The organism is Oryzibacter oryziterrae, assembly GCF_021864535.1.
GTDB lineage: Bacteria > Pseudomonadota > Alphaproteobacteria > Rhizobiales > Pleomorphomonadaceae > Pleomorphomonas > Pleomorphomonas oryziterrae.
Map to the genome: position 1 here is coordinate 225,119 of NZ_JAKJIC010000001.1, position 55,655 is coordinate 280,773.

Consider the following 55,655-nt stretch of genomic DNA (forward strand, 5'->3'; position numbering starts at 1 on the left):
CTCTCCCGGACAGGAATGTTGAAGACGAGGTCCGGATAGGGCGCATATCCGGGCGCCTTGCGGGCGTCGAAGGTGAGGCCGCTCGCCCGGCCGACCGGGCCGCCGACGGCATATTGCCGGGCGAGGCCCGCGTCGAGCGTCCCGGTGCTGACGGTGCGGTTCTGCAGCGAGGCGGAGTTGTCGTAAAGCGAGATCAGTGCCGGGAAGGCGCTGCGGATGGCGGCGACGAGCTTGCGGATCGGAGCTGCGTCGGTGAGATCGACGGCGACGCCGCCGGGGATGACGCGATCCATCATCAGGCGGTGGCCGAAGGTTGCCTTGGCGGCGCGCAGGACCTGTTCGCGCAGCACGCCGCAATGGGCGAGCATCATGGCAAAGGCCGCGTCGTTGCAGATGGCGCCGATGTCCCCGAGGTGATTGGCGATGCGCTCAAGTTCGGCCATCAGGGCGCGCAGCCAGACGGCGCGCTCGGGGATAGCGAGGCCGAGGGCCGCTTCAACGGCGCGGGCGTAGGCGATCGAATAGGCGACGGTGCTGTCGCCGGAAACGCGGGCCGCGAGGCGGGCACCGTCGACAATGGACGCGCCGCGCAGGAGGGAGTCGACGCCCTTGTGGACATAGCCGAGGCGTTCTTCCAGGCGGACGACATGCTCGCCGTTGGCAGTGAAGCGGAAATGGCCGGGCTCGATGATGCCGGCGTGCACGGGGCCGACGGCGATCTGGTGCATGGGCACGCCTTCGGCGGCGCGGAAGGCATAGGCGTCCCCATCGGCGGCGACGGCCGTGGCGGCGCCCAAGGGATGGCGGACACCCCAGCGGCCCTGATCGAGCCAATCGCGATCGTCGGGGCACCCCTCAGGGACGAGGCCGTGGAGCTCGCGGATGACGCGTTCGGGGCGCAGGGCCGGCGGATGGGTGAGGCCGACCGAGGGAAAAGTGCCGTCGGTCGTTGCAAGCGATAGCACGACGGACTGGCCGTCGGCGGGATCGCGCAGCGCCATATGCACGGTGCCGGCGTCGCCGGCCCAGAGGGCGACGAGCGACACCTCGCCGGCGCCAAGGCCGAGCGTGGCGGCGCGCCAGGTATCGGCATCGACCGCGAGGCCGGGCCAGGGGCGGAGTGCCGTGCGGTGGATAGCCTGTTCGATGAGGGAGGAGACCAGGGACATGGCGGCTTATCCCAGCATGCGGGCCACGTTCTCGAACCAGGCGACCAGCGGGGCTGGCAGGAAGATGCCGGCGGTCAGGACGAGAAGCAGGTGGATGAAGAGGGGGACCATGGACGGCTGACGGCCGGCGTCGCCGACAGAGGCGCTGGGCGGGCCGAAGGCAATGCCGATCAGCCGCCAGGTCAGGGCGCCGAAGGCGATCAGAAGGCCGAAGACCAGGGGGATGGCCAGCAGCGGCTCCCGGGCGAAGGTGGAGCTGACGATGAGGTATTCGCTCATGAACACGCCCATGGGCGGCAGGCCGACGATGGCGGCGACGCCGATCACCAGCCCCCAGCCGAGCCTGGGATGGCTCTCGGTGAGGCCGCGGATGTCGGAGAGTTTCTGCGTGCCCTTCACCTGGGCGATCTGGCCGACGGCGAAGAAGATCGCGGATTTGGTGAGGCTGTGCATGGTCATGTGCAACAGGCCGGCGAAGTTGGCGAGCGGTCCGCCCATGCCGAAGGCGAAGCTGATGATGCCCATGTGCTCGATGGAGGAATAGGCGAACAGACGTTTGATGTCGCGGCGCAGGTAGAGCATGAAACCGGCGAAGATCAGCGACACCAGGCCGAGCGTCACCATCAGAGGTCCCGGCGCGACGGCGAGCGGGTTGGCAGCCAGAAGCATCTTGAAGCGCAGGAGCGCGTAGAGAGCCACGTTGAGCAGCAGGCCCGACAGCACGGCGGAGATGGGCGTGGGGCCTTCGGCGTGGGCATCGGGCAGCCAGGCGTGCAAGGGGGCAAGGCCGACCTTGGTGCCATAGCCGAGCATCAGGAAGACGAAGGCGACGTTGAGCAGCTCGGGGCTGAACTTGTCGGCATTGGCGACCAGCGCTGTCCACACCATGGCGTCATGGCCTTCGCCGATTACCGGGCGGGCGGCCATGTAGATGAGGATGGTGCCGAAGAGGGCGAGCGCGATGCCGACCGAACCGAGGATGAAGTATTTCCAGGCGGCTTCCAGGGCAGCCTGCGTGCGGTAGAGGCCGACCATCATGACGGTGGTGAGTGTTGCCAGCTCCACCGCCACCCACATCAGGCCGATGTTGTTGGCGGTCAGCCCGAGGTTCATGGCGAGGCTGAGGATCTGGTACATGCCGTGGTAGAAGCGCAGGTAATGCGGCTTCAGGCGGCCGATCTCCAGCTCGTGCCCGATGTAGCTGGCGCTGAACACCGAGGTGGTGAGGCCGACGAAGGTGCCGAGCACGACGAAGACGATGTTGAGATCGTCGACGAAGAGATAGCCGGCGCCGGGGGCCGGGCGTTCGATCAACAGCGTCAGGGCGAAGAGGAAGGTTGTGCCCGACGCCAGCATGTTGATCCAGGCGCCGAGGCGGTAGCTCGACACCAGGAGCAGGATCAGCGCGGCGGTGGCGGGGACCGCCAAGAGGGCGTTGATGGGGGCAAAGGGCAGCATGTGCAGAAAGGCGGTCATTCCCGGCCCTCCCGGAAATCGTCGAGAGCCTGGGTGTCGACGGTGTCGAAGCGCTCGCGGATGCGGAACAGGAAGACGCCGATGACGATGAAGGCGACCAGCACGGAGAAGGCGACGGAGATCTCCACCACCAGCGGCATGCCCTTGGCGCCGGTGGCGGCGAGGATCAGGCCGTTTTCAAGGCTCATGAAGCCGATGATCTGGCTGACGGCATTCTGGCGGGTGACCATCATCAGCAGGCCGAGCAGGATCACCGACAGGGCGAGTGCCAGATCCTCGCGGGCGATCGGATCGGCCTCGGCGGCGGCGGGCAGCATCACCACCATGGACAGGGCGACCAGCACGATGCCCATGAGCATGGTGGGGCCGATGCCGCCGACGGTTTCGATCTCGCGGTGAATGCCGAGGCGGACCACCATGCGATGCAGCGCCCAGGGTATGCCGATGGCCTTGAGGCCGAAGGCGATGGCGGCGGTGATGTAGAGATGCGGCGCGTCCTGGATATAGGCCTGCCAGCTGACCGATAGCGTGAGCACGACGGCGTGGGCGGCGAAGACGTTGATCAGGCCGAGGATGCGGTCCTGATAGAGCATCATGAAGCTGACGAGCACCATGCCGCCGGCGAACATGTGGGCCGCGTCGAGGGAGAAATGCTGCATCAGAAGCTCCTCGAGACGAACAGCAGCAATGTGCCGAGGAAGCCGAGCATCAAGGCGCCGCCGAGGAATTCCGGCGCGCGGAAGACACGCATCTTGGCGATGGAGGTTTCGAAGACCACCATCAGGAAGCCCCCGATGGCGATCTTGGCGAGATAGGTGACGGCGCCGAGCAGCAGGTAGAGGATGCCGTCATCAGGCTGGGCGATGCCCCAGGGCACGAAGATGCAGGCGATCATCGAGATGTACAGCAGCAGCTTCAGCGCGGCGGCCAGCTCGATGACGGCCAGGTGCCGGCCGGAGTATTCGAGGATCATCGCCTCGTGCACCATGGTGAGTTCGAGGTGCGTGGCGGGGTTGTCGACGGGGATGCGCGCATTTTCGGCCAGCGCCACGATGATCAGGCCGATCAGCGCCAGACCGAGCGACACGCGCAGCGAGGTGTGCGTCACCATGAAGGTGGCGACCTCGGACAACTGGGTGGAGCCGGCCACCAGCGCCACGGTGAAGATGATCATGATCATCGCCGGTTCGGCCAGCGTGGCGAACAGCATCTCGCGGCTCGACCCGATACCGCCGAAGCTGGTGCCGATGTCCATGCCGACGAGGGCGAGGAAGAAGCGCGAGGAGCCGAGCAGGGCGGTGATGGCGATGAGATCGGCCGCCCAGCTGAAATGCAGATTGGCCGCAAAGGTGGGCACCAGGGCTGCTGCGACCCAGGTGGTGGCAAAGATCATGTAGGGCGCATTGCGGAACAGCCAGGAGGCATTGTGCGCCAGCACCGCCTCCTTGCGGACCAGGCGCAGCAGGTCATAGTAGGGCTGCAGCACCGGTGGCCCCTGGCGGCGCAGCAAATGCGCCTTGATCTTGCGGGTGAAACCGATCAGGCCCGGCGCCAGCACCAGGACGAGGACCATCTGCGTGCCCTGCACGAGGAGATCGAGGATCAGGCCCATGTTGCCACCAGGAAAAGCAGGGCGACGAGCGCGGCGAAGACCAGGCTGAGATAGCTGCGGATCGTCAGGAATTGCAGGACGTTGAGCCTTTCGGCGGCGAACATCACCCAACCGGAAATGGGGGCGTAGAGGAAGTCCCAGACGAGATCGCGCAGGGTGACGGCGAGCGTTGCCGGCTTCGGATCGCCCGGGCGCGGCATGTGCGCATCCACCTTCAGGCGGAAGAACATCGGCCCGAAGACGCGGCGGATCGGCTGGGCGAAGCTGTCGGCGGTATACTGGGTGGCGGGATCGGCATTGGGGAAGCCGCAATCCCAAGGCGGCGCCCGGCGGACGGCGCGCGAGGCGAAATTGTGGATCACGCGGATGGCGATCCAGCTGGATGCCATGATGAAGCCGAAGACGAGGATGCCGCTATAGGAGCTGCGGCTCTCGTTGATGGGGATGATCGAGAGGAGCGGCATCAGCGGCTGCGTCGGCATGTGGCCGGCCACCAGGAAGGAGGTGACCGGTGACAGGCTGTCGATCAGCGGGCCGGGCAGGGTGCCGGCGAGGAGGCAGAGGCCGATCAGCAGCGACATGGCCTTGAGCGAGACCGGCTCGGCCTCGTGCGCTTCGCTGGCGGCGGTGCTGCGGGCGCGGCCGAGGAAGGTGACGCCGAAGGCGCGGACAAAGCAGCTGCCGGCCAGCGCGGCGGCGAGTGCCAGCATGGCGCCGGCCGCGGGCACCAGGAAGCGCAGCGCCCATTGCGGCAGGTCCGGGCTGAGCAGGATCGCCTGCAGCAGCAGCCATTCGGAGACGAAACCGTTGAGCGGCGGCAGGGCGGAGATGGCAACGCAGCCGCCCAGGAACAGATAGGCGGTCCGGGGCATGCGGTGGATGAGCCCACCGAGCTTTTCGATGTCGCGCTCGCCGGTGCCGACCAGCACGTTGCCCGCGCCAAGGAAAAGAAGGTTCTTGAACAGCGAGTGATTGAAGCAGTGCAGCAGCGCCGAGACGATGGCGAGCGAGGCGGCCGCGCCCATGCCATTGGTCTTGAAGGCAAGCGCCAGACCGATGCCGATGAAGATGATGCCGATGTTCTCGACCGTGGAATAGGCAAGCAGGCGCTTGAGGTCGCGCTGCATGACGGCCTGCAGAACGCCGAGCACGGCAGTGAGCGAGCCGAGCACCAGCAGCAGCACGGCCCACCACCATTGCGGCTGGCCGAGCAGCACGAAGACCACACGGATGAAGCCGTAGACGGCGACCTTTGTCATCACGCCGCTCATCAGGCCGGAGACATGGCTTGGCGCCGCCGGATGGGCGAGCGGAAGCCAGACGTGCAGCGGCACGAGACCGGCCTTCGAGCCGGCACCCAGCAGCATCAGCACCAGCACGGCGCCGGAAATCCAGTCGGGATGGGCGGCGGTCATGATGGCGGCGAAGGTGGCATCGCCGCTGGTGCCGGCGAGCAGGCCAAAGGCCAGCATCAACATCAGCGTGCCGAAACTGGCCATCAACAGATAGACATAGCCGGCCTTGCGGTTCTCGCCCTCGTGGTGATGGCTCATCACCAGCGCCCAGGAAGACAGCGACATGAACTCCCAGGACACCAGGAAACTGAAGGCATCGGCGGAGAGCAGGACAAGGTTCATGCCGGCGAGAAAGGCCGGATAGAAGGGCAGGACGCGGCCTGGCGCCTCTTCATGCAAGCCGTAGCCTAGGGCATAGAGGCTGGCGGCGACGCCGCCCAGATTGACGATGATCAGGAAGACCGCCGACAGCGAATCCAGCGAGAAATGCGCGCCGATCCACGGCAAGCCGATGGGCAGGACCTTCTGGCCCTGAAAATCGGCACCACCCAGAAGGGCAGCGATGCCGATGAGCAGCAGCAGGCCTGTCAGGATCAGGCTAGCTCCGTAGACCAATCGCGTTCCGAGCGGCTGCGGGCGCGCCGCCAAGGCGGGCGCAGCAGCGGAAACCGCAATCAAGCCGATCACGCACCAGAGCGCCACGGCAATCGCCATCTTGTCCTCGCGTCTGGATGGCCTATCTGAACCACATTGTCAAAAAGCTCTGACAAGTTGTTGCTCTGCCATCGATTTTCGGCTCGTTGGATCGAGCCTGTTGGAATGAAGCCGTCGGTCATTCAAGGGCCAACGGGCAAATGTGCAGGCCGACGGTTCGCGATCAGCAGCGTGCCTGTGGGCACGGTTTGACCGCATGAGCCAGCTGCGCCGGAGGACGGAGCCCGCAGGAGCCGGCCGGTATCCCCGGCAAAGGGGGTATGCACCCGATCAGGGTGCCTTCCAGGGTCTCGGCAGAAGCCGGCAAAGGCCGGTGGAAGTGCGCGGGAGACTCAGAATGTGAGTATAAGGATACCGCTTCGATGGAGCCTGCGGAAGCGGTAAAGCCAAAAAATACGACTTGTGCAAAAGGGGCGCCGCGAAGGATCTGCGGCGCCGGGATCGTTGTCAGCAGATGCGCGGCAGCTGTTCGCCGGAGAGCCAGTCGACGATGCGACCGCCGCCGAAGCCGGTGGTCATCTGGACGAAATGCTGATCGTCTTCAACCACTTCGCCGATGATGGCGGCATTCTCGCCGAGCGGGTGGGCGCGCATGGCTGCGAGCAGGGCATCGGCGGCTTCCGGCGCGACGACGGCGATCAGCTTGCCCTCGTTGGCGACGAAGAGCGGGTCGAGGCCGAGGAGTTCGCAGGCCGCCGCCACTTCCGGACGGACCGGGATGTCGTTCTCCGAGATGCGGAAGCCGACGTCGGACTGATGCGCCAGTTCGTTGAGCGTGGCCGCGAGGCCGCCGCGGGTGGGATCGCGCATCAGGCGGATGGCAGGCCCTGCGGTGGCCACCATGTCGGCGACCAGCGTGTGCAGGGCGGCGCTGTCGGAGACGATTTCCGTCTCGAAGGACAGGTTCTCGCGGCTCGACATGATGGCAACGCCATGGTCGCCGAGCGTGCCGGAGACCAGCACCTTGTCGCCGGGACGCGCCTTTTCGCCAGACAAAGCAATGCCTTCGGGCACGACGCCGACTCCTGCGGTGGAGATGAAGACGCCGTCGGCCTTGCCGCGCTCGACCACCTTGGTGTCGCCGGTGATCACGGGCACGCCGGCCTGGCGGCTGGCCTCGCCCATGCTGTCGGCGATGCGCTTCAGGTCGGCAAAGGGGAAGCCTTCCTCGATGATGAAGCTGGCCGAGAGGTAGAGCGGCTTGGCGCCGGCCATGGCCAGATCATTGACCGTGCCGTGCACGGCGAGCGAGCCGATGTCGCCGCCGGGAAAGAAGATCGGCGAGACCACATAGCCGTCGGTGGTCATGACCATGCGACTGCCGGCAGGGGTGGGAAAGCAGGCCTGATCGTTGCCCTGATCGAGCAGATCATTGGCAAGCGCCTCGCGGAAGATGCCGGAGATCAGATCGGCCATGGCGCGGCCGCCGGAGCCGTGGCTCATGTCGACCCGGCCGTTGCGAAGGTCGAGCTTGCGGCGGATGGTCTTTGATTTTACGGGCGAATTCATGACGCCCTCCGGGCGGTCTTCTGATGGTCGCGGAAGCGGCCGTAGGTCCAGTGGGCGGCGCAGGCGCCTTCCGACGACACCATACAGGCGCCCATGGGCGTCTCGGGTGTGCAGGCGGTGCCGAACAGGCGGCAATCGGAGGGGCGTTTCTGGCCGCGCAGGATGGCACCGCACTCGCAGGCCGGGTTGTCGGCAGCGACGATGGTGGTGGTGGCAAAGCGCTTTTCGGCGTCGTAGCTGGCGTAGGCGTCCTTGAGCTTCAGGGCGCTGACGGGCACCGCGCCGAGGCCGCGCCATTCGAAGCTCTCGCGCAGTTCGAACACCTCGTCGCAGAGATCCTGCGCGGCGACATTGCCCTCGCGGGTCACGGCGCGGATATACTGGTTCTCCACCTCGGAACGCTGCTCGTTGACCTGACGGACCAGCATCAGGATGGCGTGCATGACGTCGAGCGGTTCGAAGCCGGCGATGACCACGGGCTTGCGGTATTTCTCGGCAAACTCGTTGTAGGGCTCCATGCCGATGATGGTGGAGACGTGGGCCGGACCGACGAAGCCCTCGATGGCAATCGGCGCCTCGCCGGGGGCGGCGGGCATGTCGAGGATGGCGCGCATGGCCACCGGCGTCAGCACGTGATTGCAGTAAATCGAGAAGTTTTTCAGGCCCTTGGCCTCGGCGGCCTTGAGCGCGACGGCGGTCGGCGGCGTCGTGGTCTCGAAGCCGATGGCGAAGAACACTACCTCCCGCTCGGGATTGGCCTCGGCGATCTTCACCGCATCGAGCGAGGAATAGATCATGCGGATGTCGGCACCGGCGGCCTTGGCTTTCAGCAGGCTCTCGCCCTTGGCGCCTGGCACGCGCATCAGGTCGGCATAGGTGCAGAGTGTGATGCCCGGCCGCTTGGCGAGCGCGATGGCTTCCTCGATCTTGCCGACCGGCAGCACGCAGACCGGGCAGCCGGGGCCGTGGATCATGCGGACATTTTCCGGCAGCAGGTCTTCAAGGCCATAGCGGGAAATGGCGTGGGTGTGGCCGCCGCAGAACTCCATAAAGGCATAGGTGCGGTCGGGGCGGACCTCGGCGGCGATTGCCTTGGCAAGGTCGGCAGCGACGGCGCCATCGCGGTACTCGTCGACGTATTTCATCGCCGTCCCCCGGCGCTCAGGGCGAAATCGCGAGCTTCTGCAAGGAGTTCGAGGGTGCGCTTGGCCTCCTCGGGGTCGACACGGGACAGCGCGTGGCCCACGTGGACGATGACGTAATCGCCTACCTGAACGTTTTTGACGAGCAGGGTGGAGATGGTCATCTTCACGCCGTCGAGCGTGATCTTGGCCATGTTGTCGTCGAGGATTTCTGTCACCAGCGCGGGAACCGCAAGGCACATGTCAGGTCTCCAGCAATTGTTCCGATCGGGCCAGAACGGCCTGACCGAGGGATAGACCGCCATCGTTGGGCGGCAGTTTTCGCGCCAGAACGGGCTTCAGATTATCGTTGGTGAGACGGCGCGCCAAGCCCTCGGCGAGCGTCCGGTTCATGAGGCATCCGCCGCCGAGGGCGACGGTGTCGAGGCCGGAAAGCCTCGATATTTCAAGTGACAAGGCGGTGAGGCCATCGATCAGCGTGCCATGGAAGAGGTTGGCACCGGTGCGCGGATCGATGCGGTTCGCGACGAGATGGTGGAGCAGGGGGGCGAAGGAGAGGACGCCGCCCTCGAGGCTCCAGCCGCCGGCAAGGATCTCCGGGGCGTCGGCGAGGGCTTCGAGTTCCATGGCCGCCTGGCCCTCGTAATCCTGCACCTGCTTCAAGCCGAGGAGGCCGGAGACGGCGTCGAACAGGCGGCCGAGGGAGGTGGTGCGGGTGGGGTCCTGACCGGCGACAAGGCGTTTGGCCAGCGGTTCGGCGAGGGGGATAGCGGGAAAAAGGCGAGGGATTTCAGAGGTTAAGCCAAGGTCGGCGAGGAGGCCGACGGCCATGCGCCAGGGCTCGCGGGCGGCGCGGTCGCCGCCGGGGAGCGGCATGGGGGCGAGGTGACCGAGACGCTGCCAGCTAGTGCCTTGAAGTAAAAGCGCTTCTCCGCCCCAGGCGGTGCCGTCTGTGCCGAGGCCGTGGCCGTCGAGCGCGAGGCCGAGGAGGGGGGGAGAAACGTGATTTTCCGCAGAAATGGCGGCGATATGGGCGATGTGGTGCTGGATCCGGCAGAGGGGGAGGCCGAAGCTCTCGGCGAGCTGGGTGGAGCGGTAGTCGGGGTGGAGATCGCAGGCGATGCGTTCGGGCCGGACGCCGACGATGGCGGTCAGATGGTCTATGACCTCGCGGAAATAGCGGACGGTCTCGGCGCTGTCGAGGTCGCCAATATGTTGAGAAACAAAGGCTTCTCGTCCGCGCGTCAGCGTGACGGTGTTTTTGAGATGCGCGCCGACGGCGAGCGTGACGGGGCCGTCCTCGGCCAGCTCGATGGGCTCGGGCACATAGCCGCGCGCCCGGCGCAAGAGGGATGGGGCGCCTGAGATGACCTGCGCGACACTGTCGTCGGAGCGGGCGACAATGTCACGGTTATGACTCACGAGGAGGTCCGCAATGTCGCCCAAACGTCGCGCGGCGTCATCATCGTCGATCACCAGCGGTTCGCCGCCCGGATTGGCCGAGGTGGCGACGAGGATGACCGGGTTGGACGCCTCGGGATCGTGGCCGGCGATGCCCGTACGGCCAAGTTCGGCGAAGAGCAGGTGGTGCAGCGGCGCATAGGCGAGCATGACGCCGACGCGGGTGAGGTTGGGCGACAGCGAGGGGGCAAGCACGCCGGGGCGGGCCTGCATCAGGACGATCGGCCGGGCGACGGTTGCGGCCAGCGCGATCTCCTCCGGCGCGGCATCGGCCACATGGGGAATCGAGGCGCGGTTCTCGACCATGACGGCAAAGGGCTTGTACTCGCGCGCCTTGCGGTGACGCAGCGTGGCGACGGCGCTCTCGTTGCGGGCGTCGCAGACGAGATGGAAGCCGCCGATGCCCTTCAGCGCAACGATCTGGCCGGCGTGGATGGCCGCGGCGATTTCGCTGATCGGGTGGGAGAGGCGCGGCCCGCAGGCGGGGCAGGCGACCGGTTCGGCGTGGAAGCGGCGGTCGGTGACGTCGGTGTAGTCGGCTGCGCAGGCTTCGCACATGGGGAAGGCGGCCATGGAGGTCTGCCGCCGGTCGTAGGGCAGGGCGCGGGTGATGGTGTAGCGCGGGCCGCAGTGGGTGCAGTTGACGAAGGGATAGGAGAAGAAGCGGCTCTCGGGATCGAAGAGCTCGGCCAGACAGGCCGGGCAGGTTGCGGCGTCGGCGACGATGCGGGTGGTGGTGGGGCCGGCGAGGCTCTCGGTGATCCGGAAGGCGCTGTCGCCGGTGGCGGCCAGCGGCTCGACGCTGATGGCATCGATGCGGGCGAGCGGCGGCGCCTCGGCGGTCAGGGCAGCAAGGAAGCCATCGAGGTCGCGTCCCTCGACCTCGATGGTCACCCCGTCGGCGCCGTTGCGCACGAAGCCGGACAGTTGAAAGCGTGTGGCGAGGCGGTGCACATGCGGCCGCATGCCGACACCCTGCACGGCGCCGCTCACGCGGATGCGCCGGCGCTCGGGCATGAGGCTGGGCGTGGCCCGCAAGCTCATCGGCCGGCCCTCGACGCAGCCGGCGCGGACGGCGGAAGCCGCCGGACGTCGGACTGGGGAAGGGGCCAAAGGGCGAAGGGCATATGGGCTCCGGAGGCGCGGGATCGATGAACTGCTTCTCCTTCTAAAGGAAAGGCGGCGATCAATCTTTGTCTTAAGGCAAAACCGGATTGTCGGATGGCGGATTTTTGATCGGTAAAGACACGTAGTGCACTGATTCAGTCAGAGGATTCACCTCGAACGGTATTGCGTGCACTCGATTTTCTTGTTTGTGCAGCGACTTATCCAATCGGACTGGCCCTTGCGGGCCGTACCATCCGATTGGGTCGATGCACTGTGTCCTGAGGGGCAGGTCTGGATCTTGTGCGGGCATTGTCTATGCTGCCGGCACAGAAAAGGGAGCTGGCCGATGCGCGTGACCATCTACGGAATCAAGAACTGCAACACGATGAAGAAGGCCTTTGCCTGGCTGGACAGCGCCGGTGTGGCCTATGAGTTCCACGACTACAAGAAGCGCGGGGTTGAGGCCGAGAAGCTGCGCGAATGGGCGGGCAAGGTGGGCTGGGAGAAGCTGATCAACCGGGCCGGCACGACGTTCAAGGGCTTGGCCGAAGAGACCAAGGCCGGGCTCGACGAGGGCAAGGCGATCGGCTTGATGGCCGCGGGGCAGTCGATGATCAAGCGGCCGGTGGTGGAGGTGGACGGCGAGGTGATCGTGGGCTTCGACGAGGGGGCGTGGGGGATGCGGTGGGGGTGAGCTCACCGAAGATCGACGGGGCGACCGTGATCTGGCCCGGTACATGCCGACTGCTCATCAGTCTATTGGTGTGTTCACCTTTGCATTGATCCTCTGCCATCTTGATGGACGAGGTGGCTTGGACGCAAGAATGCGACGATGTACCGGGTCCGCGTTGGCGGATGACAAATTCAATCCACTCAGGATCTTTGCCAGCCTGGTGGAAGAAGGACCGTCACGATGGAAGATGGAAGGCCAACCCGAACATTCCTCTTTGGGGAAGCGTTCAAGCTGGGATTGACGTATCTGGTCCTGACGGCGCTGCTATTCGGCATATCAGCCATTTTCTCGGGATCACAGCCGAGCGAAACTGCTTCCGAAGGTTTCGTTGGGCACTCCGCAGTTGTCGTTCTCGTGTCCGGAGTGCTGTCATTCTCGATCATGTCGATTGCGGTCTGGCGATTCCGCGGAACCAGGATGATCTACAACATCATCGCCTGCTTCTTGATATCAGGGCTCGTCTCTGCCGCGGATTTCTTCCTGACCCGGGAGCTGTATGAAGTCCTCTATGCCGGGGACAATCTGGATTTCTCCATTTCCAGCAATATCAATGACTTGTTCATTTGCTGGGCCGGGTTCTTCGGCTGGTCCAGCGTGTTTCTGACGCTTCTCTACAGCTTCGACGTCAGGGACCGGGAACGCCGGTTGGCCGCGGTTCGCGAAGAGGCGCTGTCCGCGCAAATGCGGGCGCTGCGCTATCAGGTGAACCCGCACTTCCTCTTCAACACCCTCAACTCGATCGCCGGATTGATTGAAGGCGGCTCGGCAACGCGCGCCGAACGGATGGTGATCTCGCTGTCGCGGTTCCTCAGAACAACGCTGACGCTGGATCCGTTCCACGATGTCCGGCTGTCCGAGGAACTGGCGTTGCAGGAGGAATATCTCGAGATCGAGCATGAGCGGTTCTCGGATCGAATGACCTTTCATATCGACGTGCCGGACGACGTGCGTCAGGCGCTCGTGCCCAGCCTGATCCTCCAGCCGCTGATCGAAAATGCGATCAAGCATGGTGTGGGAGCGCTGGTCGGCACGGTCAACATCTCGCTCAACGCCCGGCGGGAGGCCGATCGGTTGCTGGTGACCGTCGAGAACGACATGCCGAGAGAAGCGGTCTGGCCGAAGCCGGTGGGTATGGGAGTGGGGCTGCGAAATGTCTCCGAACGCCTGCGCGCGCGGTTTCAGGATGACGGGAGATTGTCGGCAGGCCCTGCCGAGCCGGGGCTCTACCGGGCTACGCTGGATATGCCGTGGCGGGTGGGGTGAGGGGGCTGCTCGTCGTTAGGTCGCGCGCTTTGTCAAGGCCCAGTACAATGAACGAAGGTTAGAAGTGCAAGTTATCGTCACCGGCAGTCCCTTTGATTGGTATGAAGCAATCTGAGAACTCGAATCCATATGATCTTATGGTCTCGATGTTCTGTGGGGCGAACGGTCTGGCAACAAGTTCGTATTTTCCTGCTTGTTTCGATATCGCTTTATAAATGTCGGTCCAATCATAGATGAAAAGGCCTCTTTCGGCCAACTCCAGGAATGAACTATTGTCACCCTTGTCGGAAATCGTTTCTGCTTGAGTATGCTTGGGAAGTGAACAGATTTCTTCCTCAGCACGCTGAGGATCGAACTTCACATCATCCAAGGCGGCCGTCGGAATTGGGCCGGCGCCTGCAGTGATAAAAGCGGCGACGTGCCCATTTTTGTCGACGCCCAGCCATAGACAATCGATTCCAGAATAGTCTCGACGCTTGGTCATTTTACCGCCTAGTCGCCCCATTTGTTCCGACGGAACTCGGTTGCCTGACCTCACGCCCTTTTGCCGTGCCTTCAGAAGCAGTCAGTCAGCAAGTTTCTCCCGTTAGAATATAACCTATGGATGTGGTACTGCCAGATGAAAATGACGGTGTGTTCGAGGCCACCGGGTTTGCAAGAGAGGCCATGATGTCCGATGGTGCTGTGAAACTGAGCAAGTTCGTCAGTTACATTCTGAGACACAAGCCCGAGTCCATAGGCTTGGTGCTGGATGCCGAGGGCTGGGCGCGGATTGATGAACTGCTCGAAAAGGGTAACGCCAGTGGTGTGTCCTTCGGTCGGGATGAGCTTCTCGAACTGGTCGCCAACAGTGACAAGAAGCGGTTCTCGCTCTCGGAAGACGGGCTGCGGATTCGGGCGGCGCAAGGCCATTCCGTGGAGGTCACACTCGGGCTTGAGGCGCGGGAGCCGCCGTCGGTGTTGTATCATGGGACGGCGACACGCTTTCTCGATGCCATCCTTGTTAAAGGGCTGACACCGCAATCACGGCAGCAAGTGCATCTGTCTGTCGATGTGGCGACGGCAACCAAAGTGGGGCAGCGTCATGGCAAGCCGGTGGTGCTTGTGGTTGGGGCGCAGCAGATGTTTGCGAAGGGCTTCAGGTTTTTTCAGGCGGACAACGGCGTGTGGTTGACCGACCACGTGCCGCCGCAATTCCTGAGGTTTGGCGAGACCGGCGAGGCTTAGGAACCGGCAGGCGGCAGAGGACTTTGAGCGGATAGCCAAGGCCCAATCCAGATCTTGGGCGCCTTACGAGGAGATCACTTGAGACATTGAGGATCGGCGGCAAGGCCGCACATGTTCTTTTTGCCAATAAGACTGATCAAATTCTTTCGGGCAGACTCGAAATTCTCATACTCTGCATCAAGGATAAAACCGAAAAGTCTTGCGCCAACTGTAGAAACACATTTCTCAAGGTTCTCCTGGCTTATTCCAGAGTTCATTAGGATTTCGGCGTGTGTTGGGGCGAACGATTCGAGAAAGGCCTTACCACCAATCGCATAGGCGCAGTCAGGAATCTTGCCCGCAGATTCCTGAAGCAATGGCATATCGCTTTGAAAGCTGCCGGTGAGCTGGACGTTGTGGAGGTCGACAGCGTGCTGCAATACAACATTCTTGTCGCGGTAGATCACGACGGGAATCGCGAATCCTTGCGAGAAATCAGGTGATTTCCAGCGCTCTTCAAGAAGACTGTCAAAATACGACTTTATAAAGTCACCCTCATAATTGATCTTGAGCAGCTTTATGCCTGAAGGGGGGACCGTCAGTCGAAACTTGCCATTGTATTTGTCAACGACCACTCGGCTGTCGAAAGGTGAGTTGGTGATTTGATGTTCGCTATTGACCGAGCCAAAATGGGAGCCCCGAAAATGCGATACTACGATGACTGAGGCAATAGATATTGCAAACGTCAGGAGGGGCGGCAAGTTGCGCTTCAAGGTAGATATCCAAGTGTCACCATCAATAATTGTACTGCCGCCTGGTGAAAATGTCGAGGGCATCGAGCCGTTGGTGAGCGGTGTTTCGTCGAGTGTTCGTATCGCGAAAATGGTGGTGGTGACCTCTTTCGAACTGAAAAACATGAATTAAGTCATTTAGTTCCCGCGAGAATGGTGACAGGAACGCCGGCTAGCGCCGTCGATCCCGTCACCGGCCTTCGTTGAGCCTTGTGGGCGGCTCGTCTCACTCTGCAGCCAGGGCGCGCTTCAGTCGCCTCAGGATCACGCCTCGGGCCTTGGCGTCGGCGGCTTTGGCGAGTTCGGCGTGGATGTCGATGAGGAGGGACTGGACGTCGTTGTGCCAATCCATGCGGCCGGCGTGGACGGGGTCGATGCGCGGCGGCGGGGCGGTTTCGGAGATGTCGACGGCCTCAGAGCGGGTGAGGCGGAAGGCGCTGTCGAGGCGGGGTTGCAGGATCTTTTCGCGCGGCAGGAACTCGGCGAGGCGCTGGCGCAGGCCTTCGAGGGCGGGGTCTTCGCCGTGGATCATGAAGACGCCGGCGGCGACCGGCTGGCGCTTTTTCACCCAGGTTGCGAGCTCGGGGCCGTCGGCGTGGCCCGAGTAGAGGTCGAGCTTGCGGATGCGGGCGCGTACCTGGATGTCGTCGCCCTGGATGCGGACCTGCTGGGCGCCCTCGTCGAGCAGGCGGCCGAGGGTGCCGGCGGCCTGGTAGCCGACGAGGAGGACGGTGGCCTCCTCGCGCCAGAGCCAGTTGCGCAGGCGGTGCCGGATGCGGCCGGCCTCGCACATGCCGCTGGCGGCGATGACGATGTGGAAGCCGCGCTGGTTGTCGAGCGCCTTGGATTGCTCCAGCGTCTGGGTGAAGTGGACGTTGTGCGAGCGCATGGCGCGGCCGAGCATCTCGCCATGCTCGAGATCCCAGGCGTGCTTCTGGAACACATGGCTGGCGCGGTCGGCCAGCGGGGAATCGATGAAGATGGGCGTGGCGGGCAGCTCGTCGCGGTCCATCAGCGAGACGAGGTCGGTGAGCAGCTCCTGGGTGCGTTCGACGGCGAAGGAGGGGATGAGCAGGACACCGCCGGGGTTGATGGCGGCCTTCACCTCGGCGCGGAGCGAGCCGCGGCGGCGCTTGTCGTCGACCTCCTGCCGGTCTGTGTCGCCATAGGTGCTTTCGGTGATGATGTAATCGAGGGCGGCGGGGCCTTCGGGGTCGCGTTCCAGCAGCTTGTTGTCCGGGCCGATGTCGCCGGAGAACAGGAGCTTCAGCGGTTCGCCCTGCAGCCCGACCTGGAGTTCGATGGAAGCGGAGCCGAGCAGATGCCCGGCGTTCCACAGGCGGAAGCGGATGCCCGGTGCGGCCTCGAGCCAGGTTCCGAGCGGGACCGAGCGGAACAGGCGCAGGGCGGCGACCACATGGGTCTGATCGTAGATCGGCGTGACCTCGGCGCGGCCGCGGCGGCGGTTGCGATGGTTGAGGTTCTCGACCTCGAACTCCTGGATATGGGCGGAATCGGGCAGCATCACCGCGCAGAGGTCGGTGCTGGCGGAGGTGGTGAAGATGGGGCCGGTGAAGCCATCCTTGACCAGCTTGGGGATCAGGCCGGAATGGTCGATATGGGCGTGGGTGAGGATCAGGGCGTCGATGGCGCGGGGATCGAAGGGGAAGGGGCGGTAGTTGAGCTCCTTCTCGGTCTTGGAGCCCTGGAACATGCCGCAATCGATCAGCACCCGGTGGCCGGCGAGCTCGACCATGTGGCAGGAGCCGGTGACGCATTCGGCGGCACCGTGAAAGCGGAGGATCGGCTGGTCGGTCATCATTGTGCTCCTGACGTGGCCCTCGCGCTTATCAAGCATGCGAGACCTTGCATTTCAATTGACGGCAGGCGGGATGCGGGGGCTTGCTGATGCGAGGCTCCGGGAGAGGTGGAGGCCGTACGAAGATATACGTGGAATGAACCTTTAATGTATCAGGATGTAACAATAGATTACAAAGGCGTACATGGCATAAATTGAACGCTTTCTCGGCCGGCCTATATGCAAGTCATGGGCTGGGATGCGAAGTGCCGAAAATGAAATGATCGGCTTCCTTGATCCCGGTGGTGCCAAGACTGGCACCGATACTTGAGAAGGAGGCTATCATGTCACTCAGCAAAACTTCCGTCGCCGTCATCGCCGTTGTCGCAACACTTGCGACGGTGGGTATCGGGCATGCGATCGCGCAACAGGGACCGGGCACCGGCTATGGCCTCGGCATCGGCCAGCTGATCGGCTGGGGACCGGGGAATGGTCAGGGCATGAAGGGCGGCCAGGGCATGATGGGCGGCCAAGGCATGATGGGCGGTCAGGGAATGGGCAAGGGCATGGGGCAGGGCGCGGCGATGAATGAACGCGGTCGCTTCAAGGACATCGACGCCAATCAGGACGGCATGCTGCAGCTCAGCGAGATGACCGACAATGCCGAAGGCGTGTTCGCCGCCATGGATGGCGACAGCAGCGGCGACATCACCAGGGAAGAATACATGGCGCTCAGGCTCGGCCCGCAGGACGGCATCAATCCGTTGATGCAGAGCTACATGCAGAGCCAGAAGGAGGCGCGCTTTGCGCCGCTGGACAAGGACGGCAATGGCAAGGTGAGTCATGACGAGTTTGTCGGCGGCATGACGGCGCGCTTCACCGCGGCCGACGCCGACAACAGCGGCGCGCTGACGCGGCCGGAAATGCGCGCCATGCGTTGACCTCCCGGTCGGACGAAAATCGGCGGGACGGCCTTGAAAGAGGCGCGTTCCGCCGATTTGCTATGGCGGTGATTCCGACTGCAAGGAGACCGAGATGACCGGCTGGATCGACGCGGCGTTGCCTTATGCGAGGCTCTGGCTGGACTATCAGGTAGCGGCGACGCAACTGCCCGGCTGCGCGGTGGCCGTGGTGCGCGAGGGCGAGGTGATCGGCAACTGGGCCTTCGGGCTGGCCGACCGCGAGAGTGGCGAGGCGATGACGACCGACCACCGCTTCCGTGTGGCGTCGCATTCCAAATGCTTCACGGCGACGGCCATTCTGAAGCTGCGCGAAGAGGGGCGGTTGCATCTCGACGACGCCGTGGGCGTGCATGTGCCAGGTCTTGCGCCGGACGTGGCGACGATGACGCTGGAGCAACTGCTGAGCCATGGCTCCGGCCTGCATCGGGACGGGCGGGACGCGTCCTTCTGGATCAGCGAGACGGCTTATCTCGACAAGGCGGGGCTCAGGGCTGAGTTGCAGGACGCGGCGACGCTGCCGACGGACAGCCGGTTCAAATATTCCAACATCGGCTTTTCGTTGCTGGGCGAAGTGATCGAAGCGATCACCGGCGAGAGCTATGGGCGCTGGGTGCAGCGGGAAATCGTGGAGCCGCTGGGGCTGACGGCGATCGTGCCGGATCTGCCGCTGGCGGACGGTACGCCGATGGCGGTGGGCTATAGTTCGGCGATGCCGGCGGGACGCAAGCCGCTCGACGCGCGCATGTCGACACGGGCGATGGCGTCCGCGACGGGCTTTATCAGCACGGCGGCAGATCTGGCGCGCTTCTTCGGGGCGCTGGCGCCGGAGGCCGAGCGGAGCGTGCTGTTGCCGGCGAGTCGCCGGGACATGATCCGTGCCCGCTGGATGATGCCCGAGCTTGGCGCCGGGCGCGGCTATGGCCTCGGCGTGGTGCTGTCGCAGGTGGCCGGCCAGGCGGCCTTCGGCCATTCGGGCGGTTTTCAGGGCTTCATCACCCGGACGATCTCAGTACCGGCGTGGAAGCTGACGGTGTCGGTGCTGACCAATGCCATCGACGGACCGGCCGCCCCGCTGGCGGAAGGCTTGCTCGGGATCTTCGCCAAGTTTCAGGAATGGGGACCGCCGGAGCCGGAGGTCGCGGACTGGTATGGACGCTGGTGGTCGCTGTGGGGCGCGCAGGATCTGGTGCCCATGGGCAACCGGGTGCTGGTGGCCGATCCTGCCGGCTTCGAACCTTTTGCGCTGGCGGCAGAGCTGGAGATCCATGACGCGACGTCGGGACGGGTCGCCAAGGCTGCGCCTTACGACAATCACGGGGAACCCGTGGCACGCCAGTTGGGTGCGGACGGCAAGGCGAGCCTGTTGCGGCTGGGAGGCATGACGCTGAAGCCGCAATCGCCGCTTCTGTGACGGGCGACCACTGGCGGCAGTCAACCAGTGTCGCCACCTTCGCGGCAGAGGTCGCCCAGGCGGTCGATGGCGCGGAGGAGGCGGGGCGTGATCTCGTTGGCGGCGTTGAGGCGGATGTGGTGGCGGTAGCCGTTGCCGGGCGAGAAGATGACGCCGGGGCTGACGGTGATGCCCTCGGCCAGCGCCCGGGTGTGCAGGGCCAGCGTGTCGACGGTGGGCGGCAGTTCGATCCAGAGCAGATAGCCGACGGGCGGCAGCGAAAAGCGCGTGCCCTCAGGAAAGCGCTCGGCGACGCGGTTGGCGATGGCGCGCAGGCTGAGGCGGATCCGCTCCTTCAGCCGCCGCAGGTGGCGATCATAATCGCCGGAGGCGAGATAGGCGGCCAGCGCGGCTTCGACGACGGGCATGCCGGCGAGGCTTTCCTCAAGGCGCAGCTGCAGGATGGTCTGGTGATAGCGGCCGCCGGCAATCCAGCCGATGCGCCAGCCGGGCGCCAGCGTTTTCGACGGCGAGCCGCAGTAGATGACGGAGCCGTCGGGATCGAGGGCCTTGGCGGCGGGCAAGCGCTGGCCATCGCCGGAGAGGTCGCCATAGGCGTCGTCCTCGATCAGTGGAATGCGATGGCGGACGCAGAGCGTGACGAGGGCCTGCCGCGCCTCGGCGGGCATGCAAGCACCGAGGGGATTCTGCACGGACGGAGACGCGACCACGGCGGCGGGCCGGTGGCGCTCAATGGCGTCGGCGAGGGCGTCTGGCAACAGGCCGGTTTCGGGATCGGTGGGGATTTCGAGCGCACGCAGGCCGAGGCTTTCCAGGAGCATCAGCAGGCCGAAATAGGCCGGCGATTCCACGGCGACGATGTCGCCGGCGCGGCAGGTTGCCCGCAAGGCGAGGCGCAGGGCCTGGGTGGTGCCGTCGGTGACGGCAATCTCGTCGGCGTTGAAATGGGCGCCCCAGCCGGCGGCTCGCCGGGCCAGCTGCTGGCGCAGATCGAGCCGGCCGGGCGGCGGTGAATAGGTCTGCGATTGCGGGCCGAGCCGGCGTGCGGTGGCGGCCAGGGTGCGGTCAAGGTCCACCGTGGGCAACCATGCGGGGTCAGGCAAGGCCGCGCCAAGTGGAATGGAAGCGCCGCCGAAGCCGCCATAGATGGAGCGGGCGAGGGCCGCCATGGTGACCGGCTGCGGGGCACTGGGCGGGCGCGAGGCGGCGGGCGGAACGGGATCGAGGCTGCGAACGAAGAAGCCGGAGCGTTCGCGCGCGACAATCAGGCCATCCGCTTCGAGTTGACGAAGAGCCTCCATGGCGGTGGGCAGGCTGACGGCTTCGCGCGTGGCGAGCTTGCGCACGGAGATGACGCGGTCGCCGGGCCGCAGGGCGCCGGAGACAATGGACTGCTGCAAGGTGGCGGCGATGGCGCGGTAGCGAGCGAGGTCGGTCATCTGTACAGGGGGATTTTGCGTCTGTCTGGTTCTACAGATGGGGCACAAGTCGGGCTATTGCGTCAAGCGCCAACTGTGGATGGGAGACAAGATCATGCAGGCACAGGCGTTTACGCTGGAGCGATATCTGAAGCGGGTCGGGCTCGACGCAGCTCCGCCGGTGACGGTCGACGGGCTGACGCAGCTGATGCGGGCCCAGCTCAAGACGGTGACCTTCGAAAATCTGGACGTGCAAGCGGGCAAGGGCGTGTCGCTCGACCCCGAGGCGATCGCCACCAAGATCCTCAATCATCGGCGCGGTGGCTATTGCTATGAAGTGAATGGGCTTTTCTCCATGGCGCTGACAGCGCTGGGCATCGGCTATCGCTTCGTGGCGGCGCGGCCGATGTTCTATCCGATGCGGCGGCCGCGCACGCATATGGCGCTGGTGGCGACGGTGGAGGGGCGGGATTTTCTCAGCGATCTCGGCTTCGGCAACTACGGCCTGCGCGCGCCGATCGCGCTGGACAGCCTGGGCGGCGAGGTGGTGCAGGATGGCGATCGCTTCCGGCTGACGCGCGGCGATGACGGTTTCCTGACGCTGGCGGCCTGGGCGAACGGCACCTGGGTGAACCAATATGCCTTCGATCTGTCGCCGCAGGAGTGGATCGATTTTGCGCCGGCCAACTACCTCAACTCGACGCATCCGGACACGATCTTCGTGCAGAAGCTGGTGGCGATCCGCCAGCATGCGGGTGGGCGCTACACGCTGTTCGGCAGCGAGTTGACGGTGCTGGACCGCGGCGAGACCACCAGGCGCGAGATTGCGCCTGGCGAACGAGCCGGAGTGCTGCGCGATCTGTTCGATCTGGACGTGCCGGCGGCGCTTTGCTGATCAGAGAACCAGGGCCATGGCAAAGCCGTCCCATCCCTTGGCGCCGACGGTCTGCAAGGCCGTGGCACTGAGGCGGGGATTGGCGGCGATGTCATCGAAGAAGCGCCGGATGCCCTGGACGCGGGCGTCCGGATAGTCGGGGTCGACGACGGCGCCGTCGCGCACCACATTGTCGCCGATGATCAGGCTGCCGGGGCGGGTGAGGCGCAAGGCCCATTCCAGATAGGCGGGATTGTTGGGCTTGTCGGCGTCGATGAAGACGAGGTCGAAGGGGCCGAGCGCTTCGGCTTCGATGGCGGGCAAGTGATCGAGTGCCGGGCCGACGCGCAGGTCGATCAGATGGGTAAGGCCGGCGCGGGCGATGTTGCCGCGAGCGACCTCAGCATGGCGTGGCTCGGCTTCGAGGGTCACGAGGCGACCGCCATCTGGCAAGGCGCGGGCGAGCCAAATGGTGCTGTAGCCACCCAAGGTGCCGATCTCGAGGATGCGGCGCGCGCCGATGGCGAGGGCGAGCAACTGCAGGAACTTGCCCTGTGGCGGCGAGACATCGTGGGCGGGCAGGCCGGCCTTTTGATTGGCGCTCAGCGCGGCGTCCAGAGCGGCATCAGCGGGGATGAGCTGATCGGTGATGTAGGTGTCGACTGCCGTCCAGTGTTTGCCGTTCATCGTGCGCCTCCTCTTGCGGACGGTTCCATGATGGCTGGCAAATGTGACGTTCGTTCGTTGTTGCCGATGACGGCCCGATAGACGAAAGGCCCGGCATCGCCTCTGCGACACCGGGCCTTTCAGGAAGAGTGGCGTGATCCAAGTATCAGCGCAGCTTGTTCTTCACGTTGGTGAAGGTATTGGCGATACCCGAGCCAAGGCTGGTGGCGGCGGTGATGATGGCGACGGCGATCAGCGACGCGATGAGGCCGTATTCGATTGCGGTGGCGCCGGCTTCATCATTGGCAAAACGGATGGCAAGAGCTTTCATGTCAATCTTCCTATGGGGTTGGTGCTATACATTTGCTTCGGTCCTGTAACTTGCAATGTAGGCGACAACTCTCAGTATGATCTTAATGTGTAGCGGACAAATGTGTTAAATTGCATAAACTCTGAAGCAAATGCGCCTCATGTTTGATCGAACATTAATATGCATGAGACCAGGCAGTTGATTTTTCCTTGTTATATATTGGAAGCGGCAAGTATCATTCGTTGTTATGGTGCAACTACAGGCAATATTGTGTAACTTATTTGCAATAAGGGCGCTCCAGCGCAATGGCGATGGAGCGCCCAACTTGTCCTTGAAGGTCAGGCCAGCCAGGTGGCGAGATCGTCGAGCGCGCGCTGGCAGATGGCCTGACGCTTGGCGATGGTTTTCTCGTTGCCGCGCAGGCGCTTGCCGGGCTCCTTGGGGACTTCCACGGCGGGGAAAAGGCCGAAGTTGACGTTCATCGGCTGGAAGGAACGGGGGCCGGAGCCCTCTTCGGCGGAGAGGTGGCCGCCGGTGATGTGGCCGAGCAGCGCGCCGAAGGCGGTTGTGGGTGGCGGCAGGCTGACGTCCTGTCCGAGACGCTCGGCAGCGGCGAAGCGTCCGGCGAGCAGGCCGATGGAGGCCGATTCCACATAGCCCTCGCAGCCAGTCACCTGGCCGGCAAAGCGCAGGCGCGGGGCGGCCTTGAGGCGCAAGGTGGCATCCAGCAGACGCGGGCTGTCGAGATAGGTGTTGCGGTGCAGGCCGCCGAGGCGGGCGAACTCCGCCTTCTCGAGGCCGGGAATCATGCGGAAGATGCCGGTCTGCACGCCGTATTTCAGCTTGGTCTGGAAACCGACCATGTTGTAGAGCGTGCCGAGCGCGTTGTCCTGGCGCAGCTGGACGATGGCGTGCGCCTTCACCGTCGGGTTATGCGGATTGGTGAGGCCGACGGGCTTCATCGGGCCATGGCGCAGGGTCTCGCGGCCGCGTTCGGCCATCACCTCGATCGGCAGGCAGCCGTCGAAATAAGGAGTCTTCTCGAACTCCTTGAACTCGGTCTTCTCGCCGGCGATCAGGGCGTCGACGAAGGCTTCATACTGGTCGCGGTCGAGCGGGCAGTTGATGTAGTCGGCGCCGGTACCGCCGGGGCCGGTCTTGTCGTAGCGCGACTGGAACCAGGCCTTGTCCATGTCGATCGTGTCGAAGTGGACGATGGGGGCGATGGCGTCGAAGAAGGCGAGCGACTGGGCGCCGGTCAGCTCGCGGATGGCCTGGGCGAGCGGCTCTGAGGTGAGCGGACCGGTGGCGACGATGACGTTGCCCCACTCCTCCGGCGGCAAGCCGGCGATTTCACCGGTCTCGACGGTGATCAGCGGATGCGACCGGATGGCCTCGGTGACGGCGGCGGCAAAGCCTTCGCGGTCGACGGCAAGTGCGCCGCCGGCGGGAACCTGGTGCTTGCCGGCGCAAGACATGATCAGCGAGCCGGCGCGACGCATTTCCTCATGCATCAGGCCGACGGCGTTGTTCATGTGATCGTCGGAGCGGAAGGAGTTGGAGCAGACGAGCTCGGCGAGCTGGTCGGACTGGTGCGCCTCGGTGCGTCGCACGGGGCGCATCTCGTGCAGGACGACGGGGATGCCGCGGGAAGCGATCTGCCAGGCGGCTTCAGAGCCGGCAAGGCCACCGCCGATGACGTGAATGGGGGAAGAGGAATTTTCAGACATGCCGATGCTGTAATCGGCGCGCGGACTTTGGGCAAGGGAGAAGCGGGTTTGCCTTTGGTTTCGCCCGCGACGGGTCAGGTGAAACTCGGGGCGATCAGCACGCAGAGGCAGAGCTGGGCAATGGCGATCAGGGGCAAGAGCACGAGCACGCGTTTGACGGGCGATTCAGTCGCGTAGATAGCGATGGCGCCGATGAAGAACGCAGCCGGTATGCTCATTGCGGAGGCGACGAAATAGGCCGGCCCGAAACCGTGGGCATAGGGCGAGTCATAAGCCATCATCGAGAAGATCGACAGATAGCCGGTGATGACCGCGAGCAAGAGGTAAAGGATGGCCAGGACGTGACGCATGCGCAGCCCCAAGGTGAAGGCCTGGGCGATGGTAGCTGTCGATTGTAAAGAAATGGCATGCGACTGGCGGCAGGCCAAAAATGCAAACGCTCACCGGGGGAGGAGATCCGGTGAGCGTTGCGATTTTCTGCAGTCGGCGCGGGAGGAGGATGCGCCGCTGCAGCTATGCCACGATGCGGGAGGAGGATGCATCGTGGAGGCTCGCAGCGAGGGAGGAGGAACGCTGCGGCCCGACCGAACCGGCCCCAGGGAGGAGGAGGGGGCTGGGCTCGGTATTCTGTACTCTGGCGAAGATGGCCCCTGGGAGGAGGAGTGGGGCACCTTCGCCTTACTTGAAAAGGTGGGGGAGGAGATCCACCTTTTCATATGCACCAGCCGGGTGGGAGGAGGATACCCGGGGGCGCAGTATCAGGTTCGGGCCGGGGCAGGGAGGAGATTGCCCAAGGGCCGGAACCTAATTTCGAGGGTCAGACCGAAGCCTTGCGGGCAACGGACGAGATTTCCGAGCGGGAGATACCCAGGTCGGCCAGCTCACGGCTGGTGAGGCGGGAAAGCTCACGGTAGGTCTCCTGGTACTTGCGGTAGGAGCGGAGCTTATTGACAACGGTGCCAAGCATTTTCTTTTTCCATTTCATCTGTGAGGCGCCGCGCTCTGCATTTCGTTTAGCGGCGTGTCGCTCTCGACGACTTGAGAGATAGGTCATGCAGCCATGCGGGGGTAGAGGGTATCACGCATGTCAGGAATGCACATTTCGCGCAGCAGCATTAATTAGTCGCAAGACGTGGTTCTAACCGATGGCCAAATGTGGCGCTGATGTGGCGTGGAATCGCGATTTGGCTTGAAATCGGGCTTTTTCTGACGAAATTCCTGATGAAATGATGCGATTTCATCAGAAAATGATAATGCTGCATTGCAGCATGTCAGGCTTTCTGAAAGCCCCCCAAAGATTTTCTTTGCTTGCGGACGCCAGTTTTGGCGAGGCCGAAAAGGCGATCGGAGGGGCTTATTGGAAGTTATAACGATTAAAAAATGAATCGGTTTTGAAGTGGCGCGCATGGCATGCGCAGCAGGGGATATGAAAGTATCCCGACAAGAGAAGAAAATGACATCGTTGTCATCAAAGAATCGCGGTGGCCTCGCCCTTACGACTGTGATTGGCTCTGTGGTGCCGGCGCAGAAGCGCCACACAAGGCCGGCCCGAGACGCGACGCGGTGACGACGTTCACCTGCACCAAGTGTTTGCGTCCGGGCATGAAATCGGAGGTGCCTTCCTTGCGAACTCGTCCCGGGTTCGTCGGTGGAGCGCCTCAGGGGGAAGGAAAGGGATTGCTCTCATGAAGCTGGCTTCGCTCAAGGACCGGACCCGCGACGGGTCGTTGGTGGTCGTAAGTCGGGATCTGACACGCTTCGTGTCGGCCCGCCCGATTGCCGCGACGCTCCGGGCCGCGCTCGACGATTGGGAGCATGTGGCTCCGCGCCTCGCTGCGCTGGCCGAACAGCTCGAACTGGGCTCGGTGCCGTCGGAGCGGTTCCACGAAAATGATGTACTGTCACCGCTGCCGCGCGCCTGCCATTGGCGTTTCGGTGCCGCGGGCGCGAGCCGGGCGGAAGCGGGCGACGCCTTTGCGGCGCCGCGCGAGGCGATCGCCGTTGGCGGGTCAGTTTCGCTGTCGGTTCGTGCGGCAGCGCTGACGGACGATGTGGCCGCCGGCGCGAGCGGCGAGGCTGCGGCCGGCGCGGTGCTGCTGGTGACGCTCGCCTGCGATACTTATAAGGACAGCGACGGTGGCTACGCGGGAACGGCCTTCGCGCCCGTGGCTGTAACGCCCGATGAGCTGGGGGCTGACTGGTCGGCCGGTGGCTTCACGCCGCGATTGTCCGTGGGCGTCGACGGCAAGCCGGTGGAAGTGGCTGCTGCTAGCCGTCAGGATCTGGCTGCTGCCATCACGGCAGCTGCCTCGCACCACGCCCTCGGCGCTGGAAGCGTGATTGGCGGTACGGCGATCACCGAGCTCAAGGGGATCGGCGAAGGTGCGACGGTGCGCATTGCCGGCAAGGATGCCAAGGTGCACTCCATCTTCGGCGCCATCGAGCGGACGGTCTGATCCGCACGACGCAATCGACTGGCGCGTGCGTTCGGCTTGCGCCAGCGGTTCCCAGATCAGACGCTGTGTCGCCTGATACATGGCGGCGAGCCGTTGGCGGTCCGGGTGGACGCGCCGGCGCATCGCCAGCGGCAACGGCGCCTCTTGTGTGCCGGATGCATCTCGGCTGATATAGCCGCATGATTATCCGATCGCTCGCAACAACGAGTCCGGTGGCAGCCGTGGAACGGCTCTCCGGGCTCGGACGCGTCACCTTTCTCGATAGTGCCATGGCCCATCCGACGCTGGGGCGCTTCTCCTTTGTCGGCGTGGATCCGTTTGCCACCTTCCGCGTGGAGGACGGGCGCTGCCTGTGGAACGGCGAAGAGGTGCCGCAGGAGCCGGACGACAACCGGTTGCCGGGCCATCATGCGCTCGGGGTGCTGAAGCAGCATTTGCAACGCTATCGTCAGGCGCGCGTTCCCGGCCTGCCGCCGTTCCAGGGCGGGGCTGCCGGCTATATCGCCTATGACTTCGGCCGCTTGCTGGAGCGCTTGCCGGAGCCGGCGCAGATGCAGGCCGGCGTTGCCGAGGCTGAACTGCATTTCTATGACGTGGTGCTGTCCTGGGATCACCGGGAAAACAAGGCCTGGCTGATCTCGACGGGATGGCCGGAGACCGATCCGGTCAAGCGCGAGCTGAGGGCCATGGAGCGCGCCGATCGCTTCGAGGAACTGCTTGTGACTGCTGCGCCGACCGACACGGATGGACCTGGCACGGCGGATCTGGACTGGGTGAGCAACCTGGGGCGCGAGGGCTTCGAGGCGGCGGTCGGGCGGACCATCGACTATATTCTCGCCGGCGACATCTTCCAGGCCAACATCACCCAGCGCCATGGCGCAAGGCTTCCGGACGGCTTCGACGCCTGGGCCTTCTACAAGCGGCTGAGGCGGATGAATGCGGCGACCTTCGCCGCCTGGCTCGACTATGGCACGCTGAAGGTGGCGTCCTCGTCGCCCGAACGCTTCGTGCAGGTCTATGACGGGCGCGTGGAGACACGGCCGATCAAGGGCACGGCGCGGCGCTCGACGCTGCCGATGGAAGACATGCACCTGGCGGCGGCGCTCAAGGCGTCGGAGAAGGATCGCGCCGAGAATGTGATGATCGTCGACCTGCTGCGCAACGACCTGTCGCGGGTGTGCCGGCCGCACACGGTGCATGTGCCGCAGCTCAACGGGCTCGAGAGCTATGCCAGCGTGCATCACCTCGTCTCGGTGGTGACCGGTGTGCTGGAAGAAGGGCTCGACGCCGTGGACCTGATGGGGGCGGCCTTTCCGGGTGGTTCGATCACCGGGGCACCGAAGATCCGGGCCATGGAGATCATCACCGAGCTCGAGGGGATCGAGCGTGGCATCTATTGCGGCTCGATCGGCTATTTCGGCTTCGACGGGGCGGCCGATACCAATATCGCCATCCGCACGGTGACCTTCGTGGACGGCGAAGCGATCGTCTGGGCCGGCGGCGGCATGACGGCGCTGTCCAATCCTGCCGATGAGTATGAGGAGGCGGAGACCAAGGCGCGGCGCGTTCTGCAAGCCTTCGAGCCGGAGACGTCCGGCGGGGAGGGGCAGCCATGATCCTCGTCATCGACAATTACGACAGCTTCGTCGGCAACGTGGCCCGTTACTTCCGCGAACTTGGCAAGGAGACGCTTCTGGTGCGCAATGACGCGGTGAGCGTCGCCGATATCATTGCGCTGAGACCTCGGGCGGTGGTGATCTCTCCCGGGCCTTGCAGCCCGAAGGAAGCGGGCATTTCCAATGCGGTCGTGGACGTCCTGTCCGGTCGCATTCCGATCCTGGGGATCTGCCTTGGCCATCAATGCATCGGCGACGTGCAGGGCGGTGTGGTGCGGCGGGCGCAGGAGCCGATGCACGGGCGGGCTTCGATGGTGACGCATGACGGGTCCGGAGTTTTCCAAGGGTTGCCGAATCCCGTGCGTGTGGGACGTTATCATTCGCTGATCGTCGAGGTGGATGAGACCACATCGCCGCTCAGGGTGACGGCACGGTCGGAGAAGGGCGAGGTCATGGGCCTTGCGCATCGGGAGCATCCCACCTTCGGCGTGCAGTTCCATCCGGAAAGCATTCTCACCGAGGGCGGGCATGCCATGCTCGCCAATTTCCTGCATATTGCCGCCGAATGGGCGGGGGAGCACGGCGGCGCATGATACTCGTCAACGGCACGTTCCACGAGGCAAGCAAGGCGGAATTCGACTATTCCGACAGAGGCTTCACGCTGGCTGACGGGCTGTTCGAGACGATTCCGGTGCTGGCGGGCGACATCTTCATGCGCGACGCCCATATCGACCGGCTGGAGCAAGGGCTGTCGGTGCTGGGCTTCTCGGTGGTGCGTTCCCGGATCGAGGCGGATCTGGCGGCCATGGCGGCGCGGGCGCTGGATGGCTATGGCGTGTTGCGTCTGACCGTGACGCGCGGCAGCGGTGCGCGCGGATTGATGCCGCCGGTGGGGCCGAAGCCGACGATCGTCGTGTCGCTGGCGCCGTTCAATCCGGCGCTGGTGATGGAGCCGACGACGCTGGCGGTGTCGACGATCCGGCGCAACGAGTTCTCGCCGCTGTCGCGGCTCAAGTCGCTGAACTATCTGGACAACATTCTGGCGCTGCGCGAGGCGGGCGAGCATGGCGCGCGCGACTGCCTGATCCTGAACACGCGTGGGCATGTGGCGTGCAGTTCGGTGGGCAACGTGTTCATGGTGTCCGGCGACCGGCTGGTGACGCCGCCGATCGAGGATGGCGTGCTCGCCGGGATCACGCGCCTGCTGGTGCTGCGCTACGCGGGGGAAATGAACCTCAAGGCCGAGGAAGCAAGCCTGACGGTGGATGACCTCAAGCGCGCCGACGCGGTGTTCCTGACCAACTCCGTGCGGTTGGTGCAGCCGGTGCACCGGCTGGAATCGACGCTTTACCAGCGAGATTTGCCAGCATTGATCACACGTAGCCACAACCTGAAGAAGATTATCAGCAGGTATAACAACCATAGGCTTGACTAAGATCCGCGGAAACTTATCCTCCTCGTCTGCAGGTGGCTGCATCATTGGCAGTACACGCCTTTCGAGGGGGATTTCATGCCGATCAACAGAGCTTTCTTCTTTCAGCAGATCCGCACCAGCCTGTTCACCAACAAGCTGTCGCAAGGGCAGGTGGACGGGATCAATTTCATTCTGGACGAGTGGGAAAGCCGGCATGCCGGCAAGGACGACCGCTGGCTCGCCTATGCGCTGGGAACGGCGTTTCACGAGACGGCCTTCAAGATGCAGCCGATCGACGAGTTCGGGTCCTCGGCCTATTTCGAGCGGCGATATGGCCCGTTCGGCGACAAGCCGCAGCGGGCGAGGGCGAATGGCAATACGGAAGCCGGCTTCGGGGCGAAGTATCACGGCCGTGGCTATGTGCAGCTGACCTGGAAGAACAATTACGCCGCCATGTCGGCGGTTCTGAGCCTGGCTTTCGGCAAGTCCATCGATCTCGTTGCCAATCCCGACGAAGCCAAGTTGCCCGCTTATGCGGCGGTCATCATGTTCCATGGCATGGAGCACGGGACTTTCACGGGCCGGAAGTTCGCCGACTATTTCACGGCCAAGCCGAACGGCCAGCCGGACAAGGATGATTGGGTAGGCGCGCGCAAGATCATCGTTGGCACCGACCACGACATCGACATCGCGGCCTACGGGCGGAAGTTCTACGCGGCGCTCTCCTATTTGCACTGACGCAATGTTGATGACAGGCCGGCCTCGACGCTGATGGTGGGATTCGGATAAGACAAACTCCACCCCAAGCGCCGAGGCGGGCTTTGATGCAGACCGATGTGACCATTTTCGCAGCCTTCATGGCGGGCTTGCTCTCCTTCGTGAGCCCTTGCGTGCTGCCGCTGGTGCCGCCCTATCTCGGCTTCATGGCCGGCGTTTCCATCGAGGAACTGACCGGCGAAGCGGCGGAGCGGCCATGGCGGATCAAGGGCAGGGTGGTGGGGGTTGCCCTGGCCTTCGTGCTGGGATTCTCGACGGTGTTCGTCAGCCTGGGTGCGACGGCGTCGGCCTTCGGGCATCTGCTGATCGCCTGGAGCCAGGTGCTCGGCGTGGTGGCCGGGCTTGCCATCATCGTCATGGGCCTGCATTTCCTCGGGCTGTTCCGCATCGCTGTGCTCTATCGCGAAGCGCGGTTTGGTGCGGCAGGCGTCAAGGCCGGGCCGGGCGGTGCCTATGTGATGGGGCTGGCCTTTGCCTTCGGCTGGACGCCCTGCATCGGGCCGATCCTGGCGGCCATCCTCTCGGTGGCCGGCAGTTCGCAGACGGTGACCGAGGGGGCGCTGCTGCTGGCGATCTATTCGGCGGGCCTCGGCGTGCCATTCCTGATCGCGGCCATGTTCGCGGCCAAGTTCATCTACCTGTTGCGCGGATTCCGGGCACATATGGACAAGGTGGAGAAGCTCATGGGCGTGCTGCTGGTGCTGACCGGGGTGCTGTTCCTGACGGGCGGCATGCAGCGGGTGTCCTTCTGGCTGCTCGAGACCTTTCCGGCGCTGCAGAGCATTGGCTGAAAGCGCCGCTTGGCGACCGGCCGTGTGCAGCGCACGCATTTTTGTCGTCCAATGGGCGTTTCGGACAAAAAGGCGCTTTTCCCTCGGGGGCGAATTGATCTAGAAGCATGGACCCCGTGCGGTGGTTTCGCGGATGCGTGACGCCGTAACGTGGTTCCTATCGAGGTTGAACCGATGAGCAATACAGAGTTCTACAAGATCAAGCGCCTTCCGCCGTATGTCTTCGAGCAGGTCAACCGTCTCAAGGCAGCCGCGCGAGCTAATGGCGCAGATATTGTCGACCTCGGCATGGGCAACCCCGACCTGCCGACCAACAAGTTCATCGTCGACAAGCTGGTGGAGACCGTGCAGCGGCCGGACACGCACGGCTATTCGTCGTCGCGCGGCATTCCCGGTCTGCGCCGGGCGCAGGCGGCCTATTATGCGCGCCGCTTCAACGTGAAGCTCAATCCGGACACGCAGGTGGTGGCCACGCTCGGGTCGAAGGAAGGCTTCGCCAACATGGCGCAGGCGATCACCTCGCCGGGCGACGTGGTGCTGTGCCCGAACCCGAGCTATCCCATCCATGCCTTCGGCTTCCTGATGGTGGGTGGCGTGATCCGCTCGATTCCGGTGACGCCGGGACCGGAGTTCTTCCACGCGCTGGAGCGCGCCGTGGTGCATTCCATCCCCAAGCCGATCGCCATGATCCTGTGCTATCCGTCCAATCCGACGGCGGAAGTGGTGGAGCTCGACTTCTACAAGGACGTCGTGGCCTTCGCGCGCAAGCATGAGATCTATGTGCTCAGCGATCTTGCCTATTCGGAGATCTATTTCGACGGCGTGCCGCCGCCGTCGATCCTCGAGGTGCCGGGCGCCATGGACGTCTGCGTGGAGTTCACCTCCATGTCCAAGACCTTCTCCATGGCCGGCTGGCGCATGGGCTTTGCCGTGGGCAACGAACGGCTGATCGCCGCACTCGCCCGCGTCAAGAGCTACCTCGACTATGGCGCCTTCACGCCGATCCAGGTGGCGGCCGCCGCCGCGCTCAACGATCCGGATGCCGACAAGCACATCGACGAGGTGCGCCAGACCTATCAGCGCCGCCGCGACGTGATGGTGGAGAGCTTCGGCCGGGCCGGCTGGGAGATTCCGGCGCCGCGCGCGTCCATGTTCGCCTGGGCGCCGCTGCCGGAGAAGTTCCGTTCGCTCGGCAGCCTGGAGTTCTCCAAGCTGCTGATCGAGAAGGCCGACGTGGCCGTGGCGCCGGGCATCGGCTTCGGCGAGCATGGCGACGGCTTTGTCCGTCTCGCGCTCGTGGAAAACGAGCAGCGCATCCGCCAGGCCGCCCGCAACCTGCGCCGCTTCTTTGACAGCGCCGACGAGACCATGCACAACGTCATTCCGATCACCGCACGCGGCTGATCGGAAGTCTCGCTCGTTTGATACAGTTCGCCAGTTTCAGTTCGGAAAAGTCCATGTCCAAACCGCTTCGCCTCGGGATCGCCGGCCTCGGAACCGTTGGTGCGTCCGTCGTACGCATCATCCAGTCGAATGCCTCGCCTCTGGGGCTGCGCGCCGGGCGTCCCGTCGTGGTGACGGCCGTGTCGGCCCGCAACCGTTCCCGCGACCGCGGGATCGATCTCAACGGCGTGTCCTGGCATGACAATCCGGAAGATCTGGCGCGCGATCCCAACGTGGACGTGGTGCTGGAACTGATCGGCGGCGCCAGTGGTGCCGCCGAGGCCGTGGTGCGCGCGGCGATCGAAAACGGCAAGTCGGTGATCACGGCCAACAAGGCGCTTCTGGCGCGCATCGGTGTGGAGATCGCCCGGCTGGCCGAGGCCAAGGGGCTCTATGTGGGCTTCGAGGCGGCGGTGGCCGGCGGCATTCCGGTGATCAAGACGCTGAAGGAAAGCCTTGCGGGCAACAACATCACTCGCGTCTACGGCATTCTCAACGGCACCTGCAACTACATCCTGACGCGCATGGAAAAGGAGAGCCTCTCCTTCGACGTCTGCCTCAAGGAAGCGCAGCGGCTCGGCTATGCCGAGGCAGACCCGACCTTCGACGTGGGCGGGTTCGACACCGCGCACAAGCTCGCCATCCTGACCAGCCTCGCCTTTGGCGTGGAGGTGGATGCCGAGGCCATCTACGTGGAAGGCATCACGTCGATCTCGCTGGCCGACATCAAGGCGGCGGACGAGCTGGGCTATCGCATCAAGCTGCTCGGCGTGTCGCGGCGCACCGATACGGGCATCGAGGCCCGGGTGCATCCGACCATGGTGCCGAAGGGGTCGTCGGTTGCCCAGACCGAAGGTGTGCTCAATGCGGTGGCCTTCGATGGCGACGCGCTGGGCGAAGTGGTGCTGGTCGGCCCCGGTGCCGGTGGCAATGCCACGGCCTCCTCGGTGATTGCCGATATCGTCGATGCGGCGCGCGGCCACACGATGCCGATGTTCGGCCTGCCGGCGAGCGAGCTCAAGCCCTATCAGCGTGCAGAGATCCAGGCGCACAAGGGCGGCTACTATGTGCGCCTTGCGGTCTATGACCGGCCCGGTGCCTTCGCCAGCATCGCGGCGCGCATGGCCGAGCACGCCATCTCGCTGGAATCCATCGTGCAGCATCGCCGGGACGCGATGCCTGAAGGGGCGCTTGCCGACGCCTCGGTACCGATGCCGCAGCCGGTGGTTCTGATCACCTACGCGACCACCGAGACGGAAATTCGTGCAGCGCTTGCCGAAATCGAAAGCGATGGGCATATCGCGGCGGCGCCGACGCTGATCCGCATCGAGAGCCTCTGAACAAACGAAAGTCGACATGATGCCCGCGCGGGGGCGGGCATCGATTTTTGCATGGCTCAGAGAAAATATCGTTTGAAATGGCGCGTTTCAGCTAAGTCGTTATAGGCAAAGCAATTTACCAATCCTTTTTTTCGACGTCCGAAAGATCCCGACTGCTCCATTTGTTGCATTGACGTCGCATTGATTTGCGAACTACTGCCTTGAGCCGGGGCTTGGCCGAATCCGGGTTGCGCGCTTTTTGCATGGGTAAGCCCGAACGCGCGCAGCGTTTGTTACCGTTGCTCTGAGTGCGGGAAGATTTCATGTCGCAGAAATTCGCCAATTCGCTTGATCGTATCCTCACCCTCGAACTTGCGCGCGTGACCGAGAGGGCTGCTGTGGCGGCCGCTCGTCTGCGCGGGCACGGCGATGAGAAGGAGGCCGATCAGGCGGCCGTGGACGCCATGCGGCGCGAACTCAACCAGCTGCCGGTGCATGGCACCGTGGTGATCGGCGAGGGCGAGCGCGACGAGGCGCCGATGCTCTTCATCGGCGAAGAAGTGGGCACCGGCAAGGGGCCGCGCGTCGATATCGCGCTGGACCCGCTGGAAGGCACCACGATCTGCGCCAAGAACCTGCCCAACTCGCTGGCGGTGGTGGCGATTGCCGAGCAGGGCGGCCTGCTCAATGCCCCGGACGTCTACATGAACAAGATCGCCATCGGCCCGGGCTATCCGGCCGGCCTGATCGATCTCGATGCGACGCCCACCGAAAACCTCAAGGCGCTGGCCGATGCCAAGGGCTTGGCGATCAACGAGATCAACGCCTGCATTCTCGACCGTCCGCGCCATGCGCGCCTGATCGAGGAAGTGCGCGCGACCGGCGCCTCGATCCGTCTGATCGGCGATGGCGACGTGGCGGGCATCATCCACACGACGGAGCCGGAAGAGACCGGCATCGACATCTATCTCGGCATCGGTGGCGCGCCTGAAGGCGTGCTGGCCGCAGCTGCGCTGCGCTGCATCGGCGGCCAGATGCAGGGCCGTCTGGTGATCAACCGCCCCGACCAGATCGAGCGCGCCAAGCGCATGGGCATCACCGACGTGAACAAGAAATACACCATGGAAGAGATGGCGCAGGGTGACGTGCTGTTTGCTGCCACCGGTGTGACCGACGGCAACATGCTGCCGGGCGTGAAGTTCATCCGCGACAAGATCATCACCAGCACCGTGGTGATGCGCTCCTCCACCGGCACCGTCCGCTGGATCAAGGCGTCGCACGTGGACCGCGTGAAGGTGCCGCTGGTTTGATCACCTGAAGGGTCCGGAAGGTGCCAGATGACCGCGACGCCCGAAGCCTTTGCCCACACGCCCTATGACGGTTCACGCAAGCCGTTCAGTATCGGACTGTCGCCGCTCGATCTTGGTGACTGGATCGAACCTGATGCGGCCTTTGCGGACGATCTGGCCCTGAAGGCGAAGCTGTTCGCAGAGAAGCCGGGCGACGTGTTTGGCGCGGAAGCCGGCACGGAGGCGACGCAGGCCGAGGTTCTGGAACTGCTCTCGGCTCATTTGCCGGCGCGGTTTCCGGAGCTCTACCAGGCGACCGCCGACGGTGTGCGCGTGGTTGGCGCACCGGCCGCAGGGGCATCGGCCGGCGAGCCCCACCTTATGCGGGCGGCGCGGCTGGTGCAGGAAGATCTGGCGCTGATGCGCCGGACCGACGAAGGCTGGCGGCTGGTGGCAGCGGCGCTGTGCTTTCCCTCGTCCTGGTCGATCCACGAGAAATTCGGACGTACGCTCGACGGCATCCACGAGAATGTGCCGGGCTATGCGGGCAGCATGGCCCAGCGCATGGCCCGCATTTTCGACTCCCTGAAGGTGGAGATGCCGGTGTGGCGGCTCAACTGGTCGATCTATCCCGACCGCGAGCGGCACCATCCCGAAACCAAGCAGCTGCCGCGCAACTGGTTCCGCGCCGACGGTTCCATCGATCCCGCCCGCATCTTCGTGCGCGTGGAACGGCAGACGCTGCGCCGTCTGCCGGTCAGCGGCGACATCCTGTTCACCATCAAGATCCTCGCCGATCCGCTGGCGGCCTTCCGCGAACACCCTGAGGGCAAGCGGTTGGCGGCGGGGCTCCGGGATCAGATCCTGGCGCTTGATGCCGATCAGCTGGCCTACAAGGCGCTGACCGCCCACCGCGACGCCATAGTGCGCCTGCTGGACGAACTGGCGGGCTGAGGCCCTCGTTCCCTAAATCACTGATCTGTCGGCCTATTCTGGCCATGTGGCTGGTTCTTCAGCATGGAGAGCCGGCGGCCGCTTTTTGCACGCATATACAACCAATAATAGATTTTATGGAATTGTACCTATTTTTGTTGAAAATGATCTTAATGCGTGTAATACTGAAATAGGTAATCAAAAATTGCACTCAGAAATTGTACCCGGTTGTGATGGCGACCGGGGAGGGACGGTCGTGTCAATTCCAGGGGGGCAGGCATGGAGATTTTCAGTTGGATTGAAGCGCTTGGCGCTGGATGGTCATGGCAAGTGGTTGTTCCCGCCCTCATCGCCGTACTGACGCCGGGGATCGTCATCTTTGCGCGCAACGAAGTGCGCTGTCAGCGACTGGCGCAAATCCTCTATTTCTCCAAGGTCTTTCCACAGGCGGCGCAACCGAACACCGGCAGCTCCTTGGCCAATCCGTCCTTTGAGTTCGTCAAACTGAAATATACCTATGATCTTCCGGGGGTTATGGCAGAAAACGTCGAAGACGAAAAGTTGATGTCGATGGTAAAGCGGAAGAGTTTCGGTCATTCAGATCGTGTGTTGTTCTACTCGTCGGTCGGATACATGCTTGTCTGCTTTTTCGGATTTTCGGTTGTATTGGCAGGGGTTCCCAGCTCCTTTTCTAGTGATCACGCCCCGTTGCAGAGTTGGTTTGCGTGGCTGAGCAGTTCCGTCCTGATCTCCGGCGGCTCGGGGGGCGAGGGTAAAGCGCTGACTTCGGAAGGCATTCGCAGTTTGACCATCGCAGGTATGGCCTTTCTTGGTGCCTATATCGCCTCTGTCCGGCAATTCGTGCGCAGCCTGCTTGTGTTTGATCTGTCGACAGCGACCTTTGTGCGCCAGACGATGGAGATCGTCAGTTCGATGGTGCTCGTTACGGTGCTCTACAGAACTTTCCCGGACCCGGGGCAGGTGCCGGCGCAGCTTTATGAGGCCTTGGTCCAGCCCGGGGGGCCGTCTGCGTCCCCGGCAGAGCATGATGTGTCGAAGATCTGGATTGGCCTCGCCCTTGCCTTTGGAGTGATGCAGGAGAGTTCGCTGCTGTTCATTCTCGAGAAGTTCAAGGACTTCATGCCTTGGCTCAAGCGGTCAGATGACCGCTTCATGGCGGTGACAAGCTCGACCCCACTCGAGGTGATTGACGGGATCACCTTCCCGATCCGCTATCGGTTGCAGGAATGCGGCATCGATGAGGTCCAGAATCTCGCGACCTACAATCCGATCATGCTGCACATCGAGTCGCCTTTCGGCATCTATGAGACCATTGACTGGGTGGGGCAGGCGCAACTGTGCTGCGTTGTCGGGATCGAACGCTTCCTGTTGATGCGACAACTCAACCTTCGCACGATATTCGATCTCGAACGCGCTGTGCGCAGCCGGCATGCTCCGCCGGAGTTCGACCGCATTCTCGCCTGCGTTCTTTTCTCGACGAATGAACGACTTGAACAACTGACCAAGTTGAGTGGCCTGAAGATTTCGGCGCGAGACGGGACGGGTTCAAAGCCGTTGGAGTTGAGCGCGTTTCTCTCCTGGGCCTACGACCAGATCGGAAAGAACGACATCCAGGACAGGTCGGATGAGAAGAGGTTGAGCGAGTTCGTGGAGCATTTCATGCGACTGATCGGGGATGATCTGCATGTGCGCCGGCTTCGCCGCATATGGTGTGATATCTCGGAGAGCCTTGGCTCTGCCGGCGTTTGCCTGCCGGACGATATCGACGCTCCCCCTGCTTCCTGACGGACAGGAACTCTCCGGCAGAAGCCTTATTGCAATCTCGCAGGGGCAATTTGGTTCGACAAAATGATACCGGCGGGGTTGATCCCGCCGGTCGCATTTCACGATCGATGACAGCTGGTTCGCTGCTCAGTTGCCGCCACCGTGATTGTCCAGCTCACCGTCGTCGTGGTCATGGTGATTGTGGCCGGGCCCGAGATCGACGTCCTCGTTGACGTGCTGGCGCTTGCCGGCGCGGGCGGTGCGGATGGCGGTCAGCGGCTTGAACCAGCCGTCGGTGATGTAGACCATGCCGTTGAGAACGTCGCCGGTCTGGGTGACTTCGCCGAAGATGTTCAGCGTTTCGGTGGCGGCGGCGTCGGAGAGAGTGCCGACCACATGGCAGTTGGCGTCCACCGTGAAGGCGCCGGTCACATCGAAGGAGGCGGCGTCGACTTCGGTGGCGATGCAGGTGGCGTCGGAGATGGCGCCGGTGCCATCAACGACCAGCGAACAGGAGAGATCGCCGATGGAGTTGTCGGCCTTCAAATAGGAAAAAGTGGTCGCCCACTTGCCGGCGAGCTGCTTGGTCTTGCAGCCCTTGCCACCGTCGTCACCATGGCCATCGGCAAATGCCAGCGAGGAAGACGCAACGAGAATGGCCGCAGCAATGTTCAGAATCCGCATCTGTATCCCCCAGGGTTTCGCGATTGACCGTCGGAAGCGCTGAATGCGCAACGACATTTACCTGCCCTTGAGGACGATGGATCTCATGGAGAATTTCTCCCGTCCATTCGTTTCCATTGTTATACTTTTCGGATTGTGAAGACGCAGCGTGCAATTGTTTGCGTCGGGGGTATTCCTTAAAAATCAGCTTTTTGCCTGGCAAATGCTGACACATGATGCATTCGTCATGTGTCTTGCCATGGCAGCGGAAATGGGAGAGCCAGTCCTTCAGCCCTCCCAACAATGGGGCGTTTCAGCGGGCAGCAGCCTGCAGTTCGGCAGCAATCTTGCCGAAAGCCTGGACGAGGATGTCGCTCGACTGGGCGCCGGAGATGGCGAACTTGCGGTCGACGATGATGCAGGGCACGCCGCTGATGCCGAGGGCGGAAGCATGGGCGATGTCGGCCTTGACGATCTCCACGTCGGCGCCGTCGTCGAGCTTCATGGTGACTTCGTCCTCGTCGAGGCCGACGGTTTCGGCGGCGGCGATGAGCACATCCTGCTGGGTGAGGTCGGCGGCGTCCTCGAAGTAGAGCTTGAACAGATGCTCGACCATCTCGTCGCCGAGCTGGGCTTCCTGCGCCCAGCGGATGAGGCGGTGGGCGTCGAGGGTGTTGGGCACGGTGGGGATGGCGTCGAAGGCATAGGCGATGCCGACATCGCGGCCCATGTCGGTCAGGCGGGCATGCGCTTCGTCGAGGGCGTTGCGGTCGGGGAACTTGCCGCGCATGTAGGCCTGACGCTCGGCGCCGGCCTTGGGAAGGTTGGGATCGAGCTGATAGGGGCGATAGGCGATGGAGAAGTCGATGTCGGGCAGCTCCTCCATGGCAGCGTCGAGGCGGCGCTTGCCGAGGAAGCACCAGGGGCAAACGACATCGACGATGACGTCGAGGTGGAGGCGGGGCTTGTTCATGGGATGGATCCTTGGATGGCGGACGGGTCAGTCCGAGATCGGGATGCGCCGGACCATGGTCGGCACGATGAGGCGATGGAAGGGCAGCACCAGGGCCAGATAGGTGCGGCCAAGGAGATTGTGGGTCTTGACGACGGTGGAGACCGAAACGTCGGTGTGATCGGCGGCCGGGTTGGCGTCGATGACGATGCGGAAGTCGAGGTGCTTGTCGTTGAAGCCGAGGATGACGCGGTTGGCGGTTTCGGCAACGACGGGGAAGTTGCCATAGTCGCGCCGGGCGCCGGGGGCGTTCGTACTGCCGGCGACCTTCAGGCCGACAAAGGCGCCGAGGCGGTTGCGGAGCGCGAGCAGCTTGCGGAACCAGGCCGGCGATCGGGCGAAGGAACGCCGCGCAGCTTCCGGCGCGGTCAGGACCGCTTCGTCGACCGTTGTCCGGTAGCTGTCGGCAAAGGTGAAGCCGGGCAGGACGGCGACGACGGAGGCGTCGGGCTCGATCGGGGTCACGGAAGTCATGGCGGCGCTCGCGATGGTGTGGTGAGGGAAACTAGACCGCCCGACGGGGCTGGGCGATTCACTTGCGCGTTATCAACCGAGAAGATGGCCGGCGATGAGGGCGGCGTGTTCAGCGGGGCGCTCGATGCAGGGCAGGTGGGCGGTCTCCAGCATTTCGAGGCGGGCGCCAGGGACCGCCGCTGCGAGCGCGGCGACGACGGCGGGCGGTGTGGAGCCGTCATGCTGGCCGCCGATCACCAGGGTCGGCCGGGTGATGCGGGTGGCGTTGTCCCTGAGGTCGGCGTCGCGCAGGGCCGCGCAGGTGCCGGCATAGCCGATCCGATCGGTGCGGGCGAGCATGGTGGCCGCGCCGGCAACGTCGGCCGGGTTCGTGGCGTGGAAGGCGGGGGAGAACCAGCGTTCCATGGTCGCGTCCACCAGCGGGGCGGTGCCGCTGGCGCGCACCGTGGCGGCGCGGTCGGTCCAGGTTTGCGGCGTGCCGAAGACGGCGGCAGTGTTGGACAGCACCAGCTTCGTGACGCGCTGCGGCGCGTGCGTGGCTGCGACCTGGGCAATCAGACCGCCCACCGACTGGCCGACAAGGGAGGCGCGCTCAATTGAGAGCGCGTCGAGGAGGCCGATGAGATCGTCCGCGAGGAGGGTGCCGGAATAGTCGCCAGGGCTGGCGGTGGTCAGGCCATGGCCGCGCTTGTCATAGGTGAGGATGCGCGCCCGGTTGCCGATCGCTGCGACGACATCGTCCCAGATACGGAAGTCGGTGCCGAGGGCATTGATGAAGACGATGACCGGCGCATCGGCAGGACCGGTGAGACGATAGTGGACGTTAAGGTCGCCGACGGGAATGAAGGGCATTGGAGGCCTCTGAGCATGTGTGGTGACATTAGGCAGGACGAGGTCAGAAGAGAAGAGCGCATCAAGGTAGCTTAAGCGCTGATTGACCACGCCCATACACCCGGCCGCAAGATTGATGCGGCATGATCGCGGCCTGTCTCAACCGTCAGGATCTGATGATGGCCGCTGTCTCCGCCCTTGAAATCCACGCCTTGGCAAAGAGTTATGATGGCAAGCCGGCCGTATCCGGGCTGGATCTGACGGTTCGACCCGGTGAGTTCTACGCGTTGCTCGGGCCCAATGGCGCGGGCAAGACGACGACCTTGCGCATGGTGACGGGGCTCCTGAAGCCCGACAGCGGGGCCATTTCCGTCTGGGGCGTTGACGCGCTCAACGATCCCATTGCGGCCAAGCGGCTTATCGCCTGGGTGCCGGACGAGCCGATGATCTACGACAAGCTGACGCCGCTCGAGTATGTGGCCTTTGTCGCCGGGCTCTGGGGCGTCGAAGGAGCGGAGGCCGAGCGGGAGGCGGAGGCGCTGATCGATCTCGTGGGGCTGACGGCGCAGAAGCACCAGCGCTGCGAAGGGCTCTCCAAGGGCATGCGGCAGAAGGTGGCGCTGTGCGGTGCGCTGGTGCACGCGCCCAAGCTGATCATTCTCGACGAGCCGTTGACCGGGCTCGACGCGTCGTCTTCGCGGCTGGTCAAGGATGTGCTGAAGGCGCGCGTGGCGGCGGGAGCGACGGTGATCATGACGACGCATATCCTGGAAGTGGCCGAGCGCATGGCCGACCGGATCGGCGTGATCGCCGGCGGGCGGCTGATGGCGGAGGGCACGTTCGACGAGTTGCGCGAACGGGCCGGGCATGCCGGCTCGACGCTGGAAGAGGTGTTCCTGGAGATCGTTGCCGGCAGCGAGGTGGCGGCATGACAGAGCTGTCGGCCTCGCCCATGGAGCGCAAGGAAGTGCGCCGGCACCGGTTCAAGCCGCTCAGCTTCGGCTGGTTTGCCGCCCATGAGGCGCGGCTCGCCTGGCGCGAGTTCCTGTTCATCATGTCGGGCGGGCGCAAGGACGCTTCCTGGGGGCGGACGATCTGGGCACTGGTGTTCCTCGGTCTCCTGCATTGGGGGGCCTGGTATGTCCTCGGCGTCTACGCGCCTTTTCCGAGCGAGCCGACGCCGCATTTCCTGATGGTGCTGTCGGTGTCCGGCTTCTTTGCCTGGACGCTCATGCTGGCGCAGGCGCTGGAACAGGTGACGCGGGTGATCTACGCCCGCGCCGACCTCGACCTGATCATGAGCTCGCCGGCGCCGATGGCGCGCGTGCTGGGCTTGCGCATCTTCATATCCGCCATCTCGACGACGCTGATGGCCGGCATGCTGCTGATCCCGGTGATCGACGCCATGGCGATTGTCGACGGGCCGCGTTGGCTGATGGCCTATGGCGTGCTGTTTGCCGGCGGTGCCACGGCGGCGACGGTGTCGATCGGCGTGTCGCTCATGCTGCTCAAGCTGACGGGCGTCAAGCGCACGCGCACCATCGCGCAGGTGCTGGCGGCGATCATCGGGGCCGGCTTCACCATCGGTGCGCAGGTGGTGGGCATTCTCTCCATGGGCAGCAGCCAGCGGATGGCGGTGTTCGATCTTCTGGAGGACGAGGGGCGGTTGCCGGCTCTCGGCAGCCTGATCTGGTGGCCGGCGCGGGCGGCGTCGGGCGAGCTCTTGCCGCTGATCGCCGTGATGTCGCTGTCGCTGGCGCTGCTGGTGGCGGCGATCGGGGTCTCGGCGCGGCGGTTCGGAGCCTATGCCGGCGCCTTCACCGACGCGCCGCAGGGGCAGGTGGTGAACCGGCGGCGGACGATCGCGATCTTCAAGCCGCGGTCGGTGGCGGGGCATCTCCGGGTCAAGGAGCTGACGCTCCTCAAGCGCGACCCCTGGCTGCTGTCGCAGACGCTGATGCAGATCCTCTACCTGATCCCGCCGGCGCTGCTGCTGTGGACCAATACGGGCACGAGCACGGGCGTGGCGCTGGTGCTGGCACCGGTGCTGACCATGGCGGCGGGCCAGCTTGCCGGCGGGCTCGCCTGGCTGACGCTGTCAGGCGAAGACGCACCCGAGCTGATCGCGACCGCACCGGTTGCCTCCGGCACGGCGCTGAGGGCCAAGGTGGAAGCAGTGTTCATCGCCGTGGCGCTGCCGGTGACGCCGCTGCTGCTTGGCTTTGCGCTGGTGGCGCCGCTCAGCGCGCTGACGACGCTGGTGTTCATCGCCCTGGCCACCGGCGGGGCAACGGTGATCCAGTTCCTGTTCCGCAAGAGCGCCAAGCGCAGCCATTTCCGCCGCCGCCAGACCGCGAGCCGCATCGCCACCTTCACCGAGGCTTTCGGTTCGATCGGCTGGGCCGGGGCAGCAGCACTAACGGTGACGGGAAGCCTGTTGTGGACGGCAATCCCGATGGCACTGGCAGTGGGGTGTGTCGGGCTGGCGTTTCTGCTGCGGCCGCGGGGGTAGGGTGTTTGAGCGGTAGTTCTGAGTTTTCAGTCGTTTACCCCTCTCTCCAACTCTCCCCCGCAAGGGGGGAGAGGGCGCCAATTGGTTCAGTCCAGAGTCGAGTGGCCGCGAAGGCTCTGAATGAAATCTCCTAGTGCCCTGCTTCACCCAAACTGACGTTCGGCAGGGCACTCGTTTTTTGTGGTGCTGCGCTTCATCCAGCTTTTCGCTGCTTCGCTTCCACGTGGGAACGCAAGGCGGCGTTGATGTCGCTCTGGTATCCGCGTCCGTCCGGTGTGTTGTCCTTGAACCAGGCGAGCAGGTCGGCGTCGATGCGCAGAGTGATCTGCTGCTTGATCGGACGGAAGTGGGGATTGCGCCGGGCTGTTGCCCAAGCGTCATCGCTGAGCGGCGCAAGGTCGCCGTAGTCGATTGCCGCGTCGTCGAGCGCGGCCAAAGCGGCAATGTCGGCCTTTTCCGTGTCCGTCAAGGACGGAGGATTGGCCGGATCGAAGTCATGTTTGACGATCTTGCTCATAGTGCCTTCGCTCCCGCTTGTCGGCACGACGAGCCGAAATGATGCGGATGATCTCTTCGCCTTGGTCGTCCCGATCGGTATGTGCCACCAACAATATCACGGCTCCGCCGACTGAGCCGATCGTCTGATAGCGGTATTCGTAGCTTTCGATCCTATCCTGCAGTGTCAGAGCAAACGGATCAGCGAAGACGCGCATCGCCAGCTCGAAGCTGACGCCATGCTTGCGCTGGTTGGACGCAGCCTTATCGTCATCCAGTCGAACTTCACGATACCTCGCTGCACCATTCGGATGAGAAATGTAACTACATTTTTGTAGTTACACAAGGCTCGCGACTGTTTTCAGATGACTCAGCCCGCGCGGATCAGGCGAATCGCCTCGTCCCTCCCGAACAGGTAGAGCAGGATGCGCAGGGCCTGGCCGCGGTCGGAGGCCAGGTTGGGGTCGCGGGTGAGGATGAGGCTGGCATCGTCGCGGGCGGTTTCCATGAGGGCGCCGTGGTGTTCGGGGCGGACGAAGCGGAAGCCGGGCATGCCGGACTGGCGGATGCCGAGGAGCTCGCCGCCGCCGCGCAGTTTGAGGTCTTCCTCGGCGATGCGGAAGCCGTCCTCGGTTTCGCGCATGACGTTGAGGCGGGCCTTGGCGGTTTCGCCGAGCGGGCCCTTGAACAGCAGCACGCAGGATGAGGCCTTGGCGCCACGGCCGACGCGGCCGCGCAGCTGGTGCAGCTGGGCGAGGCCGAAGCGTTCGGCGTGCTCGATCACCATGATGGTGGCGTCCGGTACGTCGACACCCACTTCGATGACGGTGGTGGCCACCAGCACATGGGCCTCGCCGGACTTGAAGCGCGCCATGGCTGCGTCTTTCTCGGCGGGTTTCATGCGGCCGTGCACGAGGGCAACGTCGTCGCCGAAGAACTGGCGCAGATCCTGGAAACGCTCCTCGGCGGCGGCGAGGTCGCTGACCTCGCTTTCCTCGACCAGCGGGCAGACCCAATAGGCCTTGGCACCCTCCTGGGCGACCGCGAGGCGGATGCGGTCGACGATGGAGCCGAGGCGGTCGGCGGAGACGGTGACGGTGACGATGGGTTTGCGCCCCGCAGGCTTTTCGGTGAGCCGGGAGACGTCCATGTCGCCGAAATAGGCGAGCATCAGCGTGCGCGGGATCGGCGTGGCGGTCATGACCAGGAGGTCGGTCTTCTGGCCCTTGCCGGTGAGGGCCAGTCGCTGGTGCACGCCGAAGCGGTGCTGCTCGTCGACGACGGCCAGCGTCAGGTTGGCGAAATCGACCGACTGCTGGAACAGGGCGTGGGTGCCGACGACGATGTCGACTTCGCCGGACGCGATGCACTCCAGCGTTTCGCGGCGGCCCTTGCCCTTGTCCGAGCCGGTGAGCAGGGCGACGCGGAGGCCGGCCTTGTCGGCGATGGCGCCGATGGACTGGGCGTGCTGGCGGGCGAGCAACTCGGTGGGGGCCATGATGGCGGCTTGCCCGCCGGCCTCGACGCAGGCAGCGGCGGCGAACAGAGCCACCATGGTCTTGCCTGAGCCGACATCGCCCTGGATGAGCCGGATCATGCGATTGGGGGCAGCGAGATCGGCGAGCACGTCGGCGATGGCGGCTTCCTGCGAGCCGGTGAGGGCGAAGGGCAGGGCGGCGCGCAGCTTCGCGGCGATGGTGCCAGTGGGCCGGTTTTGGCGCTGCAGGACGGTTTTCAGCGACTTGCGGACGAGGGCGAGGGCCAACTGCGAGGCCAGGAGCTCGTCATAGGCGAGGCGGGCGAGCGAGGGGCTGTCGTCGGCAAACTCGGCGTTGCTCTCGGGCTTGTGCAGGTGGTGGAGGACGGTGGCAAAATCGCTCCAGCCTTCGCGCGCCTTGTGGGCCGGGTCGAGCCATTCGGGCAGGGCGGGCAGGCGGGCGAGTGCCGCGTCGGCGAGCTTCATGAGGAGGCGCGAAGTGACGCCCTCTGTCATGGGATAGACCGGCTCCATGCGCGGCAGCTTGTGTGCTTCGGCCTCGGGCACCACGTGGTCGGGGTGGTTCATCTGCGGCGCGCCGTTGAACCATTCGATCTTGCCGGAGATCAGCACGGTTTCGCCGACCGGATAGAGCTTTTCCATCCAGCCCTTCTCGGCGCGGAAATAGGTGAGCGCCATCTCGCCGCTCTCGTCATGAACGAAGACGCGATAGGGCGCGCGCGTGCCGGGCGGCGTCGCCTTGTGGCGGTCGACGCGGACACGCAGCGTGACGATGGCCCCTTCCGGGGCGGTGGCGATCATCGCCTCGCGGCTGCGGTCGATCAGATAGCTCGGGATATGGAACAGGACGTCGAGCACCGCGGCCTCGCGGGCGGTTTCTCCGGCGGGCCCAATGAGGCGCGCGACCTTGGGCGCAAGCTTGGGACCGAGGCCCGGCAGGGCGGTCAAGGACTGGAACAGCGGGTTGAGGATGTCGGGGCGCATGGCGCCAAGGGTAAGGCGATTCTGGCTGCGGCGGCAAAAGGACGGTCAGCGGTTCAGGCTGCGGCGTTCAGCCAGGCGCGCAGATTGTCGGAAAGGCGGTCGCGCAGGGGGCGCTGCGCGGGCCTCGCAAAATCGAGAGCGAGCGCCTGCAGGATAAGTCCGATGATGCCTTCGACCTGGATGTCGATGGCGACGTCCTTGCGGAAGACGCGCATGTAGAGCCAGGCGCCGACGATGCGCTCGAGGCGGCTGAAGGCCTTGGCAATCGGGCTGGCGTCGCCGTCCGTCACGGCACCGAAGCGGCGGAACACCAGATCGACGACATGGCGCTCGCTGCCCAGGACCGCGATCAGCGGCATCAGGGCTTCGACCAGTCCAGCGACATCGCGGGGCGGGGGGAGGGCTTCGAGGGCGTCAAGGCAGGTGTCGAGGCGGGCGCCGACGAGTGTTTCGAGCAGCGTGTCCTTGTCGCGGAAGTGGGCAAAGAAGGTGCCCTTGGCGACGCCGGCGCGCGCCACGACATCCTCGACGCGCAGGGCAGCGTAGCCTGCTTCGCCGATGACCTCCGTGGCAACCACCAGCAGGCGGGCGCGGGTTTGCAGGGTTCGCTGTTGGACGGACTTGGCCATGTCGGGACTATGACAATAAATTTGACCGCGGTCAAAATAAAATCCGGGAAATATGACTGCGGTCATTTTTACTGGCGAACCTGCCGGATCGCCGGCTTGTGTGGCCGGCTGTGTTTGGCGCGTATGGTCGCGGCGGGGGAGTGGCTGGCGTCGCGTTGTCCGGGGAAGGGCGGTGCTGACGCCCCCACGGTGAAGGCCGTCTCGTTCGCTCGGCGGCGCGTCGATAGCGTCGAGATCCTGATGTTCAGAAACTTGATAAGCGGTTCTCCGGAAGGGATTTACCATGACCGGCTGCCGGCAGATGGTTCCCGTCTGGACTGAAGGGGTGGAAGTGTCACCCTGGGCTCGTTTGTCCCTTGGCTTTGTGCACCAGGATATGCCGGAATTCCGGTCATTCCGTGGCATTTTGCGGTTTGCGCCACATGGCTGGCGCCCTTGGCACTGCGCGCAATGGTTTGGTCGATTTGCTGGAGCTGGTGTTAAGGTTGATCTCTCCGGCGGTCGCTTACAGCACCGAACGTCTAGTCAGAAACGCATATTTATGCGTAATGCATATATTGCATTAACAACGGAAATCGCACTGGGTGTATACATTTCTGGTCATACAATTCCTGAATGCAGGATTCCGAGTTTTTCCCCTCAAAAAAATGTAACGACTATGCTTTACGCGACATTAAACTTTTTCCCCTGATTTGATGGATTTGGAAGGGCAATAATTAAAAAGCTTCCTCGACTCCACCGGAATATATAAACAAAAGGCATGTATCTAGAATTGTAATCAACATTTAATTTGCATTGTTTACATTAACCATGCTTATACTGCGAGTCAGCTATGCATTTTTGCTTTGGTAGCGCGGTTAATGGCTTAAAATCGCGTTGACACGGTCGGTGAATGTGACTGAAAATCATATTCAGAGACGACGATGTGTGCCGATCCAAGGAACGCAATCGTCTTTTCTTTTTGTTTTCGCAGTCCACTTGAATGGATTGTCTTCGCTTCCGGCGAATGTTGTTCCGTAAGAGGGGCGTGAAGAAATGTCATATTTGATCGTGATCTTGCTATTTGTCCTATGTGCGATTGTTGTCTTTATATATGTGGCCGTGGCTGCAGGGTTTATACTTCTGTCCCTGCACGAGCTCGTCTCGACCTCTCGGCTGACGTGGCGCAAGGGCATGGTGGCGGCTGGACTTGGGATTGTGTGGCCTGTGACGCTGAGTGTTGCCGTCTATCAGATCCGACGAAGCGAGAGGCGTGTGAACAAGCCTCAACGCGTCTGATCTTGCGCCGAGTTCCGTGCGTGTCGTGACTGGGAGCGCCTCAGGCGCCTCCGCCTTCTCCTTGAGCTGAGCTGCTGGTTCTTTGCCGATGATGACCCAAGGCGAAATATGCGCCGAAAATGTTAGTCGGCGTACCAAAGCTCCGCGGCCGGAGCCAAAACAGCAACACTGATTCCGAGCTTCGCGGCCTTCCGGCGAAAGGCATATCGGGAGCGGCGCTCGACGACTTCCCGTAAAGGAGGCGCCGAGTGGCGCATGGTGAGATATCGAATGAAAAATCTATCCAAGCAAAATCGGGGCGAGTAGCCCGCGAGACCACTGAAACGTCAACTGTCCTATCCGTGAGAGGGAGCCATGACAGACTTAATTCGCGAAAACTACGTGTATATCGGAAGTGCATCCGACGTGATGTATTTTGCCTTCTGTCTGATCGCGCCGTTAGCCTGCGTGTTTCTGTCGTTTTATTTCGGCAGAGTTACGTCTCGCTATCCGAAATAGGGGGACGCGCCGGAACTCGGCGTGTCCGTCAATCAGTCCGGGATTTGAACAGCATTTCGGGCTGTCTCATGCCTGCCGGGTTCGGCAGGTTGCGTTTCAAGGTGCCATCTGGGCGACTTGAGGCGTCTTTGCTGAAAGGTCAGGGAAATGACGCGGTTCTGGCTGCCCGCTTGACTTCCGCCGCGCCTTCCCGTTCTTTCCGCCGGATTACTCTTCAGAGGACCTGAGATCATGACCACCGCTTTCATCTTTCCTGGTCAGGGCAGCCAGGCTGTTGGCATGGGCAAGGCGCTTGCCGATCAGTATCCCGCCGCCAAGGCGGTGTTCGACGAGGTTGACGCAGCGCTTGGTGAGAAGCTGTCGGACATCATCTTCAATGGTCCCGAGGATCAGCTGACGCTGACTGCAAACACCCAGCCCGCGTTGACGGCAGTCAGCCTGGCCGCGCTTCGGGCGCTGGAAGCGGAAGGTATCGCGCTCAAGGATCACGCGGCTTTTGTCGCCGGTCACTCGCTTGGTGAATATTCGGCGCTGGCCGCCGCCGGCGCATTGACCGCTGGCGATGCAGCCAAGCTGCTGCGCGCACGCGGCGCGGCGATGCAGAAGGCGGTGCCGGTGGGCGAAGGCGCCATGGCGGCTCTGCTCGGACTTGATTTTGATGCAGCCGTGGAAGTGGCTGCCGAGGCGGCGCAGGGCGAAGTCTGCCAGGCGGCCAATGACAATGCTCCGGGGCAGGTGGTTGTTTCCGGAGCCAAGGCGGCGGTGACGCGCGCTGTCGAGATCGCCAAGGGACGCGGCGCCAAGCGGGCCATGTTGCTCAACGTATCAGCCCCCTTCCATTGCGCGCTGATGGCGCCGGCGGCCGATGTGATGGCGGAAGCCCTGGCGGCAGCCACGATTCTGGCGCCGGTGGTGCCGGTGTTCGCCAATGTGACGGCAGCACCGACTTCGAATCCGGTCGAGATCCGCAACCAGTTGGTGGCGCAGGTCACGGGGACCGTGCGTTGGCGCGAGAGCGTCGCAGCGCTGGTGGTCGGCGGCACGGGCAAGTTCGTGGAAGTCGGCGCCGGCAAGGTGCTGTGCGGCCTCGTCAAGCGCATTGCGCCGGAAGCGCAGTCGGCCAACTTCGGCGCCCCGACTGATCTCGACGCCGTCAAGGCGCTGCTCGGGATCATATGATTTCGGACGGGCGCCGGGCCAGCCGTTGCGGTTGACCCGGCGCTTGTTCGCATTGCGTCAGGCAGCTGAAGCTGTTGCGTTCAGGTGGGGCAAGGGTTCGGCGCATTCTTCCGCCACCGCTTCAAACACGCGCACCAGATCCTGGTCCAGGCGCGTGTCCATAGTTTTCAGAATGGCATAGGCCTCGTCGACCGGCTTGGGGCGCTTGTACGCCCGCTTTTCGATCAAGGCCGAGAAGATGTCGCAGATGGTGATGATGCGGGTGGCGTCATTGATCTGCCGCCCTGCGATGCCGCGCGGGTAACCACTGCCATCGAGATACTCGTGGTGGCTGTGAGCGACTTCGGCGATTTCCTGGGTGATGTTCTCGCGGTCGAGCAGCATGGCATAGCCGTCGACCGGATGACGATTGATGATGGTTCGCTCGGCCGGCGACAATGCGCCTGGCTTGTCGAGAATGGCCAGAGGGACGCGCGCCTTGCCGACGTCGTGAAAGAAGGCAGCGTCGAAGATGCGATTGCGGTCGGCTGCGCTGAAGCCGAGCCTGGTCGCGAATTTCAAGGAAATGCCGGACACCAGGCTGCAGTGCTGAGCGGTGTCGTCATGATAGTTCTGGATGGTTTCCACCCAGAAGGGCAAAGGCGTGACGGCGAAAAGGTTCTCGATGGCCTCATGCGCTTCATTCGACAGCGTCCGGTTGATGACGGTGAGATCATGTCGGATGCGCTGGAACAGCTCGACGGTGGACTCGAACAAGGCGTTGAAGCTGTTGGACCGGAAGGCCCTGAGGCGAGCGGCGTCATGTGTACTCTCCGGCTCGATCTGGGCGATCAGATAGAACAGGCTCTCGATGCGCTGGCTGGCGCTGGCCGTATACCGGTAGCCCATGCGGTCGATCTTGGAATAGCCGGAGGGGCTGATCCGCGAGAAGTAGATCACCGTTCTGGCTGCGTGCTGGCGCAGGTGCGGCTCGTTGATCTGGCGCAGAAACGCCTCGTCGACGTCTTCCGTGACGATGACGTTGATGTCGCGGGCTGACTGCGCTGACCAGGAATGGCAGGTATCCAGAGGATGGTTCGAGATCTGGAAGCCGTAACTGAACAGTATCTTTTCGATCGCAAGTGCAGCGACCGATCGATGAGAGATGACGTGAATATGGTAAGACTTCGGCATTGCAAGATCCGCTTGAGACAGCCTCTTGCTACCGATCGGGTCTTCAGAAACTCGTTACGGGCACACGAAAAAAGTGTGACTTCCATTTAACTTTAAGAGCCAGTTAGGCCGCATTGAGAAACATCGGGGTGTCTGCAGGAGCCTGCGTTTCCCCAGGTCGAATCGCAAGAAAAGGCGTGTTAGCCGGGGGCAAGGCACAAGGCGCTCGAGCGAACGCGTCTCCTTCAGATTGAGAGACCTGAGCCGGGTGCCTCAACCGGTCACCGCTACCAGACCCGGGTGTGGCTGGATTTCAAAATCACCACCGGCGAACTCGGTGGCGACAGCTTCGAACACCTTGACGAGGTCCTGGTCGATCTTGGTCTCCATGGACTTCAGGATGTCGTAGGCGGCGGACACGGACATGGGGGGCTTGTAGGAGCGCTTCTCTACGAGGGCGGCGAAGATGTCGCAAATGGTCAGAATGCGCGTCAGGTCGTCGATGGACGCCGCCGAGATGCCGTTGGGATAGCCCGAACCATCCAGATATTCGTGGTGATTGAGGGCGGCTCGCGCAATTTCGCCCGACAGGTCGGGCTTCTGCATCAGGATATCGAATCCCAAGGTCGTGTGCATGCACATGATCTTGCGTTCTTCACTGTTCAACGCGCCTGGCTTGTCGAGAATGGAGAGCGGGATCTTGGCCTTGCCGATGTCGTGGAAATAGGCGCTGTCGAAGATGCGGCTGCGGTCGCGGGTGTTGAGGCCAAGGCGCGTCGCGAATCTGAGGGCGACGCCGGAGACAAGGCTGCAGTGCTGGGCGGTGCCGTCGTGATAGTTCTGGACCATGTCCAGCCAATGCGGCATCGGGGTGACGTGCATCAGGCCGGAGAAGTTGTCCTCAGCCTGGTGAGCCATGGACAGTTCGATGGTTTCGACGTCATTGCGCAACCGATCAAACAGCGCCGTGGTTTCGGCGTAAATCTTGTTCGAGTGCTCGTCGCGCGTCTGGCAGCGTTCCTTTGCCTTGCGCATGAGCGCCGGATCGATCTGATTGATCAGATAGATCAGGTTGTCGATGCTCTGGGTCGACGTACTGATATAGATGTAGCCGTTGCGATCGAGCGTGGCGAAGGCTTCCGATCGAATGCGGCTGAGGAAAACGATCGTACGTTTGGCGTGATCTGCCAGCGGGCTATGCAGGATCTTGCTGAGAAACGGGCCGGAAATGTCCTGACCGACGATGATCAGCACGTCGGTTGCCCGCAGGTCTTGCCAAAGCGTGGCTGTGACCGCCAAGTGCACCGCTGTGCTCAATCCGAGAGAGGACAGCGTGCGCTCTATGGTTTGTGCGCCGGAACGACTTTCCGAGAGTATATGAACCTTCTGGTTCTGCATGAATCGCTTCCTGCCGTGGTCCAAATCGAGGGTGGACCCAATTCGCTGGGGGCTACGCTAGCCGCAGAAGGTAAAGCTATACTGAATTGAATACAATTTTTTGCATGAAAGATGCATCTGCTGGCTTTTGTCGGTTTTTTGGTAAATACGTCTGAGAGTTGATGCTGGATATACGATTACAGATTGTTTTATGCATGTTGCGTCGTTGCTGTGGGGCACAGTTCGCCGAACCCCTTTCATGATTGTGTCAACTTCGGATCGAGCAAACCGGTGCTGGCGCTGGCGTTTCGGATGTCGCGCCACCTCATGCGTGCCGGTGTCGTGAGGAAGGGGCGTTCCGGCCGCACGGGGAATGAGAAAAATGATGTGGTATTATATTACGCAACTCATAACCCTTTGATTTATAACGTGTCACCTGGCTTCCTGTCGCTTGACTTCTTTGTCGAGGCCCCCTATAGAGAGCCCCGACGGCGGGACCCAGGCTTGGGCCCCGCTTCTTCGTTGCCGAAAGGCGCGAAGGAACCCGATGAACTGGCCGGTTTCCGGCCCAACATGAACGGTAACGCCAATGAAGACCTTTACGGCGACACCGGCGACGATCGAGAAGAAGTGGATCCTGATCGACGCCGAGGGCCTCGTGGTCGGCCGTCTCGCGACGGTGATCGCGAACCGCCTGCGCGGCAAGCACAAGGCCTCCTACACCCCGCACATGGACGATGGTGACAATGTCATCGTCATCAATGCGGCCAAGGTGGTCCTCACCGGTCGGAAGTACACCGACAAGACCTATTACTGGCACACCGGCTATATCGGCGGCATCAAGGAGCGCAAGGCGCGCCAGATCCTCGAAGGCCGCTTCCCCGAGCGCGTGCTCGAGAAGGCCGTGGAGCGCATGATTCCGGAAGGTCCGCTGGGCCGCCGTCAGCTCTCCAATCTGCGCGTTTATGGTGGTGCCGAGCACCCGCATGCTGCGCAGTCTCCCGAAGTGCTCGACGTCAAGTCGATGAACAAGATGAACACGAGGGGCTAATCGATGGCTGATCTTTCCTCCCTCGCCGATCTCGGTGCCACGGCGGCTGTTGTCGTCGAAGCGCCGGTGCATGTCCAGAAGCTGGACAAGTTCGGCCGCGCCTATGCTACCGGCAAGCGCAAGAACGCCGTCGCCCGCGTGTGGATCAAGCCGGGCTCCGGCAAGATCATCGTGAACGACAAGGACTTCACCGCCTATTTCGGTCGCCCGGTGCTGCAGATGATCGTGCAGCAGCCGATCTACGCCGCTGCCCGTGATGGTCAGTTCGACGTGATCGCCACGGTTGCCGGCGGTGGTCTCTCCGGTCAGGCCGGTGCCATCCGTCATGGCATCTCCAAGGCTCTGACCTATTACGAGCCGGGCCTGCGCGGCGTGCTCAAGAAGCTTGGCTTCCTGACCCGCGACAGCCGCGTCGTCGAGCGCAAGAAGTACGGCCGCGCCAAGGCTCGCCGCAGCTTCCAGTTCTCGAAGCGCTGATCGGTCTGTCCGATATTGGAATGCCGGTCGGTTGGCCGGCATTCTCTTTTCAAAGCCCCGGCCATGCGCCGGGGCTTTTTGCATTTGGGCCGGGTAAATGGAGTTTGCCGATGACAGGGCTGACGTTTCGGCGGGCAACCGCGGAGGATCGGGACACGCTTGCGGAACTGCATTCGCGCGTATGGCAGACAGTCATGGCCGAGCTGGCGCCGCCCGAAGCGCTCGCCCGTCTCGATGAGGCGCATCGGCGCAAGCAATGGGCCCGCGTTCTGGCCGAACCTCGCCAGGATGAGTGTGTTCTGCTGGCTGAAAGAGATGGCAGAGCCGTCGCAATGGGGGCTGCCGGATCACCCCTGCACCCAGCCTTCGAGGGGCGAGGTGAACTCCGCGCCATCGATGTGGATGGTGCCTGTCAGAGACAGGGCATCGGACGCCAGCTGATCGGGAGATTGGCGCAGCATCTCATCCAATGCGGATACGATCGGATCGGGCTCTCTGTGGTCGAAGGGAACCTGCCGGCCATTGCCTTCTATGAAGCGCTCGGCGGGCGGATTGTCGGGCACTATACCGACCTGGGGCCGATCTGGAAGTCGCAGGATCTGGTGATGGCTTGGGATGAGCGCGACGACGTCCTGCGTCTCGCTGCGTGTTGAGGTCGGTCAGGCAGGTTCCCCAGTCGTCGTCCGGGTCCCGGCCAGAAACCGTTGCGGCGGCAGGCCGAAGTGTTGGCGGAAGGAGGCGACGAAGGCGCTGGGGCTGGCGTAGCCGAGCGAATAGGCGATGGCGGTGCTGCTCTCGCCGCGATTGAGGCGCTCGATCGAGCGGAGGAGCCGCAGGCGCGTGCGCCAGGCGCGGAAGGACAGGCCGGTTTCGCTGCTGAACAGGCGCTCGACCGTGCGCGTTGAAGCGCCGGCGCGTTCGGCCAGTTCGGCGAGGGCGCTTGTATCGTCCGGGTTGGCGTTGAGGTGGCGGGTGATGCGGATGAGGCGCGGATCGCGGCCGCCGGGCAGGCTCAGTGGCGCTTCAGCGAGGGCATCGATCTCGTCGACGATGACGGCGCCGAGGTTGCGGATGC

General features: G+C 63.6%; 53 protein-coding genes (2 of these 53 running past the window's edge). 24 read left to right on the forward strand and 29 right to left on the reverse strand.

Annotation, left to right across the window (positions count from 1 at the left end; all coding sequences use genetic code 11):
- The 9 genes from L2I41_RS01035 to hypF form a co-directional block, all read right to left on the reverse strand.
- On the reverse strand, positions 1 to 1,169 hold the 5' portion of the coding sequence (locus L2I41_RS01035) for a hydrogenase large subunit (protein WP_237151640.1). 343 nt of this gene lie to the left of the window's left edge; only the first 1,169 of its 1,512 coding nucleotides appear in the window; it begins with the start codon at positions 1,167 to 1,169; its stop codon lies beyond the left edge, outside the window.
- Between the two features lie 6 nt (positions 1,170 to 1,175).
- Positions 1,176 to 2,645: a hydrogenase 4 subunit F gene (locus L2I41_RS01040; protein WP_237151641.1), complete on the reverse strand. Its 1,470-nt coding sequence runs from the start codon at positions 2,643 to 2,645 to the stop codon at positions 1,176 to 1,178.
- Positions 2,642 to 3,304, reverse strand: a complete 663-nt coding sequence (locus L2I41_RS01045; RefSeq protein ID WP_237151642.1) for a hydrogenase-4 component E — start codon at positions 3,302 to 3,304, stop codon at positions 2,642 to 2,644. Before L2I41_RS01045 ends, L2I41_RS01040 begins: the two co-directional genes overlap by 4 nt.
- Positions 3,304 to 4,257, reverse strand: coding sequence for a respiratory chain complex I subunit 1 family protein (locus L2I41_RS01050; RefSeq protein WP_237151643.1), 954 nt, complete (start codon positions 4,255 to 4,257; stop codon positions 3,304 to 3,306). The genes L2I41_RS01045 and L2I41_RS01050 overlap by 1 nt, the downstream gene beginning before the upstream one ends.
- Positions 4,248 to 6,266, reverse strand: a complete 2,019-nt coding sequence (hyfB, locus tag L2I41_RS01055) for a hydrogenase 4 subunit B (RefSeq protein ID WP_237151644.1) — start codon at positions 6,264 to 6,266, stop codon at positions 4,248 to 4,250. Before hyfB ends, L2I41_RS01050 begins: the two co-directional genes overlap by 10 nt.
- Positions 6,267 to 6,713: 447 nt before the next feature.
- Positions 6,714 to 7,775: a hydrogenase expression/formation protein HypE gene (gene hypE / locus L2I41_RS01060; RefSeq protein ID WP_237151645.1), complete on the reverse strand. Its 1,062-nt coding sequence runs from the start codon at positions 7,773 to 7,775 to the stop codon at positions 6,714 to 6,716.
- Positions 7,772 to 8,920 carry a hydrogenase formation protein HypD gene (hypD, locus tag L2I41_RS01065; protein ID WP_237151646.1) on the reverse strand — a complete coding sequence of 383 codons (1,149 nt, stop codon included), beginning with the start codon at positions 8,918 to 8,920 and terminating at the stop codon, positions 7,772 to 7,774. The genes hypE and hypD overlap by 4 nt, the downstream gene beginning before the upstream one ends.
- Entirely contained in the window at positions 8,917 to 9,159 is a 243-nt protein-coding gene (locus L2I41_RS01070; protein ID WP_237151647.1) for a HypC/HybG/HupF family hydrogenase formation chaperone, read from the reverse strand. Before L2I41_RS01070 ends, hypD begins: the two co-directional genes overlap by 4 nt.
- Position 9,160: 1 nt before the next feature.
- Complete coding sequence (gene hypF / locus L2I41_RS01075) at positions 9,161 to 11,422, reverse strand: carbamoyltransferase HypF (protein ID WP_237151648.1); 2,262 nt, start codon at positions 11,420 to 11,422, stop codon at positions 9,161 to 9,163.
- A gap of 409 nt (positions 11,423 to 11,831) precedes the next feature.
- Here hypF and L2I41_RS01080 point away from each other — a divergent pair, with 409 nt between their 5' ends.
- Positions 11,832 to 12,179, forward strand: a complete 348-nt coding sequence (locus tag L2I41_RS01080) for an arsenate reductase (protein ID WP_237151649.1) — start codon at positions 11,832 to 11,834, stop codon at positions 12,177 to 12,179.
- A 219-nt stretch (positions 12,180 to 12,398) separates the two neighbouring features.
- On the forward strand, positions 12,399 to 13,481 hold the full coding sequence (locus L2I41_RS01085) for a sensor histidine kinase (protein WP_237151650.1): 1,083 nt from the start codon (positions 12,399 to 12,401) through the stop codon (positions 13,479 to 13,481).
- A gap of 58 nt (positions 13,482 to 13,539) precedes the next feature.
- On the opposite strand, the gene L2I41_RS01090 is transcribed toward L2I41_RS01085, so the two are convergent.
- On the reverse strand, positions 13,540 to 13,965 hold the full coding sequence (locus L2I41_RS01090) for a hypothetical protein (RefSeq protein WP_237151651.1): 426 nt from the start codon (positions 13,963 to 13,965) through the stop codon (positions 13,540 to 13,542).
- A 185-nt stretch (positions 13,966 to 14,150) separates the two neighbouring features.
- Between L2I41_RS01090 and L2I41_RS01095 the strand changes: the two genes are divergently transcribed.
- Complete coding sequence (locus tag L2I41_RS01095) at positions 14,151 to 14,708, forward strand: RNA 2'-phosphotransferase (RefSeq protein ID WP_237151905.1); 558 nt, start codon at positions 14,151 to 14,153, stop codon at positions 14,706 to 14,708.
- A 74-nt stretch (positions 14,709 to 14,782) separates the two neighbouring features.
- Here the strand turns inward: L2I41_RS01095 and L2I41_RS01100 are convergent, their stop codons facing one another.
- Both L2I41_RS01100 and L2I41_RS01105 read right to left on the reverse strand, forming a co-directional pair.
- Positions 14,783 to 15,604 (reverse strand): hypothetical protein, encoded by an 822-nt coding sequence (locus L2I41_RS01100; protein WP_237151652.1) that lies wholly within the window; start codon positions 15,602 to 15,604, stop codon positions 14,783 to 14,785.
- Between the two features lie 100 nt (positions 15,605 to 15,704).
- Positions 15,705 to 17,297, reverse strand: a complete 1,593-nt coding sequence (locus tag L2I41_RS01105; protein ID WP_237151653.1) for an MBL fold metallo-hydrolase RNA specificity domain-containing protein — start codon at positions 17,295 to 17,297, stop codon at positions 15,705 to 15,707.
- Between the two features lie 323 nt (positions 17,298 to 17,620).
- On the opposite strand from L2I41_RS01105, the gene L2I41_RS01110 reads away from it, so the two are divergent.
- Both L2I41_RS01110 and L2I41_RS01115 read left to right on the forward strand, forming a co-directional pair.
- The gene (locus L2I41_RS01110; protein ID WP_237151654.1) at positions 17,621 to 18,217 is read left to right on the forward strand and encodes an EF-hand domain-containing protein; all 597 of its coding nucleotides are present in this window, start codon (positions 17,621 to 17,623) and stop codon (positions 18,215 to 18,217) included.
- A gap of 94 nt (positions 18,218 to 18,311) precedes the next feature.
- Positions 18,312 to 19,649 (forward strand): serine hydrolase domain-containing protein, encoded by a 1,338-nt coding sequence (locus L2I41_RS01115; protein ID WP_237151655.1) that lies wholly within the window; start codon positions 18,312 to 18,314, stop codon positions 19,647 to 19,649.
- Between the two features lie 20 nt (positions 19,650 to 19,669).
- On the opposite strand, the gene L2I41_RS01120 is transcribed toward L2I41_RS01115, so the two are convergent.
- On the reverse strand, positions 19,670 to 21,088 hold the full coding sequence (locus L2I41_RS01120; protein WP_237151656.1) for an aminotransferase-like domain-containing protein: 1,419 nt from the start codon (positions 21,086 to 21,088) through the stop codon (positions 19,670 to 19,672).
- Between the two features lie 37 nt (positions 21,089 to 21,125).
- On the opposite strand from L2I41_RS01120, the gene L2I41_RS01125 reads away from it, so the two are divergent.
- Positions 21,126 to 21,962, forward strand: coding sequence for an arylamine N-acetyltransferase family protein (locus L2I41_RS01125; protein ID WP_237151657.1), 837 nt, complete (start codon positions 21,126 to 21,128; stop codon positions 21,960 to 21,962).
- On the opposite strand, the gene L2I41_RS01130 is transcribed toward L2I41_RS01125, so the two are convergent.
- The 5 genes from L2I41_RS01130 to L2I41_RS21595 all read right to left on the reverse strand — a co-directional run bounded on the left by L2I41_RS01130 (position 21,963) and on the right by L2I41_RS21595 (position 25,701).
- Entirely contained in the window at positions 21,963 to 22,628 is a 666-nt protein-coding gene (locus L2I41_RS01130; protein ID WP_237151658.1) for an O-methyltransferase, read from the reverse strand.
- A 145-nt stretch (positions 22,629 to 22,773) separates the two neighbouring features.
- Positions 22,774 to 22,938 (reverse strand): Flp family type IVb pilin, encoded by a 165-nt coding sequence (locus L2I41_RS01135; protein WP_237151659.1) that lies wholly within the window; start codon positions 22,936 to 22,938, stop codon positions 22,774 to 22,776.
- A 317-nt stretch (positions 22,939 to 23,255) separates the two neighbouring features.
- Positions 23,256 to 24,647, reverse strand: coding sequence for a methylenetetrahydrofolate--tRNA-(uracil(54)-C(5))-methyltransferase (FADH(2)-oxidizing) TrmFO (gene trmFO, locus L2I41_RS01140; protein ID WP_237151660.1), 1,392 nt, complete (start codon positions 24,645 to 24,647; stop codon positions 23,256 to 23,258).
- A gap of 74 nt (positions 24,648 to 24,721) precedes the next feature.
- The gene (locus tag L2I41_RS01145) at positions 24,722 to 24,997 is read right to left on the reverse strand and encodes a hypothetical protein (RefSeq protein WP_237151661.1); all 276 of its coding nucleotides are present in this window, start codon (positions 24,995 to 24,997) and stop codon (positions 24,722 to 24,724) included.
- 467 nt (positions 24,998 to 25,464) lie between these two features.
- On the reverse strand, positions 25,465 to 25,701 hold the full coding sequence (locus L2I41_RS21595; protein WP_390633655.1) for a DUF1127 domain-containing protein: 237 nt from the start codon (positions 25,699 to 25,701) through the stop codon (positions 25,465 to 25,467).
- A gap of 631 nt (positions 25,702 to 26,332) precedes the next feature.
- Between L2I41_RS21595 and L2I41_RS01155 the strand changes: the two genes are divergently transcribed.
- From L2I41_RS01155 to L2I41_RS01205, 11 genes are all read left to right on the forward strand, one after another.
- The gene (locus L2I41_RS01155; RefSeq protein WP_237151662.1) at positions 26,333 to 27,103 is read left to right on the forward strand and encodes an FAA hydrolase family protein; all 771 of its coding nucleotides are present in this window, start codon (positions 26,333 to 26,335) and stop codon (positions 27,101 to 27,103) included.
- Positions 27,104 to 27,282: 179 nt separating this feature from the next.
- Positions 27,283 to 28,719, forward strand: a complete 1,437-nt coding sequence (pabB, locus tag L2I41_RS01160; RefSeq protein ID WP_237151663.1) for an aminodeoxychorismate synthase component I — start codon at positions 27,283 to 27,285, stop codon at positions 28,717 to 28,719.
- The gene (locus tag L2I41_RS01165; RefSeq protein ID WP_237151664.1) at positions 28,716 to 29,312 is read left to right on the forward strand and encodes an anthranilate synthase component II; all 597 of its coding nucleotides are present in this window, start codon (positions 28,716 to 28,718) and stop codon (positions 29,310 to 29,312) included. The genes pabB and L2I41_RS01165 overlap by 4 nt, the downstream gene beginning before the upstream one ends.
- A complete protein-coding gene (locus L2I41_RS01170; protein ID WP_237151665.1) occupies positions 29,309 to 30,154 on the forward strand; it encodes an aminotransferase class IV in 846 nt (281 codons plus the stop codon). Before L2I41_RS01165 ends, L2I41_RS01170 begins: the two co-directional genes overlap by 4 nt.
- A gap of 75 nt (positions 30,155 to 30,229) precedes the next feature.
- Entirely contained in the window at positions 30,230 to 30,871 is a 642-nt protein-coding gene (locus tag L2I41_RS01175; protein WP_237151666.1) for a lysozyme family protein, read from the forward strand.
- A gap of 86 nt (positions 30,872 to 30,957) precedes the next feature.
- Complete coding sequence (locus L2I41_RS01180; protein WP_237151667.1) at positions 30,958 to 31,701, forward strand: cytochrome c biogenesis CcdA family protein; 744 nt, start codon at positions 30,958 to 30,960, stop codon at positions 31,699 to 31,701.
- 174 nt (positions 31,702 to 31,875) lie between these two features.
- Positions 31,876 to 33,105, forward strand: coding sequence for an LL-diaminopimelate aminotransferase (locus L2I41_RS01185; protein ID WP_237151668.1), 1,230 nt, complete (start codon positions 31,876 to 31,878; stop codon positions 33,103 to 33,105).
- Positions 33,106 to 33,158: 53 nt separating this feature from the next.
- Positions 33,159 to 34,484 (forward strand): homoserine dehydrogenase, encoded by a 1,326-nt coding sequence (locus tag L2I41_RS01190; protein ID WP_237151669.1) that lies wholly within the window; start codon positions 33,159 to 33,161, stop codon positions 34,482 to 34,484.
- Positions 34,485 to 34,786: 302 nt separating this feature from the next.
- Positions 34,787 to 35,773: a class II fructose-bisphosphatase gene (gene glpX / locus L2I41_RS01195; protein WP_237151670.1), complete on the forward strand. Its 987-nt coding sequence runs from the start codon at positions 34,787 to 34,789 to the stop codon at positions 35,771 to 35,773.
- A gap of 27 nt (positions 35,774 to 35,800) precedes the next feature.
- A complete protein-coding gene (locus tag L2I41_RS01200; protein ID WP_237151671.1) occupies positions 35,801 to 36,706 on the forward strand; it encodes a heme-dependent oxidative N-demethylase family protein in 906 nt (301 codons plus the stop codon).
- Between the two features lie 258 nt (positions 36,707 to 36,964).
- Positions 36,965 to 38,491: a hypothetical protein gene (locus L2I41_RS01205; protein WP_237151672.1), complete on the forward strand. Its 1,527-nt coding sequence runs from the start codon at positions 36,965 to 36,967 to the stop codon at positions 38,489 to 38,491.
- 126 nt (positions 38,492 to 38,617) lie between these two features.
- Here the strand turns inward: L2I41_RS01205 and L2I41_RS01210 are convergent, their stop codons facing one another.
- The 4 genes from L2I41_RS01210 to pcaD form a co-directional block, all read right to left on the reverse strand.
- Positions 38,618 to 39,154, reverse strand: a complete 537-nt coding sequence (locus L2I41_RS01210) for a hypothetical protein (protein ID WP_237151673.1) — start codon at positions 39,152 to 39,154, stop codon at positions 38,618 to 38,620.
- Positions 39,155 to 39,446: 292 nt separating this feature from the next.
- Entirely contained in the window at positions 39,447 to 40,106 is a 660-nt protein-coding gene (locus tag L2I41_RS01215; RefSeq protein WP_237151674.1) for a DsbA family oxidoreductase, read from the reverse strand.
- A gap of 27 nt (positions 40,107 to 40,133) precedes the next feature.
- On the reverse strand, positions 40,134 to 40,619 hold the full coding sequence (locus tag L2I41_RS01220) for a DUF2867 domain-containing protein (protein WP_237151675.1): 486 nt from the start codon (positions 40,617 to 40,619) through the stop codon (positions 40,134 to 40,136).
- 72 nt (positions 40,620 to 40,691) lie between these two features.
- Entirely contained in the window at positions 40,692 to 41,471 is a 780-nt protein-coding gene (gene pcaD / locus L2I41_RS01225) for a 3-oxoadipate enol-lactonase (RefSeq protein ID WP_237151676.1), read from the reverse strand.
- 122 nt (positions 41,472 to 41,593) lie between these two features.
- On the opposite strand from pcaD, the gene L2I41_RS01230 reads away from it, so the two are divergent.
- Together L2I41_RS01230 and L2I41_RS01235 are read left to right on the forward strand one after the other, a co-directional pair.
- Complete coding sequence (locus L2I41_RS01230) at positions 41,594 to 42,382, forward strand: ABC transporter ATP-binding protein (protein ID WP_237151677.1); 789 nt, start codon at positions 41,594 to 41,596, stop codon at positions 42,380 to 42,382.
- The gene (locus L2I41_RS01235; RefSeq protein WP_237151678.1) at positions 42,379 to 43,962 is read left to right on the forward strand and encodes a permease; all 1,584 of its coding nucleotides are present in this window, start codon (positions 42,379 to 42,381) and stop codon (positions 43,960 to 43,962) included. Before L2I41_RS01230 ends, L2I41_RS01235 begins: the two co-directional genes overlap by 4 nt.
- A 193-nt stretch (positions 43,963 to 44,155) precedes the next feature.
- Here the strand turns inward: L2I41_RS01235 and L2I41_RS01240 are convergent, their stop codons facing one another.
- Genes L2I41_RS01240 through L2I41_RS01255 form a run of 4 tightly spaced genes read right to left on the reverse strand, consistent with a single transcriptional unit; the run spans position 44,156 to position 47,568 of the window.
- On the reverse strand, positions 44,156 to 44,479 hold the full coding sequence (locus tag L2I41_RS01240; RefSeq protein WP_237151679.1) for a BrnA antitoxin family protein: 324 nt from the start codon (positions 44,477 to 44,479) through the stop codon (positions 44,156 to 44,158).
- Complete coding sequence (locus L2I41_RS01245) at positions 44,457 to 44,777, reverse strand: BrnT family toxin (RefSeq protein WP_390633728.1); 321 nt, start codon at positions 44,775 to 44,777, stop codon at positions 44,457 to 44,459. The genes L2I41_RS01240 and L2I41_RS01245 overlap by 23 nt, the downstream gene beginning before the upstream one ends.
- 50 nt (positions 44,778 to 44,827) lie before the next feature.
- Entirely contained in the window at positions 44,828 to 46,939 is a 2,112-nt protein-coding gene (gene recG / locus L2I41_RS01250) for an ATP-dependent DNA helicase RecG (RefSeq protein WP_237151680.1), read from the reverse strand.
- Positions 46,940 to 46,992: 53 nt separating this feature from the next.
- Positions 46,993 to 47,568: a TetR/AcrR family transcriptional regulator gene (locus L2I41_RS01255; protein ID WP_237151681.1), complete on the reverse strand. Its 576-nt coding sequence runs from the start codon at positions 47,566 to 47,568 to the stop codon at positions 46,993 to 46,995.
- A 283-nt stretch (positions 47,569 to 47,851) separates the two neighbouring features.
- Between L2I41_RS01255 and L2I41_RS01260 the strand changes: the two genes are divergently transcribed.
- On the forward strand, positions 47,852 to 48,259 hold the full coding sequence (locus tag L2I41_RS01260; RefSeq protein WP_237151682.1) for a hypothetical protein: 408 nt from the start codon (positions 47,852 to 47,854) through the stop codon (positions 48,257 to 48,259).
- Between the two features lie 1,316 nt (positions 48,260 to 49,575).
- Positions 49,576 to 50,523, forward strand: a complete 948-nt coding sequence (gene fabD / locus L2I41_RS01265; RefSeq protein ID WP_237151683.1) for an ACP S-malonyltransferase — start codon at positions 49,576 to 49,578, stop codon at positions 50,521 to 50,523.
- 57 nt (positions 50,524 to 50,580) lie between these two features.
- Here fabD and L2I41_RS01270 read toward each other — a convergent pair whose 3' ends face one another.
- Positions 50,581 to 51,696, reverse strand: a complete 1,116-nt coding sequence (locus L2I41_RS01270; RefSeq protein ID WP_237151684.1) for an HD-GYP domain-containing protein — start codon at positions 51,694 to 51,696, stop codon at positions 50,581 to 50,583.
- 252 nt (positions 51,697 to 51,948) lie between these two features.
- The gene (locus L2I41_RS01275) at positions 51,949 to 53,073 is read right to left on the reverse strand and encodes an HD-GYP domain-containing protein (RefSeq protein WP_237151685.1); all 1,125 of its coding nucleotides are present in this window, start codon (positions 53,071 to 53,073) and stop codon (positions 51,949 to 51,951) included.
- Between the two features lie 568 nt (positions 53,074 to 53,641).
- Here L2I41_RS01275 and rplM point away from each other — a divergent pair.
- The 3 genes from rplM to L2I41_RS01290 all read left to right on the forward strand — a co-directional run bounded on the left by rplM (position 53,642) and on the right by L2I41_RS01290 (position 55,233).
- Complete coding sequence (gene rplM / locus L2I41_RS01280; protein WP_237151686.1) at positions 53,642 to 54,103, forward strand: 50S ribosomal protein L13; 462 nt, start codon at positions 53,642 to 53,644, stop codon at positions 54,101 to 54,103.
- Positions 54,104 to 54,106: 3 nt separating this feature from the next.
- Positions 54,107 to 54,580, forward strand: coding sequence for a 30S ribosomal protein S9 (gene rpsI / locus L2I41_RS01285; RefSeq protein WP_237151687.1), 474 nt, complete (start codon positions 54,107 to 54,109; stop codon positions 54,578 to 54,580).
- Positions 54,581 to 54,690: 110 nt separating this feature from the next.
- Complete coding sequence (locus tag L2I41_RS01290; protein WP_237151688.1) at positions 54,691 to 55,233, forward strand: GNAT family N-acetyltransferase; 543 nt, start codon at positions 54,691 to 54,693, stop codon at positions 55,231 to 55,233.
- 6 nt (positions 55,234 to 55,239) lie between these two features.
- On the opposite strand, the gene L2I41_RS01295 is transcribed toward L2I41_RS01290, so the two are convergent.
- Positions 55,240 to 55,655, reverse strand: the 3' end of a protein-coding gene (locus L2I41_RS01295; RefSeq protein WP_237151689.1) for an AraC family transcriptional regulator. 421 nt of this gene lie beyond the right edge of the window; the window shows 416 of its 837 coding nt (coding positions 422-837); the start codon falls outside the window, past its right edge; its stop codon occupies positions 55,240 to 55,242.

Excerpts from the sequence above, each read along its gene's own strand:
- L2I41_RS01040 (WP_237151641.1), bottom strand. The coding sequence starts at position 2,645 with ATGACCGCCTTTCTGCACATGCTGCCCTTTGCCCCCATCAACGCCCTC.
- L2I41_RS01045 (WP_237151642.1), bottom strand. The coding sequence starts at position 3,304 with ATGCAGCATTTCTCCCTCGACGCGGCCCACATGTTCGCCGGCGGCATG.
- L2I41_RS01050 (WP_237151643.1), bottom strand. The coding sequence starts at position 4,257 with ATGGGCCTGATCCTCGATCTCCTCGTGCAGGGCACGCAGATGGTCCTC.
- hyfB (WP_237151644.1), bottom strand. The coding sequence starts at position 6,266 with ATGGCGATTGCCGTGGCGCTCTGGTGCGTGATCGGCTTGATTGCGGTT.
- hypE (WP_237151645.1), bottom strand. The coding sequence starts at position 7,775 with ATGAATTCGCCCGTAAAATCAAAGACCATCCGCCGCAAGCTCGACCTT.
- hypD (WP_237151646.1), bottom strand. The coding sequence starts at position 8,920 with ATGAAATACGTCGACGAGTACCGCGATGGCGCCGTCGCTGCCGACCTT.
- L2I41_RS01070 (WP_237151647.1), bottom strand. The coding sequence starts at position 9,159 with ATGTGCCTTGCGGTTCCCGCGCTGGTGACAGAAATCCTCGACGACAAC.
- hypF (WP_237151648.1), bottom strand. The coding sequence starts at position 11,422 with ATGAGCTTGCGGGCCACGCCCAGCCTCATGCCCGAGCGCCGGCGCATC.
- L2I41_RS01080 (WP_237151649.1), top strand. The coding sequence starts at position 11,832 with ATGCGCGTGACCATCTACGGAATCAAGAACTGCAACACGATGAAGAAG.
- L2I41_RS01085 (WP_237151650.1), top strand. The coding sequence starts at position 12,399 with ATGGAAGATGGAAGGCCAACCCGAACATTCCTCTTTGGGGAAGCGTTC.
- L2I41_RS01090 (WP_237151651.1), bottom strand. The coding sequence starts at position 13,965 with ATGACCAAGCGTCGAGACTATTCTGGAATCGATTGTCTATGGCTGGGC.
- L2I41_RS01095 (WP_237151905.1), top strand. The coding sequence starts at position 14,151 with ATGTCCGATGGTGCTGTGAAACTGAGCAAGTTCGTCAGTTACATTCTG.
- L2I41_RS01100 (WP_237151652.1), bottom strand. The coding sequence starts at position 15,604 with ATGTTTTTCAGTTCGAAAGAGGTCACCACCACCATTTTCGCGATACGA.
- L2I41_RS01105 (WP_237151653.1), bottom strand. The coding sequence starts at position 17,297 with ATGACCGACCAGCCGATCCTCCGCTTTCACGGTGCCGCCGAATGCGTC.
- L2I41_RS01110 (WP_237151654.1), top strand. The coding sequence starts at position 17,621 with ATGTCACTCAGCAAAACTTCCGTCGCCGTCATCGCCGTTGTCGCAACA.
- L2I41_RS01115 (WP_237151655.1), top strand. The coding sequence starts at position 18,312 with ATGACCGGCTGGATCGACGCGGCGTTGCCTTATGCGAGGCTCTGGCTG.
- L2I41_RS01120 (WP_237151656.1), bottom strand. The coding sequence starts at position 21,088 with ATGACCGACCTCGCTCGCTACCGCGCCATCGCCGCCACCTTGCAGCAG.
- L2I41_RS01125 (WP_237151657.1), top strand. The coding sequence starts at position 21,126 with ATGGGGCACAAGTCGGGCTATTGCGTCAAGCGCCAACTGTGGATGGGA.
- L2I41_RS01130 (WP_237151658.1), bottom strand. The coding sequence starts at position 22,628 with ATGAACGGCAAACACTGGACGGCAGTCGACACCTACATCACCGATCAG.
- L2I41_RS01135 (WP_237151659.1), bottom strand. The coding sequence starts at position 22,938 with ATGAAAGCTCTTGCCATCCGTTTTGCCAATGATGAAGCCGGCGCCACC.
- trmFO (WP_237151660.1), bottom strand. The coding sequence starts at position 24,647 with ATGTCTGAAAATTCCTCTTCCCCCATTCACGTCATCGGCGGTGGCCTT.
- L2I41_RS01145 (WP_237151661.1), bottom strand. The coding sequence starts at position 24,997 with ATGCGTCACGTCCTGGCCATCCTTTACCTCTTGCTCGCGGTCATCACC.
- L2I41_RS21595 (WP_390633655.1), bottom strand. The coding sequence starts at position 25,701 with ATGACCTATCTCTCAAGTCGTCGAGAGCGACACGCCGCTAAACGAAAT.
- L2I41_RS01155 (WP_237151662.1), top strand. The coding sequence starts at position 26,333 with ATGAAGCTGGCTTCGCTCAAGGACCGGACCCGCGACGGGTCGTTGGTG.
- pabB (WP_237151663.1), top strand. The coding sequence starts at position 27,283 with ATGATTATCCGATCGCTCGCAACAACGAGTCCGGTGGCAGCCGTGGAA.
- L2I41_RS01165 (WP_237151664.1), top strand. The coding sequence starts at position 28,716 with ATGATCCTCGTCATCGACAATTACGACAGCTTCGTCGGCAACGTGGCC.
- L2I41_RS01170 (WP_237151665.1), top strand. The coding sequence starts at position 29,309 with ATGATACTCGTCAACGGCACGTTCCACGAGGCAAGCAAGGCGGAATTC.
- L2I41_RS01175 (WP_237151666.1), top strand. The coding sequence starts at position 30,230 with ATGCCGATCAACAGAGCTTTCTTCTTTCAGCAGATCCGCACCAGCCTG.
- L2I41_RS01180 (WP_237151667.1), top strand. The coding sequence starts at position 30,958 with ATGCAGACCGATGTGACCATTTTCGCAGCCTTCATGGCGGGCTTGCTC.
- L2I41_RS01185 (WP_237151668.1), top strand. The coding sequence starts at position 31,876 with ATGAGCAATACAGAGTTCTACAAGATCAAGCGCCTTCCGCCGTATGTC.
- L2I41_RS01190 (WP_237151669.1), top strand. The coding sequence starts at position 33,159 with ATGTCCAAACCGCTTCGCCTCGGGATCGCCGGCCTCGGAACCGTTGGT.
- glpX (WP_237151670.1), top strand. The coding sequence starts at position 34,787 with ATGTCGCAGAAATTCGCCAATTCGCTTGATCGTATCCTCACCCTCGAA.
- L2I41_RS01200 (WP_237151671.1), top strand. The coding sequence starts at position 35,801 with ATGACCGCGACGCCCGAAGCCTTTGCCCACACGCCCTATGACGGTTCA.
- L2I41_RS01205 (WP_237151672.1), top strand. The coding sequence starts at position 36,965 with ATGGAGATTTTCAGTTGGATTGAAGCGCTTGGCGCTGGATGGTCATGG.
- L2I41_RS01210 (WP_237151673.1), bottom strand. The coding sequence starts at position 39,154 with ATGCGGATTCTGAACATTGCTGCGGCCATTCTCGTTGCGTCTTCCTCG.
- L2I41_RS01215 (WP_237151674.1), bottom strand. The coding sequence starts at position 40,106 with ATGAACAAGCCCCGCCTCCACCTCGACGTCATCGTCGATGTCGTTTGC.
- L2I41_RS01220 (WP_237151675.1), bottom strand. The coding sequence starts at position 40,619 with ATGACTTCCGTGACCCCGATCGAGCCCGACGCCTCCGTCGTCGCCGTC.
- pcaD (WP_237151676.1), bottom strand. The coding sequence starts at position 41,471 with ATGCCCTTCATTCCCGTCGGCGACCTTAACGTCCACTATCGTCTCACC.
- L2I41_RS01230 (WP_237151677.1), top strand. The coding sequence starts at position 41,594 with ATGATCGCGGCCTGTCTCAACCGTCAGGATCTGATGATGGCCGCTGTC.
- L2I41_RS01235 (WP_237151678.1), top strand. The coding sequence starts at position 42,379 with ATGACAGAGCTGTCGGCCTCGCCCATGGAGCGCAAGGAAGTGCGCCGG.
- L2I41_RS01240 (WP_237151679.1), bottom strand. The coding sequence starts at position 44,479 with ATGAGCAAGATCGTCAAACATGACTTCGATCCGGCCAATCCTCCGTCC.
- recG (WP_237151680.1), bottom strand. The coding sequence starts at position 46,939 with ATGCGCCCCGACATCCTCAACCCGCTGTTCCAGTCCTTGACCGCCCTG.
- L2I41_RS01255 (WP_237151681.1), bottom strand. The coding sequence starts at position 47,568 with ATGGCCAAGTCCGTCCAACAGCGAACCCTGCAAACCCGCGCCCGCCTG.
- L2I41_RS01260 (WP_237151682.1), top strand. The coding sequence starts at position 47,852 with ATGACCGGCTGCCGGCAGATGGTTCCCGTCTGGACTGAAGGGGTGGAA.
- fabD (WP_237151683.1), top strand. The coding sequence starts at position 49,576 with ATGACCACCGCTTTCATCTTTCCTGGTCAGGGCAGCCAGGCTGTTGGC.
- L2I41_RS01270 (WP_237151684.1), bottom strand. The coding sequence starts at position 51,696 with ATGCCGAAGTCTTACCATATTCACGTCATCTCTCATCGATCGGTCGCT.
- L2I41_RS01275 (WP_237151685.1), bottom strand. The coding sequence starts at position 53,073 with ATGCAGAACCAGAAGGTTCATATACTCTCGGAAAGTCGTTCCGGCGCA.
- rplM (WP_237151686.1), top strand. The coding sequence starts at position 53,642 with ATGAAGACCTTTACGGCGACACCGGCGACGATCGAGAAGAAGTGGATC.
- rpsI (WP_237151687.1), top strand. The coding sequence starts at position 54,107 with ATGGCTGATCTTTCCTCCCTCGCCGATCTCGGTGCCACGGCGGCTGTT.
- L2I41_RS01290 (WP_237151688.1), top strand. The coding sequence starts at position 54,691 with ATGACAGGGCTGACGTTTCGGCGGGCAACCGCGGAGGATCGGGACACG.